The sequence below is a fragment of the Nocardioides conyzicola genome, assembly GCF_039543825.1.
In the GTDB taxonomy this organism is placed as follows: domain Bacteria; phylum Actinomycetota; class Actinomycetes; order Propionibacteriales; family Nocardioidaceae; genus Nocardioides; species Nocardioides conyzicola.
On sequence record NZ_BAABKM010000003.1, the window covers coordinates 281295 to 337670 of the forward strand.

Below are 56376 nucleotides of genomic sequence, written 5' to 3' on the forward strand. Positions count from 1 at the left end.
GTCGACCCCGACCAGCGCCCACGTCGACGAGCTGCGCACGTGGACCGCGGAGCACTTCCCCGGCGCTCGCGAGACCCACGCCTGGTCCGCCCAGGACTTCGTGCCGCACCACCAGCTCCCCTTCGCCGGTCCCCTGCTCCCCGGGTCCGACCACCTCCTGATGGCGGGCGGCTACGCCAAGTGGGGCATGACCAACGCCGTCGCGGCGTCGCTCGCACTCTCCTCACGCATCCTCGGAGGCCACACCGAGTGGGCCGACGCGTTCGCCACCTGGAGCCCGCACGAGCTCCGCGGCCTGCCCGCCAGCGCCAAGATGAACGCCGAGGTCGGCATCGAGCTCGCTCGCGGCTGGCTCCCCCCGCTGCGGCGTACCAGCCGGTCGAAGGTGTGCACGCACCTCGGCGGCGTCACGACCTGGAACGACGCCGAGAGCAGCTGGGACTGCCCGCTCCACGGCTCGCGCTTCGACGCCGACGGCTCCGTCCTCGACGGGCCTGCGGTGTGTGGTCTCCGGCATGCTGAAGGCTAGGGCCGTCGGTGGAAGCTGACCTCCCCGTTGGGGTGATGGGTCGTCTCGTACGTCGGGTCGTGGGCTCGGGCGTGGTGTCTGGGGCAGAGCAGGCCGCCGTTTGCGAGGTCCGTCGGGCCGTCGTCGGCCCAGCGGATCCAGTGGTGTCCGTGGCAGAGCCAGGGTGGCCAGTCGCACCCTTCGGCGACGCAGCCGCCGTCCCTGATGCCCAGGGCGGTCAGCTGGGCCTTGGTGAAGAAGCGTCTGGCTCGGCCGACGTCGAGGACCTCGGACTTGCCGTTGAGCACGACGGGGAGGATGCGGGCGGTGCAGGCCAGCCGGCGGACCTGGCTCGGGCTGATCTTCTCGCCGGTGTCGAGGACACCGGCCTTCTGCAGCTTGCCGGTCAGCACGTCGAGGTCGATGTGGATGACGATGGTGGCGTCGGTGCCGCCGACCTTCGGGAGGTCCTTGGCGCTGATGCGTTCGATGAGCTCGGCGAAGGCGCGGCCCATCCGCTCGGGTCCGGGGCGTCGTTCGATCCCGGGTCCGTGGGTGGCGGCCTGGTGCTTGGGCGCGGCGATCGCCAGGAGCATCTTCTTGAGCATCGCCGCCTGGACGGTCGGGAGGGTGAACCTGGCGTGGGTCTTGCCGTGACCGTCGTCGGTCATCGTCAGCCGCATCGCCTGTGCTGCCTTGGCCTCCTCCTTCTCGAGGAGGTCGGCCTCGTGCTGGTCCGCCAGCTCCGGCGCCACCACTTCCAACAGGCGGCGGCCGAGGATCCGCAGGGTCTTCGCGTCGTGCTCCTGCGCGGCATCGACCAGGTGGCGCTCGGCGCGGATCGTGAGGTCAGGGTCGAGATCCTCGGGTAGCTCCTTCACCGCTCGAACGATGACCTGCGCCTGCTCGGGTCGGAGGTCGCCGGCGGCGAGGGCGTCGCGGACCAGGTCGTGGGTGTCGAGGTCGTAGCCGAGGTGCACCACCCCCGCAGCGGCGGACCGGGTGAGCCGGGTCTGGTGCGCGAGCCAGGTGGCGGTGGAGGTGGCACCCTCGTCGGTGCCGACCTGGAGCTCGTCGGCGTGCCGCGCCACCCGCGCGCGGAGCTCGACGACCTGCGCCTCCAACTTCGTCAGCTCCACCAATGTGGACGCCGCGTCGGCAGACGTCATGGACCACACCGACGCGTCCACCACGGAGTCGGCAACACCGCGCATCCGCGCGGTCGCCGTGGCCACCTGGTGGTGGGGTGTGGTCATCGCTGTCATGGGACTAGCCAAGCACTGGACACCGACAGTCGGAGGCCCCAGAAGGCCTTATCCACAGGGTTCCAGGTCACGAAACGATCACGATCCCGGGCGAGGGAGGGCGGTCGGCTTTCCGGGGTTTCGAGACGGGCCTAGCGGCCCTCCTCAACCACCGGTCCTTGCGACCAGAGGGCCGGGAGGCAACGCCAACCCGAGCGCGCCGTACCCGCGTAACTGCCATAGCGGCGGCCGACCCCTGCGGACCCGCAGGCCACTGACAGCCGGTTGGTTTCGAGACGGGCCTGGCGGACCTCCTCAACCACCGGTGGGGACCACCGGAAAGCCGGGAGGCGACGCCGACCCGAGCGCGCCTTACCCGCGTAACTGCCTATCGGCGACCAACCCGGACGGACCCGCAGGCCACCGACAGTCGGAGGGTGGTTTCGAGCCAGGCCCGACGGCCCCCCTCAACCACCGGAGCCGGAGCCTTCCTCCACCGCCGCGATCCGCCGCAGCGACCTCGGCAGCACGACGAGCAACAGCAGGAGGACGATCGCCATCGCGCCGCCGGCGACGCACGCCCAGGCGCGGTCCACGACGACGTCGACGATGAAGGTGACCATCCCAGTCACGAGCAGCGCGATGGCCGCGAGGGCGCACGACGCCAACCGGTGGCCGGCGACGAGGATCCGGCTCTTGACGTGCTGGCCCGAGAGACGGCGGTGCACCGCGACCGGTGCGAGCACCAACGCCGTGGTGAGGGCGGCGAGGAGCACCAGGCCGAGGTAGAGCCCCTCCTGGAACCGGTCCAGGTCCGAGAAGCTGTCCTGGAAGGGCAGCGTCAGCAGGAACCCGGCGGTGAGCTGCGCGCCGGTCTGGACGACGCGCAGCTCCTGGAGCAGGTCGTCGAACTTCCGGTCGACGCGCTCCTCGTCGGTCTCGTCGCGGCCGTGGCGCATGCGACCTCCCGCTGGTGGCTCAGGGCTGGAAGACGACCTTAATGGTGCCGTCGGTCTTCTTCTGGAACTGCTCGTACGCCGCAGGTGCCTCGCTCAGCGACAGCCGGTGGGTGGCGAACTGCTCGACGCCCAACGGGTCCGAGTCGTCGGTGAGCAACGGCATGATGTCGTCGACCCACTTCTTGACGTTGGCCTGGCCCATCCGCACCTGCAGCTGCTTGTCGAACATCGTCAGCATCGGCATCGGGTCGGCCTGCCCGCCGTACACGCCGATGATCGACAACGTGCCGCCGCGGCGGACGGCGTCGATCGAGGCGTAGAGAGCGGCCAGCCGGTCGACGCCGAGCTTCTGCATCATCGGCTGGGCGAGCTTCTTGGGCAGGAACCCGACGAGCGTCTGCACGGCTGCCGCCGTGGGCGACCCGTGCGCCTCCATGCCGACCGCGTCGATGACCGAGTCGGCGCCCCGGCCGCCGGTGAGCTCGCGTACGGCGTCGCCGATGTCATCGACGGCGTTGAGGTCGATGACCTCGGCGCCGCGGCCGGCCACCCGGGCCAGGCGTTCGGGCACCAGGTCGACGCCGATCACCCGGTAGCCGAGGTGCATCCCGACGCGCGCCGCCATGTCACCGATGGGTCCGAGGCCCATCACCAGCAGCGTCCCGCCGTCGGGCACGGCGGCGTACTGCACCGCCTGCCAGGCGGTGGGCAGCACGTCGGACAGGAAGAGGAACCGGTCGTCGCTGGGACCCTTCGGCACCTTGATCGGCATGAAGTCGGCGTACGGCACGCGGAGGTACTCGGCCTGGCCACCGGGGATCTGGCCGTAGAGCTTGCTGTAGCCGAAGAAGCCCGCGCCCGTCCCGTACTCGTGGTTCTGCGTGGTCTCGCACTGGCTGTAGAGCTGCTGGTCGCACATCCAGCAGTGCCCGCACGACACGTTGAACGGGAGCACCACCCGGTCGCCGACCTTGAGGTCGCCGACGGTCGAGCCGACCTCCTCGACGATGCCCATCGGCTCGTGGCCGACGATGTCGCCCGGGGTCATGAACGGGGTGAGGGTCTCGTAGAGGTGGAGATCCGAGCCGCAGAGACCGGTCGACGTGATCTTGATGATCGCGTCCGTCGGCTCCTCGATCACCGGGTCCGGCACCTCCTCGACTCGGATGTCGCGACGTCCCTGCCAGGTCACTGCCTTCACTGCTGCCTCCACTGATTGAGTTGTCCAAGCGGTACCCAGGCCCGCCGACCCCATCCGCGATCAGGCGGCTTGGCTCGTCGCCAACTGCCGCAGACGCTCCAGCACCCGCGCCAGCAACCGCGAGACCTGCATCTGGGTCACCCCCAGCTCGGCGCCGATCTCGGCCTGGGTCAGCCCCTCGACGTACCGCAGGTAGAGGATCAGCCGGTCTCGCGGCTTGAGCTGTCGGGTCAGCCGTCCCAGCAGGACCCGAGCCTCGGCGGCCTCGTACGCCGCGGCGGAGTCCGGCGAGACCAGCCGATCCGACTCGACGTCCCCGCTCTCCAGCGGCTGGTCCAGGGACACGGGAGTGAAGCACCCCTGCGCCTGGAACGCAGACTCCACCACGCTCTGCTCGATGCCGAGCTCCGCGGCGAGCTCGGCCGGGGTGCGTTCGCGGCCGTCGTCGCGCCAGGCGGTCTGGTTGATCAGCTGCTGCGCCTCCTGCACGGCGCGCGTGGGCCGGACCATCCAGCCGTGGTCGCGGAAGTAGCGCTTGATCTCGCCCTGGATCGTCGGGACGGCGAACGTCAGGAAGTCGTCGGCCTGCGCGGGGTCGAAGCGGCGTGCTGCCCGCACCAGCGCGAGGCAGGCAACCTGGTCCAGGTCATCGGCGGCGACGCCGCGACCCCGGTAGCGACGGGCGATCGACGTGGCGACCGGGATGTTCTCGACGACCACCTCGTCGAGGAGACGCGCCCGCTCGACGGGATCGGCGCCCCGCGCCCGGGTCAGCAGCTCGTTCGTGTGGGAGCGACGCTCGTCCCGGGTCCGCTCGGGAGCGGCGGCCGCGGTGACCATGGCTGTCATGACCGTCTCGTCCCCGACGGTGCCGAAGGTAAAACCGGCGGCAGTTCGCCCGGAAGGGTGATTTTCCTAGGAGAGGTACGACGCCCAGTCGGCCTCGAGGAGGTCGGCCGGCGACGCCGCCACCAGGACGGCCCCCGCCTCCGTGAGCTCGGCCTCGCTGAACCCTCCGGTCAGCAGTCCGATGCACGACATCCCGGCCCGGCGGGCCGCCTCGACGTCGTACGGCGTGTCCCCGACGAAGACCGCCCGGTCGACCTCACCGAGGCGGTCGAGGGTGACGCCGACGAGGTCCGGCTCGGGCTTGGAGTCCTCGACGTCCTCCGACGTGGTCAGCACCTCGACCCGGTCGCCGATGTCGAGCAGCTCGACCGCCTCGCCGGCGAACTGCGGGTCCCCGGACGACGCCAGTGCGACCCGGTAGCCGTCGACGGCGAGCTTGCGGACCAGGTCCGCCGCACCGGACAGAGCCCGGACCTCGGCGCGGATCTCGAGGTACTCCTCGCGCCAGGCGTCACGCAGGTCGTCCCCGTGCTCCGCCTCGGTCTCCTCCCCCGCGAGCTCGGCCACGAGCTTGTCGCCGCCCATGCCGATGGTGCGGTGGATCCGCCACAGCGGCGGCGGGTCGCCGAGCCGGGCGAACGCCCGGTGCCAGGCGAGCGCGTGGTGGTAGGTCGAGTCGACCAGGGTCCCGTCGATGTCGAACAGCACGGCGTCCACGTCAGGCCGGTGCCGCGGCGCGCAGCTTGTCGAGCAGCGGCCCGGCCGCCTCGGCGAGGAAGCGGTCCTGGCCGTCGTCGCCGATCTGGACGACGGCGATGTCGGTGAACCCCGCCTCCCAGTAGGCGCTGACGGCCTCCACGACGGCATCCAGGTCGGGCCCGCACGGGATCGAGTCCGCGACGTCCTCGGGCCGGACGAACTGGGTCGCACCCGCGAAGCCCGCCGGCGTGGGCAGGTCGGCGTTGACCTGCCAGCCGCCACCGAACCAGCGGAACTGCTCGTGCGCCTTGGCCTTGGCGGTCTCCTCGTCCGGGTCCCAGCAGATCGGGATCTGCCCGATGGCGCGAGCGCCGTCCCCGATCCGGGGCGCACCGTCGACGGCGTTCCAGTCCGAGATCAGGGACTCCTTGGGCTCGACGCCGACGAGGTGGTCGGCGAGCGGGGCGAAGACCCCGATGGCCCGCTCCCCCGCGACCGCGATCGCCAGGTCGACGCCCTCGTCCGGGACGTCCCAGATCCGGGCCGAGTCGACCTGGAAGAACTCGCCCCGGTGGTCGACGAGGTCTCCGGTGTGCAACGCGCGGATGATCTCGACCGCCTCGGCCAGCATGTCCTGACGGTCCTGGATCGCCGGCCACCCCTCACCGACGACGTGCTCGTTGAGGTTCTCACCGCTGCCCAGACCGAGAGTGAACCGACCCTCGGCCAGGATCTGCAGGGTCGCGGCCTTCTGGGCCACGACCGCCGGGTGGTAGCGCAGCGTCGGGCACGTCACGTACGTCATCAGCCCGACCCGCGAGGTGGCCTGGGCGACCGCGCCGAGGACCGTCCAGGCGTACGGCGCGTGCCCCTGCTCGGTCAGCCACGGCGAGTAGTGGTCGCTCATCACCTCGAAGTCGAAGCCCGCGTGCTCCGCGGCCACGGCGTACCGGACGAGGTCGCGCGGTCCGCTCTGCTCGGTCATCAGGGTGTAGCCGAAGTTGGTCATGCCAGCGCAGTACCCGCCCGTCCGCCTCTCACTCCGATCACTCCGACGACTCGAGGAACTCCTTGCTCTTGGCGATGGCGAAGCCCCAGCCCTGCTCGAGGGTGGGCTTCGGCGGGATCGCGACCTCGTCGGCGTTGGTCACGACGTCGAGGAGCACCGGGCCGTCGTACGCCAGCGCCTCGAGCACGGCGCCCTCGACGGCGTGCGGGTCCTCGACCCGGATGGCCTTGAGGCCGATCGCCTCGGCGACGCGCGCGAGGTCGGGGTTGTCGAGCTTCGTGCCGTACGGCGAGAGCCCGACCTGCTCCATCTCGAGCTTCACCATGCCGAGGCTCCCGTTGTCGAAGACCACCAGCTTGACCGGCAGGTCGTGGGTGACGGCGGTGATCAGGTCGCCCAGGAGCATCGTCAGACCGCCGTCGCCGCAGAACGCCACCACCTGCTGGTCGCGGTCGAGCGCCTGGGCGCCGAGGGCCTGCGGCATGGCGTTGGCCATCGAGCCGAGGTTGAAGGAGCCGAGCAGGCGCCGGGTGCCGCGCAGGTGCACGAAGCGGGCCAACCACGTGGTCGCCATCCCGGTGTCGGTGGTGAAGATCGCGTCGTCGGCGGCGAACCGGTCGACCGCCGCGGCCAGCAGCTCCGGGCGGATGCGGCGCTCGGGGTTGTCGACCTTGCGGCGCAGCAGCCCGACGGGCTTGCGCTCGTAGTCGGGGTCGGCCAGGTGCGCCTGCCGCTCCCGCCACGCCTCGTAGCTCGAGCGGGCCTTGTCCAGCAGACCCGTGTCCGCCTTCGCCTCGAGCAGCGGCAGCAGCGCGGTCAGGGTGAGCCGCGCGTCCCCGACGACGGGGTGGTCGACCGGGTGCCGGCGGCCCATGTGAGCCCCGGCGGAGTCGACCTGCACGACGACCTTCCCGTCCGGGTAGAACTCCTTGTACGGGAAGTCGGTGCCGACCATCAGCAGCAGGTCGCACCCGTCGAACGCGACGGCGCTGGCGTGGTTGCCCAGCAGGCCCGACTGGCCGACCTCGTAGGGGTTGTCCCGCTCCAACCCCTCCTTGCCCTTGAGGGTCAGCACCATCGGCGCCGACAGCCGCTCGGCCACGGCCAGCACGTCGGCCCGGGCCTCGCGCGCACCGGCCCCGACCAGCATCGTCACGTTGCCGGCCGCGTTGATCGCCTCGGCGGCGCGCGCCACGGACGACGGATCCGGGGGTACGGCGGGCAGGTCGGTGACGAACCGCGGCACCGGGGTGTCCTTCGGCAGGTCCAGCCCGCCAACGTCACCCGGGAGGGTCAGCACCGCGACCCCGCGCTCCTGGAGCGCGGCGTTGCCGGCCCGCTCGATCAGCTGGGGCAGCTGGTCGGTGCTGGTGATGGTCGCCGTGAACACCGCCACGTCGGCGAAGAGCACGTCGTTGTCGACCTCCTGGAAGAAGTCGCTGCCGATCTCACCGCGCGGCACCTGGCCGCAGATCGCGAGCATGGGCACGCGCGACTTCTTCGCGTCGTACAGGCCGTTGAGGAGGTGGATGGAGCCAGGCCCGACCGTGCCCATGCAGACCCCGAGCCGGCCCGTGAGCTGCGCCTGGGCGCCGGCGGCGAAGGCACCGGCCTCCTCGTGCCGCACCGCCACCCACTCCACCCGGTCGTGGTGGTGGATCGCGTCGGTCACGGGGTTGAGCGCGTCGCCGACGACGCCCCACACCTGGGTGACACCGTGCTCGGCAAGCGCCTCGACCAGCAGCTCGGCAACGTTCGTCATGGGACTCCTCAAGGCTCGGGGATGATTCCGGTACCCACATCCGCCGCGTCGCACCGATCCGCCCGACTGCGCGTGTTCTCCTGTCGAGATGAGCTCCAAGAGCGTCCACGAGCGCTCGGACCGCCGGGCTGCCGCCGGCGAGAACAGGCTGCCGCCGGCCTGCGCCGTCGTCGTCGCCGTCGTCGTCTACGCCCTGCTGCCCAGCGCCGTGCTGATCACCAACCGGCTGATCGTCCCGGGCGTCGAGGTCCTCCTGCTGATCGCGCTCCTGGTCACCAACCCCAAGCGGATGACCCGGCAGACCCGGTGGTCCCGCTCGGCCTCGATCGCCCTGGCGATGCTGCTGATCCTGACCAACCTGGTCGCCCTCGGGCTGCTCGTCTCCCAGATCACGAACGGGGAGAGCGGGGGTGACCTCCTGGTCGCGGCGATGCAGATCTGGCTGACGAACGTCATCGGCTTCGGGCTGCTCTACTGGGAGCTGGACCGCGGCGGCCCCGTCGTACGCCGGGAAGCCGCGCGCCCGGACCTGCCCGACGCCGACTGGCGGTTCTCCCAGGACGAGAACGACGACGCCGTCATCGAGGTCAGCCGCGGCTCGAGCATGAAGTCCGGGTGGATCCCGATCTTCGTCGACTACCTCTACCTGTCGCTGACGAACTCGAGCGCGTTCAGCCCGACCGACACCATGCCCCTCACCAGCAGGGCCAAGATGCTGATGGGCGTCCAGGCGACGGCCGCCCTGCTCACCACCCTGGTGGTGGTGGCCTTCGCCGTGGGCTCCCTCCCCTAGAGTCCAGCCACATGAGCACCCATCCCGAGAGCACGCGCAGTCCTGCCCGGGCAGCCCTGACGGTCGGTGCGCTCGGCGTGGTGTTCGGCGACATCGGCACCAGCCCGATCTACACGATCCAGACGGTCTTCAATCCCGACGACCCGCACCCGGTCGACACTGTGACCGACCACGTCTACGGCGTCGTGTCCCTGATCTTCTGGTCGGTGACGATCATCGTCACGATCAAGTACGTGCTGCTGGTCCTGCGCGCGGACAACGACGGCGAGGGCGGGGTGCTCTCGCTGATCACCCTGATCCGGCGGCGCGCCTTCGGCGGCTCCGCGCGCACCAAGATGGCCCTGGCGGCGCTCGGGATCTTCGGCGCCTCCCTCTTCTTCGGCGACAGCATCATCACGCCCGCGATCTCCGTCCTCTCAGCCGTCGAGGGCATCAAGCTCGTCGAGCCGTCCTTCTCGCCGTACGTCGTGCCGATCACGGCGATCATCATCGTGCTGCTGTTCGCGGCACAGAGGTTCGGCACCGAGCGGGTGGGACGCCTCTTCGGACCGGTCATGATCCTGTGGTTCACGGCGATCGGCGCGTGCGGCATCGGCGGGATCGTCCGCGAGCCCCGGGTCCTGGAGGCGCTCCTCCCCACGCACGCCGTCGAGTTCCTGGTCGGCGACTTCACCACCGCGTTCTTCGCCCTGGCCGCCGTCGTGCTGGCCGTCACCGGCGCCGAGGCGTTGTACGCCGACCTCGGCCACTTCGGGCGCGGCCCCATCGCGCGGGCCTGGCTGCTGCTGGTCTTCCCCGCCTGCATCCTGAGCTACCTCGGCCAGGGCGCCCTGATCATCGACGACCCGAAGGGCGCGATCGCGAGCCCGTTCTTCCTGCTCGTGCCCGACCCGCTCCTGGTGCCGATGGTCGTGCTCGCCACCGTCGCGACCGTGATCGCGTCCCAGGCCGTGATCACCGGTGCGTTCTCCGTCGCCCGCCAGGCCGTGCAGCTGGGCTACCTGCCGCGGCTGCGGATCACCCACACCTCGGCCGAGCAGCAGGGGCAGATCTACGTGCCCTGGATCAACTGGGTGCTGATGTTCTCGGTGCTCATCCTGGTCCTGGCGTTCGAGAGCTCGGCCGCGCTCGCGTACGCCTACGGCATGACGGTCACCGGCACCATCACGATCACGACGATCCTCTTCTTCTACGTCGCCCGGCAGCGCTGGGGCACCCCGCTCTGGCTCGTCGTGCTCGGCGCCACCGCCTTCCTGAGCGTGGAGCTGCTCTTCCTCGCCGCCAACCTCACCAAGATCGCCCACGGCGCCTGGCTGCCCCTGCTGATCTCGATCGCGGTCTTCACCGTGCTCACCACCTGGCAGCGCGGCCGCGAGCTCGTCACCCGCCAGCGGGAGGACGACGAGGGATCACTGCGCGAGTTCGTCGAGCGGATCCACGACGCCGAGCCGCCGCTGCCCCGCTCGCCCGGCACCGCGGTCTTCCTCAACCGTGGCAAGAACACGACCCCGCTGGCGATGCGGGCCAACGTCGAGCACAACCGGATCCTGCACGAGCACGTGGTCATCCTCTCGATCGAGACGATGCCGGTGCCGTACGTCGACCACGACGAGCGGATCGAGATCGACGACCTGGGGTACGCCGACGACGGGGTCGTCCACGTCAACGCCCGCTACGGCTACATGGAGACGCCCGACGTCCCCGCTCTGCTCCTGCTGGCCAAGCAGTCCAGCCCCGAGCTGACCGCGGAGCCCGAGGACACGTCGTACTTCCTGTCGACGATCGAGCTCCGCGTGGGCGACGGGCCCGGCATGCCGCGGTGGCGCAAGCAGCTCTTCGTCTCGACGTCCACGATCACCGCCGACGCGGCCGACTACTTCAACCTGCCCCGCGACCGCACCGTGATCATGGGCTCGCAGATCATCGTCTGACTGCCAGCTGGGCCTCAGAGCCAGTCGCGGCGGCGGAAGGCGACGTACAACGCGACGCAGATCCCGACCATCAGCGCGAGCGCGAAGGCGTACCCGTGCTGCCAGCCGAGCTCGGGCATGTGCTGGAAGTTCATGCCGTAGACGGCCGCGATCAGGGTCGGCGCGAAGAAGATCGCCGCCCAGGCAGAGATCCGCTTCACCTCGTCGTTCTGGACGTTGCTGGCGAGCGCGAGGTTCTTCATCTCCTCGTTCTGCGCCTGGGCGACGAGGGTCGCGTTGACGGTCAGCAGCTCGCTGAGCAGCTGCCGGAAGCCGTCGACCTGCTCGATCACCTGGGTGACGTGGTCGGCGACGTCGCGCAGGTAGCGCTGGAGCTCCTCGTCGGTGCCGTACTTGGCGAAGCCGGCCGTCAGCGCGTGCAGCATCGCCACCAGCGGGCGGGTCGCGCGCTGGAACTCGATCACCTCGCGGGTCAGCTCGTAGATGCGGCGGGAGACCTTGGGGTCGCCGGTGAAGATCTCGGTCTCGATCTCGTCGATGTCGTTCTCGAGACCGGCGACGACCGGGGCGTAGCCGTCGACGACGCTGTCGAGGATCGCGTAGAGGATCGCCTCCGCGCCGAGCGCGAGCAGCTCGTGGTCGCCCTCGAGCCGGCGGCGGACGGCGCCGAGGTCGGGTGCCTCGCTGTGCCGGACCGTGACCACGAAGTTGCGGCCGACGAAGAGGTGCACCTCCCCGAACTCGACCTCCTCCTCCGAGTCGACGTAGCGCGCCGGCCGCAGCACGACGAAGAGCGTGTCGCCGTACCTCTCGAGCTTGGGTCGCTGGTGCGCGAGCACGGCGTCCTCGATGGCGAGGTCGTGCAGCCCGAACTCGGCCGCCAGCGACGTGAGCTCGCGCGCGTCCGGTCGGTAGAGGCCGATCCACGCGACCGCGTGCTCGTGGGCGGAGAGCTCGGCGTACGTCTCGGCCAGGGTCTTCGGCGCACCGACGCGTTCCCCCGCGACGTAGACCGCACTGTCGACGAGGCTGTGCGGCCCGGGCTCGCCCAGGCGGTCGCGGTTGCGCGCGTCGATGGGGTCGGTCGGCAGGACCAGGAGACCTGAGTCGAAGCGGCGACGGCGACGGGGCGTCATGCGCCCAGTATCAGCCTTGGAGGGCCGAACGTCCCGCAACCGAGGGACCGACGCACCTGGCGGTCGGCGCGAGCCGGTCGGAGGATGGTGGCATGAGCACGAGCAACGGCTTCACGTGGATCGACGGCACCCTGGTCGACCTCGCGCCCGACGAGTGCGAACGGCTCCTCGGCACCCACGCCGTCGGCCGGATCGCGTGGAACGGCCCGGCCGCACCGACCGTGCTGCCGGTCAACTTCATCGTCGCGGACTCGGAGATCTGGTTCCGGACCACCGCGCGGTCGTCGCTGTCGCGCGAGATCGACGACCTGCCCGTGACCTTCCAGGTCGACGAGGTCGACGAGTTCACCCGCTCCGGGTGGAGCGTGCAGGTCCACGGCACCGCGCACATCGTGTACGACGCCGCGCGGCTCCCCCGCACCTGGCCGGGCATCGAGACCTGGCCGGCGGGAGCACACGCGCTGCACGTGGTGATCGAGCAGCGCGAGATCACCGGCCGCCGGCTGCTCCCCAGCTGACCGCGCCAGCCGACCCAGCGTCCGGCGGTAGCCTCACGGCATGACCGACCACACCCTGCTCGACGAGCTGATCGCCCAGGAGCAGCGCCTGGTGTTCGACGCCTTCAACGAGGCCGTCGCCTGGGACGTCGGCGTCGCCCTGCGCGAGGCCGCGGCCGCCGCCCGGCTGCCGGTGGCGATCTCGGTGCGCCGCAACGGGCAGCGGCTCTTCCACGCCGCGCTCCCCGGCGCCTCGGCCGACAACGACGGGTGGCTGGACCGCAAGTGCGCGGTCGTGGACCGCTACGGCTGCTCGTCCCTGCGTGTCGGGGAGCAGTTCCGGGTCGCGGGCAAGTCCTTCGACACCGACTCCCGCCTGGACCCGACCCTCTATGCCGCGCACGGCGGGGCGTTCCCGGTGCTGCTGCGCGACACCGGCTGCATCGGCACGATCGCCGTCTCGGGCCTCCCCCAGCTCGACGACCACCGGCTGGTCGTCGAGGCGCTCGAGCAGCTCCTGCACGGCGGCGCCGCCTGACGTCAGGTCAGCCGGAGGGCGAGCCGCGGGCAGGCCGCGACGGCGCGGCGGGCATGCCGCTCGAGCGTCGGGGCGACGTCAGGGTCGGCGACGACCGGGTAGCCCCACTCGTCGAGCTCGACGCGCTCGGCGAGCAGTCGGGCGCACAGTCCGTGCCCGTCGCAACGGGTCCAGTCGACCTCGAGCCTCATGACGGCAGCTCCCCTCGCCACGGACGTCCGCACGTCCCGTGCCGTCGATGGGCCTCGACCTCGTCGGCGAGGGCGGTCAACGCCGTACGCACGAACATGGCGGAGCCGTCGGGGTGGGCGCAGGCTCCCCGTCCGGGGAGCTGCGCGACCCGTCGGGCGAGCTCGGCACCCGGATCGTCGCCCCGCAGCAGCGAGTGCACGTCGCGGGCGACGGTGGGGAGACCGAAGAAGCACGGGCCGCACTGACCGGCGGACTGGCCGGCCAGCCACGAGGCCACGGCGGCCACCTCACCGAGCGCGCAGGTGTCAGGAGACAACCTCGCGACGACGCCTGCGTTCAGCGGCAGTCCCGCAGCCCGGAGCGCCGGCCGATCCAGTCGGAGGTCGCGTATGTCGGTGACCCAGCTGCCGTGGTAGCCGCCCACGAGGACCGGGCGGGGACGCACGTCCTGGTCCGGCAGCAGCGCCGAGATCGGCAGCCCGGTCGGGACCTCGACGACACCCGGGTGCGGGACGTCGCCCACCAGCGTCAGCAGCGTCGTCCCGGGCTCGTCGGGCGAGCCGACCTCGGCGAACCGATCGGCGCCGAGCGAGGCGACCAGCGCGAGCTGGGCGAACGTCTCGACGTTGGACGCGAACGTCGGATCGCCGTCGACGCCGTGCACGTGCGGCAGCACCCGACGCCCGGGCGGGACCGCCGGCCCGCCGCTGAGCCCCCGGATCGCGGCCCGGACCTCGCCCGAGATGAACCCGCCGTCGGCGTGCAGGATCCGCACCCCTGCGGCGTCGCGCCGCTCCGCCTGGGCCGACCTGAGCGCAGCCGCGGACGCGGCGTCGTGGACGACGACCGTGACGTGGTGGGTGCCGAGGGCGCGGGCGACGAGCAGGGCGCCGTCGAGGACGAGGTGCGGGGCGAGGCGCATCAGCGTGCGGTCCTTCATGCTCGCCGGCTCGCTCTCGGACCCGTTGACCAGCACCTGGACCGCGGCGCCGGACGGCATCGCGCGCAGCTTGACGCCCACCGGGAACGCGGCGCCCCCACGACCGAGCAGCCGCACGCTGTCGGCGAGGCCCGCCAGCGTGGCCTGGTCGTGGAAGCGCTGCTCTCCGTGGTGCGCCCGGTGCCGGGCGACGCCGGCGGTCCGACCCGAGGTGACGCCGGCCAGGAGCCGGGCGGTCCCGTACGCCGTGGGAACGGGGCGGGTGTCGAGCACGGTCATCGGATGCCTCCGGAGGTGAGCTGGCGACGGGCGGTCGGCAGGGGTGCGACGTGGTGGTCGTCGGCGGCGGCGACCCGGATCCAGGAGGCGACCACGACCGAGAGGGCGCAGGCGCCGTACAACGGCCAGGTCCACCAGCTCGCGGTGTCGCTGCCGGCGAGCAGGCCGTGCGCCATCGACAGCACCCACACGGCGTACGCCGAGAGGTGGACGACGCGCCACGTCCGGGCCCCGCGTGCGGATGCCGCGATCCGTCCGCGGGCGGCGCCGGTCAGGGCGACCACAAGCAGCGCGTAGGCGGCGAGGGTGCCCAGGCCGAGCGCGAACCCGCGGTAGCCGGCGGTGAACGGCACGAGCACGCCGGTCACGCTGACGTCGACGTAGCTGTCGAGCACCAGCAGCACGACGTGGAGGGCCAGCATCGCCAGGGTGACGACGGCAGCCGACCGGTGGGCCAGCTGCCGCAGGATCCGTCGGTCGACGCTCTGCGGGTCGCGGGCACGGGCACCGGACGAGAGGGCACCGAGCGTCACCGAGGCGGTGGCCGCGAGCAGGGCAGCGAAGCCGGCGGCGCGGGCGAGGTACCAGAGCGTCATGCCGTCACCCGCTCGTCGGCCGGCCACGCACCGAGCAGCGTCGAGCGGCCGTCGGCGTCGACGAGCCGGGCGTCGACCCCGGCCTCGAGCAGTCGGGCCTCGGCCGAGTCGCCCCAGACGATCGCGGCGGTGCTCCACGTGTTGGCCTCGACGGCGGTCGGCGCCCAGACGGTCGCGGTCCGCACCGATCCACGAGCCGGACGGGAGGTGCGAGGGTCGATCACGTGGTGCTCGGGGCCACGGTCCGAGGTCCAGGCGCGGGCGAGGACCGACGAGGTCGCCAGGCCGCCGTGGGTGACCTCGACCCGGTACGCCGGGTCGCCCGCGACCTCGGCGACGTCGATGCGCCACGGCTGGGGCACCGGGCCGGCGACCGAGAGGTCGCCGCCGATCTCGACCAGCGCCGGGACGCCGAGGCGTGTGTGCACCCGGCGGGCCGCTTCGTCGGCGGTCCAGGCCTTGGCGGTCGCGCCGAGGTCGAGACGCAGGCCGACCGGGATCCCGACCAGCCGCAGGTCGCGGTGCACCGCGACCGCCGCCCAGCTGGCCGCCATGCCCGGCACCGCGACCCCGCGCCGGGGACGCGACCGCACGGCGTCGATGTCGTCGGTGTAGCCGGCGTCGAGCAGGTGCCCGCCGACGGTCGGGTCCACGGCGCCGTCCGTCCGCCGAGCGGCGTCGAGCGCCACCTCGACGAGCTGGACCGTCAGGGCGCTGACCGGGATGAGGGCTCCCGCTCGCGCGTTGACCCGGGTGAGGTCGGAGTCGTCGCGGAAGCGGCTGACCGCGATCGCGACGTCGTCCATCAGGTCCCGCACGATGCGCGCGGACGCCTCGAGGTCGGCGTCGGAGCCCGCGGCCAGGGTCACCCGCACCCGGCAGGACCAGTCCCGCCACGTGGTGGTCGGGCTCATGAGGAGCTGCTCCCACCCTGCGAGCTGCCCGAGGAGGTGCTCGAGCCGACTCCGCTGGAGCTGCTGGAGGAGCTGCCCGAGGAATTGTCCGAGGAGGTGCCGGAGGTCGAGCTCCCACTGGTGCTCGACGAACCGTCGGAGGTGGAGGTGGTCGGGTCCGACACCGTGGCCTGCTGGGCGGAGGCGGCGAGGGCTGCCGTGAGCACACCGGTGCCCGCGAGGGTGCCGATCACGATGGCGGCCGTCCGGCGACGGGCCCGGTGGAGGAGCGGTGGACGCGGGTTCTGGGTCATGGCACCAGCCTGCGTCCGGCCCCGTCAGGCGGACGGAAACGCCTGCTCAAATCGGGGTCAAATGATCCTGTCAGCCGCCCGTGGTCAGGGGCGGCCGAGCACCAGCCGGACGACGGACCAGCCGTCGGTCGTGGCGAGCTCGAGCGATCCGCCCGATGCCTCGGCGCAGGAGCGCGCGATGTCGAGCCCCAGGCCGGTCGACCCCCGGTCGCTGCGGCCCCTGCCGACCGCGCTCGGGGGAATGCCCGGGCCCCGGTCGCGGACGTCGAGGGAGACGGTGCCGTCGGCACCGACGGCGAGCACCACGGCGATCGCAGTGCCCTCGGCGGTGTGCGCGACGGCGTTCTCCAGGAGGGCGTCGAGGGCGGCGGCGAGGTCGGCCTCGGCGCAGCGCACCTCGACCGGACCAGCGGCGAGCGACAGCGTGACCCCACGGCCCTGGTCCTCCGCGAGCGGCGCCCAGAACTCGAACCGGTCCCGGGCGACCGCGCTCGCGTCGCAGTGCGGCGCGGCCCCCTCGCGCTGCGGTCGCCGGGCGGCGTGGATCACCGCGGTCAGCGTGCGCTCGAGCTGGGCGAGGTGCGCCTCGAGCTCCGCCTTGTCGTCGGTGTCCGGCAGCGACTCCACGTCGAGACGTACGGCGGTCAGCGGCGTCCGGAGCCGGTGCGACAGGTCGGCGACCGTCTCGCGCTCGGCGGCGAGCAGCTCGTCGATCCGGCCCGCGAGCCGGTTCAGCGCGGCACCGACACGGCGCACCTCCTCCGGACCCTCGTCCCGCACCCGGGCGGTGAGGTCGCCCTCGCCGAGGCGGTCCGCGGTCCTCGCCGCCGCCGTCAGGTGCCGCACCAGGCGGCGCGCCACCAGCTCACCGGCGCCCGCGGCGGCGAGGAGCAGCACGAGTCCCGCCCCGCCGAGCACCAGCGCCTTCTGCTCGACCTGGCGTCGCACCTCGGAGTCGGACGCGAAGACGGCGACCGTCACCGGCCCGGCGGTCGACGAGACCTGGATGACGACCAGCGACCCGCCGCCGACCGGGCGCGTCTGCGCCCGGGTGGTGGGGCGCAGGTCGCCGTACCTGTTGTCCGCGTCGTTGTCGTCGTCGCCATCGCCGGTGCCGCCGCGCCTCCCGTCGCCGTCCGGGTCGGACTCGTCGAGCCCGGGCACCGAGGGGCCGAGGCTGGTGCCGTCGGCCAGCACCACCTGGACCGGGTAGGAGTCGTCGCGGTCGTTGACGCGGTCGACGTAGTCGCCCAGCGCGTCGGCATCGACGTCACCCGTGCTGATGTAGTCGGCGACCCCCTGGGCAACGTCGGTCGCGCTGTCGCGTGCCTGCTCGGCCGCGGCCTGGTGGATCAGCAGCAGGAACGGGACGGCGAAGAGGACCAGGACCGTGGCGGCCACGCCCACCGTCAGCGCGAGGATCCGGGCGCGCAGGCTCATCGCGCCCCGGGGTCGACGAGCTTCACCCCGACGCCTCGCACGCTGTGCAGGTAGCGCGGTTCGGCGGCGGTCTCCCCCAGCTTGCGGCGGATCCACGACAGATGGACGTCGACCGTGCGGTCGGCGCCGCCCCAGGGCATCTGCCAGACCTCGGCGAGCAGCTGGCGCTTGCTCACGACCTCACCCGGCCGAGACGCGAGGGCGAGCAGCAGGTCGAACTCCTTGCGGTTGAGGGTGAGCTCCTGGCCGTCCACGCTCGCCGTACGCGAGACCGGGTCGACGACCAGCCCACCGACGACGACGCGCGGGTCGGCGGAGGCGGAGGGCGACGTACGCCGGAGCACGGCACGGATCCGGGCCATCGCCTGGCCCGCGGAGAACGGCTTGATCAGGTAGTCGTCCGCCCCGGCGTCGAGCAGCCGGACGATCTCGCGCTCGTCGTCGCGGGCCGTCGCGATCACGACGGGCACGTCGCTCGTGGTGCGGATCAGGGCCAGCACGTCGGCGCCGTCCAGGTCGGGCAGCCCGAGGTCGAGCATCACGGCCTCGGGTCGCTCGGTCTGCAGGGTCTTGATCGCCTCGACCGCGGAGGCCACGGCGATCACCGTCGCGCCGTGCTCGACGAGGCCGCGGCTCAGCGCCTTGCGGATCGCGTCGTCGTCCTCGACGACCAGGATCCGGACCATGAGCGCAGGGTAGTCCGTCACGAACCCACGTCGGACCAGGCCGCCTCGGCGCCGCTGTGCCCGATCCGGGCCACCTGCACGCCGGTCGCCACGGCGGTCACGATCGCGAGGATCCCCACGACCGTCGCCAGCCAGCCCGGGAACCGGTCAGCCCTCGTGGCGCGCCGCGTCAGCCACCAGAAGCCCGCAGCGAGGACGAACAGCGCGATGGTGAAGAACAGCAGCTGGTCGCCCAGCTCCGCGTGCCGCTCGATCAGCGCGTTGTGCGGCAGGTCGTGCTCGAGGTTCTCGCCGCTGGCGGTCGACAGCGGGGTCAGGACGAGCGCGACCAGGCTGACCGCAGCGGGGAGCGGGCCGGCCCACGCGCGGAAGCGCGGGACCAGCACGGCGCCGATCACCATCACGACCGCCAACGGCACGAACACGACGGTCGCGTGCACCAGGAGCGGGTGCACCGGTAGGCCGAAGACGTCGGAGGGCATGCACGGTCCTTTCGTACGGCGCACCCGGTGTGCGCCAGCTGTCCCAGGCTCGCGACACCCGGGTCAGCGGGACGCCAAGGCGACCTCAAATCCGGGTCAAACCCCGGGCTGGACCGGGAGCGTGACCGGCGAGGTCGGGCCGACCCCGGTGGTCGTCCGCACGGTGAAGGTCAGCTCCTCGGCGCTGTGCGGCACGGTCCTCGGCACGACCACGGAGCCGGTCGACTCCTCCTGCAGGTCGAACGGGACGGTCCCGAGGTCGGTGCCGCCCGCGGTCACGACGACGGAGCCGGCGCAGCCCCGGTCACCGGTGCCGCAGGTGACCTGGACGCTGGTCGTGCCGTCGGCGGCCGGCGCGGCCGTCGTGCTGGTGATGGCGAGCAGCGACGGGAAGACGATCCCGGTGGCGGTGTCGTCGCCCTGGGGGTCGAAGCAGCCGTCGAACTCGAAGACCGGGTTGGTGACCTCCCGTCCCTTGCTGTCCGTCATCGTCAGGAAGCCCGTGAGCTTGCTGGGTCCGCTGGCCGTGTAGCAGTCGTTGCTGTGCACGTTGAGCTCGAACTTGCCGTAGCCCTCCGGTGGCATCGGCACCTCGGGGTCGGTCCAGCTCATCAGGCATACCCAGTCCCCTCCGGGGCCGACGTCCTTGCCCACGGCCCCGGCCTTGTCACACATGGCCCGGGCGTCGAGGGAGGCCGGGGTGACCCCGGTCCGACCTTGGAGCTCGGCCTGCTTCGTGTAGAGGTTGGCGAAGGTGACGGGCAGCGACCGCTCGAGGCGGGCCCGGGTCACGGTGCTGCGGTCGCCGCCGTTGGCCGCGATGACGGCGGTGCCGAGTCCCAGCACGACCAGCAGGGCGACGACGGCGGTGAGGATGGTGCGACGCATGGCGGTCAGCCTCCAGTGATGTCACGACGACGGAGCAGGACGAAGGCGACGGCCAGCGAGAGGGCGCACCAGGCGCCGCTGGTCAGCAGACCGTCGAGGAGCGGGCCCGTGAAACGGGGCTGGGTGAGCAGGCCGTGCCAGGCCTCGAACGGCGTGCTGAGCAGGAAGGGCCGGATCGCCTCGACGCCGCCAAGAGCCCCGACGAGCTGCATGACCATGCCGATCACGACCGGAGCCGCGATGCCGACGGCGGGGTTGCGCGACCACACGGACAGCAGGATCGCCAGGCAGGTGAAGCCCAGCATCGGCGGCAGCATCGAGGCCCAGCTGGCGGCCACGAGCCGGAGCGCCTCGGCCGCCGGGATGGTCTGGCCCGACAGCCCGATCAGCGGCTGGTGACCGACGATCAGCAGGCTGGCGACGATGGTGGAGGTCGCGAGCACCAGCAGCACGACCGCCGCGAAGCCGGCAGCGGTCAGGGTCTTGGCCCAGAACAGCTGCCCGCGGCTGGTGGAGCGGGTGAGCACGGTCTTCCAGGTGCCGTGCTGGTCCTCGCTGGCGAAGATGTCCCCGGCCACGATCGCCGTCAGCAGCGGGAGCACCCACTGCGAGGCGAAACCCAGGACGAGGAAGGCGAGGGCGTACCCGTTCTCGGTGGCGAACCGACCGAGCAGGGTGTCCTTCGGCGGCCGGGACTGGCCCTGGATGACCACGACGACCACGATCGGCATGAGCACGGCGCCGACGAGGACGGCGCGGGCACGGTACTGGGCACGCAGCTTGCGCAGCTCCCACCGCAGCGGGGCGATCACACCGACGCTCATCGCGACTCCTCCTGGGGGCGGTCGGTGAGCATGAAGAACAACGCCTCCAGCGGCGTCTGGGTCGGGGTGAGCTCGAGCAGCTCGATGTCGGCCTGGATGATGGACGCGACGTAGCCCGACACCTGCCGCTGCGCACCGGTCACCACCAGCCCCGGGCCGGCCTCACCCCCGGAGTCGGCGACGACGGTCACCGCCGGGTGCCGTCGGGCGATGGCGATCGCTCGCTCGTCGTGGGAGGTCGAGAGGCGGTATCCGGGATCGGGCGCCATCCGCCGCAGCTCCGCGATCGTGCCGTGGAACGCGACCGTGCCGGTCCGCATGATCGTGACGTTGTCGCAGATCTCCTCGACCTCGTCCATGTGGTGCGAGCTGAGCAGCACGGTCAGCCCGCTGGCCGCGAGCCGCTTCACCAGCGCCCGCATGTCCCGGATGCCGCCGGGGTCCAGGCCGTTGGCGGGCTCGTCGAGGACCAGCAGCCGCGGCTCGCGCAGCAGGCTGGCCGCGACGCCCAGTCGTTGCCGCATGCCGTACGAGTAGCCACCGACCTTCTGGTCGGCGCGGTCGGTCATCTCCACGAGCTCGAGGACCTCCTCGAGCAGGCCGGGTCGGACGCCGCCGTCGAGGAGGACGAGTCCGTCGAGGTTCTGCCGGCCCGTGAGGTACGGGTAGAACTTCGGGCTCTCGATGAACCCGGCGACCCCGTCGAGGACGCCCACCCCGTCGCCCGCCCAGGTCCGGCCGAAGACCTCGATCGTGCCGGAGTCGGGCCGGATCAGCCCGAAGAGCATCCGGAGGAAGGTCGTCTTGCCGGCGCCGTTGGGCCCGAGCACGCCGTACACCTCCCCCGCCTTCACCCGGATCGAGATGTCGTCCACGGCCCGCACGGAGCCGAACGTCTTGGTGACGCCGACGGCGTCGACTGCCAGTGCATCGGTCATGCCGCGCACCGTAGGAGAGGCAACATGAAGGGACGATGAATCCACCGTCGGGGGTGCAGAGTGGGACCGTGCGGATCCTGGTGGCGGAGGACGATGTCCGGCTCGCCGACCTCCTCGAGCAGTCGCTGACCGAGGCCGGGTGGGACGTCGAGGTCGTCCACGACGGGACCGCCGCCTACGGCCGGGCGCTGCCCGACGGCCTCCCGTACGACGTCCTGCTCCTCGACTGGATGCTGCCCGGGACCGACGGGGTCACCGTCTGCCGGCGGCTGCGCAGCCTCGGCGTCACGACTCCCGTCCTGATGCTGACGGCCCGCGGGGACGTGCGCGACCGGATCGACGGGCTCGACGCCGGCGCCGACGACTACCTCGCCAAGCCGTTCGACCTCGACGAGCTGCTGGCCCGCCTGCGGGCGCTGCGCCGGCGCTCGGCGTACGGCGAGGACGCGGTCGTCGAGGTCGACGACCTGGTGGTCGACCCGATGTCCCGACGGGTCTCGCGCGCGGGCACCCCGATCGAGCTGTCCGCCCGGGAGTTCGACGTCCTGCACCTGCTGGTCGCCCGGGCCGGGCAGGTCGTGTCCCGCTACACGATCCTCGACGAGGTCTGGGACGGCGAGACCGACCTGCGCAGCAACGTGATCGACGTGCACCTGGCCTCGATCCGGTCCAAGATCGACCGCCCCTTCGGGACCAGCACCATCACGACGGTCCGTGGCGCCGGCTACCGGGTCGATCCCGCGTGAGCCGCCTGCCGCTGCGGGTCCGGCTGGTGGCCGGGTTCGTCCTCGCCATGCTCGTGCTGCTGATCGCGGCCGGCGCGTTCGTCTACTGGCGGGTCGAGTACGCCCTGGACCGCGGGCTCGACACCGAGCTCGACCAGGCGGCCGCGACCATCGCACCCCTGGTCGGTGCGTCCGGCCGGGTCGGCTCCCCCGAGGCAGCGGCCGCCACCGGGGCGGGGTGGCAGGTGCTGGACCGGACCGGGCGCGTCGTGGACTCCGGAGGCCCCGCGCCCGCCGGCCCGCTCGTCGACCCCGGCGACCTGGCCCGGGTGGGGTCCGGCACGCTGACCGAGGACATCGGCACGCTCCTGCCGGTCACCCCCGACCCCTACCGGGTGCAGGTGACGGCGGTCGAGCCGGGCTCGGCCTACCTGGTGGTGGCCGTGCGCCGCGGCCACCGGGACGAGGCGCTGCGCGAGCTGCTGCTGCAGCTGACGCTCGCCGGCCTCGGTGCGCTCGCGATCGCCGCCGTCGTCGGCGACGTGCTGGCCCGGGCGGCTCTCCGACCGGTCGAGCGCTACCGCCGCCGTGCGGCCGACATCGCCGGCGGCGCGGCCGGGCTGCGTCTCGACGTACCTCCGGGACGCGACGACGAGATCACCCGCCTCGGCCACACGCTCAACGACATGCTCGCCGCCCTCGAGCGGTCGCTCGAGCACGAGCGACGCTTCGTCGACGACGCCAGCCACGAGCTGCGGACACCGCTGACGCTGCTCAAGAGCAGGATCCAGCTCGCCCGTCGCCGTACCCGCACGATCGACGAGCACGAGCGCACGCTGGACGAGCTGGCCGTCGACGTGTCCCGGCTGGCCGACCTCGCCGAGCAGCTGCTGGAGCTCGGGTCGGTCACGTCGACGACGGGCACGACGACCGACGTCAACGTGGTGGTCGGCGCCGTCGTCGAGCGCCGCCGCCTGGCGCTCCCCGAGCGGGCCGACGACATCGAGGTGACGCTGGCGCCCGCCCGCGTCTCCGCCGCGCTCGACCCGATTGCCGTCGAGCGGGTCGTCGACAACCTCGTGCAGAACGCCCTTCTCCACGGTCGAGCGCCGGTCCGCGTCACCGTCGCCGTGGTCGACGACTGGGTCCGCCTCACCGTGCGCGACGACGGCGAGGGCATGACCCCGGACCTGCTCGAGACGGCGACCGCGCGGTTCACCCGCTCCCCGGGCGCGCGGTCGCGGCCCGGTGCCGGCCTGGGCCTGTCCCTGGTCGACCAGGTGGTCACCGAGGCCGGTGGCGAGCTGCGCCTGTGCTTCGCCGGCACCCACGCCAGCCACGGCACCACGGCACCGGTCCCGTGCGAGCACGGCGACGGCATGACCGTCAGCGTCCTCCTCCCGACGTCGCATCGCTGAGCGACGCGACCCGGCTCCCCCGGCGGGAAGTGCCGAGGGAGCCGTGTCGGTGCGGACGAGCGGCCGGGTCGAGCGGCCGCCGGCCGGGTCAGAGGATGTAGAGCATCTCCTGGTAGGTGGGTAGCGCCCACAGGTCGTCGGCCACCAGGCCCTCGAGGGTGTCGGCGGCGGTGCGCACCGCCGCCATCGCCGGGAGCACCGTGTCGCGGAGGTACGTCGCCGCGACGATCCCGTCGCTGTCGTGCTCGTGCGCGATCGCGGAGGCGAGCGTGACGAGCGCGGCCCGGAGGTCGGCGATCGGGCCGGAGACCTCGTCGAGGAGGGACAGGTCCGCCTCGACACCGGCCGCCTTGAGCGCCGCCACGTTCTGCGCGAGCTCGGTCTGGTAGCGGACCGCTGCCGGCAGGATCGTCGTCTGTCCCATCTCGAGGGTCAGGTTGGCCTCGACCGAGACGGTCAGGACGTACTGCTCGATGCCGACCTCGTAGCGGCTGTGCATCTCGCGCTCGTTGAAGACGTTGTACTTCGAGAACAGCTCGATCGCCTCGGGCGTGATCAGCTCGGGCAGCGCGTCGATCGTCGTGCGCAGGTTCTTGAGCCCGCGCTGCTCGGCCTCGATCGGCCACTCGTCGGAGTAGCCGTTGCCGTTGAAGATCACCTTGCCGTGGTCGGCGATGATCGTCGCCAGCAGCGCCTGCACCGCGTCGTTGAAGTCGGTGCCCTCGGCGACCGCCGTCTCGAGCTCGGTCGCGCAGTAGTCGAGCGCCTCCGCCATGATCGTGTTGAGCATGACCATCGGCCCGGCGACGGTCTGGAGGGAGCCCGGCGCGCGGAACTCGAACCGGTTGCCGGTGAACGCGAACGGCGAGGTGCGGTTGCGGTCGCCCGGGTCCTTGGTCAGGTCGGGCAGGGTGTCGACGCCGATGGCGAGGGTGCCGCGCTCCTTGGAGTGGGTCGCGCCGCCCTTGGCGATCTGGTCGAACACGTCGGCCAGCTGGTCGCCGAGGAAGATCGAGATGATCGCCGGCGGGGCCTCGTTGGCGCCGAGGCGGTGGTCGTTGCTGGCCGAGGCCACCGACGCGCGCAGCAGGCCGCTGTAGAGGTCGACGCCGCGGATGATGGCGCCGCAGAAGACGAGGAACTGCGCGTTGTCGTGCGGGCTGTCCCCCGGCACGAAGAGGCTGCCGAGCTCGCTGTTGCCCAGCGAGAAGTTCACGTGCTTGCCCGAGCCGTTGACGCCGGCGAACGGCTTCTCGTGGAAGAGGCACTCCATGCCGTGCTTCTTGGCGACGGACTTGAAGGTCGTCATCAGCAGCTGCTGGTGGTCGGAGCCCTGGTTGGCCCGCTCGAACATCGGCGCGACCTCGAACTGGCCGGGCGCGACCTCGTTGTGACGGGTCTTGGCCGGGATGCCGAGCTTGAAGAGCTCCCGCTCGGTGTCCATCATGAACGCCAGCACGCGCTCCGGGATGGCGCCGAAGTAGTGGTCGTCGAACTCCTGGCCCTTCGGCGGCTTGGCGCCGAAGAGGGTGCGGCCCGCGTTGATCAGGTCGGGGCGCGACAGGAAGAAGTGGCGGTCGATCAGGAAGTACTCCTGCTCGGGACCGAGGTACGACACGACGTGCTCGGAGTTGTCGTAGCCGAAGAGCTTGAGCACGCGCTCGGCGTGCACCGCCATCGCCTGCTGCGAGCGCAGGATCGGCGTCTTGTGGTCGAGCGCCTCGCCGGTCATCGAGATGAAGACCGTCGGGATGCACAGCGTGTTGCCGTTCGGGTTCTCCAGGACGTACGCCGGGCTCATCACGTCCCAGCCGGTGTAGCCACGGGCCTCGAACGTGTTGCGCAGGCCGCCGTTCGGGAAGCTGGACGCGTCCGGCTCGCCCTGGATCAGGGTCTTGCCCGAGAACGACGCGAACGCCGTGCCGTCGCCGACCGGGTCGAGGAAGCTGTCGTGCTTCTCGGCGGTCAGCCCGGTCAGCGGGTAGAAGACGTGCGCGTAGTGGGTCGCGCCCTTCTCGAGCGCCCAGTCCTTCATCGCCGAGGCGACGGCGTCGGCGACCAACGGGTCCAGCGGAGCGGACTTCTCGATGGTCGCGAGCACCGACTTGTACACCGACTTCGGCAGGCGCTTCTGCATGACGCTCACGCTGAAGACGTTCGAGCCGAAGATCTCGCCCGGCTCCTCGCCGGGGTCGAAGCTGATCGCCGGGGCGACGTACGCCTCGACGTCCGCGATGGCCTGCAGACGTACCTTGTTCCCACTCATTGGTCCTGGCTCCCTCACGCGCACGCCGCTCCCCACGGCCGGTGACCGCGAAGTTACGGGTGCCACGTGTCCGCGTTGTTTCGGCCCGGTGTCACGCACGCACGGACTTGCTGTGAGCTCCCGACACGTGTCCGTAACCCACGGGGTCGGGTGAGGCGCTACCGTCCTGTCGGCCGGGTTCCGACGGACCCCCGGCGAGACACGAGAAGGTCACTGTCCGATCACGGAACGATAACGGGCGCGTTCGTGGCATCATCCGTCCCCATGGAGGGAGTTCCGCAGCCGGTCCGCCGCGCCGTCGTGGTCGAGGACGACCGCGACATCCGCGAGCTGATCACCCACGCTCTCACCGATCTCGGGCTCGAGGTGACCGCGGTCGACACCGGTCCCGGCGGGGTCGCGGCGGTGCGAGCGGTCAACCCCGACCTGGTCACCCTCGACCTCGGCCTGCCCGGGATCGACGGCATCGAGGTCTGCCGTCAGATCCGCGAGACCACGGACGCCTACATCATCATGGTGACCGCGCGCTCCGACGAGATCGACCGCCTGCTGGGCCTCGAGACCGGCGCCGACGACTTCATGGCGAAGCCGTTCAGCCTCCGCGAGCTCCAGGCCCGCGTCAACGCGATGTTCCGTCGCCCGCGACCGAGCGTCCCGGCGGAGGGCGACGTCGCCGAGGTGCTGTCGTACGGCGAGCTCCGCGTCGACGTCTCCGCCCGCCGGGTCCACCGCGAGGGCGAGGAGCTGCTCCTCACCCGCACCGAGTTCGACCTGCTCACCGAGCTGATGCGGTCCCCCGCCAGGGTCGTCACCCGCGAGGAGCTGCTCAAGGCCGTGTGGGGCACGCCGTGGATCGGAGACACCCACGTCGTCGAGGTCCACGTCGGCAACCTGCGCCGCAAGCTCGGCGGCTCCCGCTACATCCGCACCGTGCGCGGCGTCGGCTACCGGATGGAAGAGCCCGTCCGCCAGCCGTAGGACGGCGGGACGACGCGGACTGGTCGCTGGTCGCGACGACCGGCACCTGCGACGGAGGTGCGGGGCACCGCCCGCTGCCTACGTTGCTGAGGTGATCCACCATCGAACCCTCGGGACCCTCGCCGCCACCCTGCTCGTCGTCGCCGTCGCGGCTCTCGCGTGCGGCACCTCGGAGCCGTCCGCTCGCGACCACGTCGGCGTGCCCCGGCTCCGGGCGGCTACCGACCAGGGCCCCGGCGGCGGCCCCTTCGACACCAGCCGACCGACGATCGGCAACCTCGACCCCGACCTCCTCGCCGCCCTGCAGGCCGCGGCGAAGGACGCGAGCGACGACGGGGTGGGCCTGCTCGTGACCAGCGGCTGGCGCAGCAAGGCCCACCAGCGGCGCCTCTTCACGGAGGCGGTGAGCAAGTACGGGAGCGAGGAGGAGGCGCGCCGCTACGTGTCCACTCCCGACACGTCCGCCCATGTCACCGGGGACGCCGTCGACATCGGCCCGACCGACGCCGACGACTGGCTGATCCAGCACGGGGACCGCTACGGGCTCTGCCAGGTCTTCGCCAACGAGATCTGGCACTTCGAGCTGGCCACCACGCCCGGTGGCGAGTGCCCCCAGATGTACGCCGACAGCAGCGAGCGCGGCTGAGGCGGCCGTCCTACTCCCAGAAGATCCGGTCGACCACGGCCCGGGCGAGCCGGGTGAAGCGCAGCTGGTCGTTGACCATCGCGTCGGACGACCCCGGCGGGTAACCGAGGATCGCGGCCACCGCCGCCCGCTCGCGGAAGTCGTGCGGCAGCTCGTCACCGGGCTTGCCGCGCACCAGCGTGACCGCGTTGCGGACCCGGCTGACCCGGCGCCAGCTCTGCTGCAGGACCGCGGCGTCGTCCTCGCCGATCAGGTCGGCGTCGCGGGCCGCGGCGAGGGCCTCGAGGGTGCGCGAGGTCCGCAGCCCCTCGACCGTGCCGGCGAAGCGCATCTGGAGGAGCTGGATGGTCCACTCGATGTCGGCGAGGCCACCGCGGCCGAGCTTGAGGTGGGTGTGCGGGTCGGCCCCGCGCGGCAGCCGCTCGGAGTCGACGCGGGCCTTGATCCGGCGTACCTCCATCACGTCGTCGCGCGAGATGCCCTCCGGCGGGTAGCGCAGCGGCGCGATCAGCTCCTCGAACCGCACCCTCAGGTCGAGGTCGCCGACCACCGCGTCGGCGCGGAGCAGCGCCTGCGCCTCCCACACCTTCGACCACTTCGCGTAGTAGGCGGCATAGGAGTCCAGGGACCGCACGAGCGCGCCCTGCTTGCCCTCGGGGCGCAGGTCGGCGTCGATCTCGAGCGCCGGGTCGGGTCCGGGGAGGGCCAGCAGGCGGCGCAGCTCGTTGGCGACGGCCTGGGCGTACGACGACGCGACCTGCGGGTCGGCGCCCGGGAGCGGGTCGTGCACGAACATCACGTCGGCGTCGCTGCCGTAGGACAGCTCGAACCCGCCGTACCGACCCATCGCCACGACCGCCATCCGGGTGGGTGCCTCGTCCAGGCCGCGCTGCGTGCGCGCGACCCGCCCGGCGACCGCGAGCGTGGCCTCGAGCGTCGCGTCGGTGAGACGGGACAGCCCGGCGCCGACGTCGGCGACGTCGGTCTGGCCGAGCAGGTCGCCAGCGGCGATCCGCAGCAGCTCCCGGCGCCGGATGCCCCGGATCGCCTTGGCGGCGACCTCGGGCTCGTCCTCGTGGCGGCCGGCCAGCGACAGCATCTCCTCGGTCAGCGCCTCGGCCCCCAGCGGGTGCAGGTCGCCGGCGAGCATCCGGACCCCCTGCGGCTCGCGCTCCAGCAGGTCCGTGGCGTAGCGCGAGGTGGCCAGGATCCGGGCCAGCCGCTCGGCGACCTGCCCCTCGTCGCGCAGGGTGGAGAGGTACCACGGCGTCGCGCCGAGCGACTCGCTGATCCGCCGGAAGCCGAAGAGGCCGGCGTCCGGGTCGGGAGCGTCGGCGAACCACGACAGCATCGCCGGCATCAGGGTGCGCTGGATCTGCGCGGTCCGGCTCAACCCGGACGTGAGCGCCTCGAGGTGGCGCAGCGCCGAGCGCGAGTCGGCGAACCCCAGCGCGTGCAGCCGCAGCTCCGCTGCCTCCGGCGACAGCCGCGCCTCGTCGCCCGGGATCCGCGCCACCGCCGCGAGCAGGGGGCGGTAGAAGAGCTTCTCGTGCAGCCGGCGTACCTCTCGCCGGTGGTGCTGCCAGGTCTTGTCGAGGATGCCGACCGGGTCCTTGAGGAAGTTCATGCTGCGGCCGAGCCGGCGCAGGGAGGCCTCGTCGTCGGGCACGACGTGGGTACGCCGCAGGCCGTGCAGCTGGATGCGGTGCTCCAGCGTGCGCAGGAAGGCGTAGGCGTCGTGCAGGGCCTCGCCGTCCTCGCGACCGACGTACCCGCCCTCGGCGAGCGCGGCCAGCGCGCTCAGCGTGGTGGACGACCGGATCGCCGGGTCGGCACGGCCGTGCACGAGCTGCAGGAGCTGGACGGCGAACTCGACGTCACGCAGCCCACCGGCGCCGAGCTTGAGCTGGCGCTGCGCCTCGCGCGCGGGGATGTGCTCGACCACCCGGCGGCGCATCGCCTGGGTGTCCTGCACGAAGCCGTCCCGCTCGGCCGCCGACCACACCATCGGCGCGACCATCTCGACGAACTCGCGTCCCAGGGCGAGGTCGCCCGCCACCGGCCGGGCCTTGAGCAGGGCCTGGAACTCCCAGGTGCTCGCCCAGCGCTCGTAGTAGCCGCGGTGGCTGGCGATCGTGCGCACCAGCGGCCCAGCCTTGCCCTCGGGGCGCAGGTTGGCGTCGACCGGCCAGATCGTGCCCTCGCCGGTGTGGTCGGAGCAGATCCGCATCAGGTTGCTGGCCAGCTGGGTGGCGGCGCGCATCGCGGCGTTCTCGTCGGCGCCGTCGACCGGGGCGTAGGCGTAGATGACGTCGACGTCGGAGACGTAGTTGAGCTCGTGGCCGCCGCACTTGCCCATCGCGATCACGGCGAGCCGGGCCAGGTCGGCGTCGGGACCCACCCGCTGGCGGGCGATCGCCATCGCCGCCTCGAGCGTGCCGGCGGCGAGGTCCGCGAGCTCGGCGGCGGCGTCGTCGACGCCGAGGTCGTGGGTCAGGTCACGGGCAGCGAGGCGGAGCAGCAGCCGGCGGTACTCGACCCGGAGCGCGTCGACCGCCTCCGCGTCGGGCTTGCCGGTCACCGCCGCCAGCAGCGACTCCCGCATCGCCCAGGCGGCGGGCCGGGTCGAGCCGAGGACGGGCTCGGTGAGCTCGCGCCAGTGCTCGGGATGCCGGACCAGGTGGTCGGCGAGCGCCTCGCTCGCCCCGAGCACGCACAGCACCCGCATCGCGGTGCCCTCGTCGTCGACGAGGGCCCGGACGAGCACGTCGGGGTCGTCGACCCGGTCGCGCAGCCGCAGCAGCCCGTCGAGCGCCGCGTCCGGGTCGGCGGTGCGGCCCAGCAGCGCCAGCAACGGATCCGCGGCGTCGCCGAGACGGCCGAGCGACGCGGCAGCTGCCTCCGCGTCCTGGAAGCCCAGGCGCAGCAGGTTGCCCTTGCTGGTCGCCGCCCGCGTCATCGCACCAGCGCCGCGAACCCGTGGGCCAGCGGCCGCCAGGCCTCGTCCAGCTCGGCCCGGGCGGCGTCGATCTCCCGCAGCAGCGCGTCGGTGTCGATGCCGCGGGTCTCGTGGCTGCCGCGGTCCTCCTCGGCCCAGGGCCGCAGCACCTCGGCGTCGACCTCGGGGTGCAGCTGCACGCCCCACATCGCCGGGGCGTAGCGCACCGCCTGCACCTCGCCGTACGCCGTCTCCGCGAGCAGCGTGGCGCCGTCCGGCAGGGCGGTGACGACGTCGTCGTTCCACTGCACTCCGCGCCGGGGTGTCGCGAGCGGCCCCATCAGGGCGTCGGCCGGCGCCGCCGCGGTCCAGCCCAGGTCGAGCAGTCCGACCTGCTGGCCGCGCGGGTTGCGCTCGACCCGGCCGCCGAGGGCCGACGCGATCAGCTGGTGGCCCAGGCAGATGCCGAGCGTCGGCAGGCCGCTCCCCCGCGCCTCCCGGACCAGCTCCTTGACCGGGCCGAGCCACGCGTGCGTGGCGTCGTCGTCGGCGCCCATCGGACCGCCGAGGACCAGCAGCCCGGCGTACGACGTGAGCGGCGGCAGGTCGGGACCTCTGTAGGGACGTCGTACGTCGAGCGCGCAGCCGGCCTCCGCCAGCCAGTCGCCGAAGGGCGCCGGCGGACACTCGGCGTCGTGCTCGACGACGAGCACCACCGGCGTGGTCACGAGGCGTCCCGCTCCGGCGCGACCGTGACGACGAGCAGCCCGATCCCGGTGACGGCGGTCAGCAGCCCGATCCAGATCGGGATGAGCGGCACCGACAGCACGATCGTCGCGACGCCGGTCACGATGGTGAGCGGCTTGGCCTTCTCGGTCCCCCCACGGACGGCCTGCAGGGCCAGGCCGCCGAGCACAGCGAGGACGACGGCGACGCCGATCACGATGATCCCGTAGCGGACGTAGTCGCCGAGGACGAGCGGCAGCCCCAGGACCACCAGCACGACCGTGAAGCCGAGGATCACGTAGAGCAGCCGGCGGATCCCCTTGGCACGCTCCGCGGACAGGATCTCCTCGCTCATCAGATCACCGGGAGCATGCGCTCCCGCTCGAAGGGCGAGACCTGGCCGCGGTAGTCGTCCCACTCGGCCCGCTTGTTGCGCAGGAAGAAGTCGAAGACCTGCTCACCGAGGGTGTCGGCGAGGAGCTCGGAGCTCTCGGCGATGTTGATCGCGTCGTAGAGGCTGCGCGGGAGCGGCTCGATGCCCAGGCTGCGGCGCTCGCGCTCGGAGAGCGACCACACGTCGTCCTCGGCCTCGCGCGGCAGCTCGTAGCCCTCCTCGATGCCCTTCATGCCGGCGGCCAGCACGACGGCGTACGCCAGGTAGGGGTTGCAGGCGGCGTCGAGCGAGCGCAGCTCGACGCGGGTCGACTGGCCCTTGAGCGGCTTGTACATCGGCACCCGGATCATCGCCGATCGGTTGTTGTGGCCCCAGCAGATGTACGACGGCGCCTCGGCTCCCCAGAGCATCCGCTTGTAGCTGTTGACCCACTGGTTGGTGACGACGCTGATCTCGTTGGCGTGCTTGAGGATGCCGGCGATGAACTGGCGGCCGGTCTTGGAGAGCTGGTACTCGGCGCCGGCCTCGAAGAACGCGTTGTTGTCGCCCTCGAAGAGCGAGACGTGGGTGTGCATGCCGGAGCCCGGGTGCTCGGTGTAGGGCTTGGGCATGAAGGACGCCCACAAGCCCTGGCTCAGCGCCACCTCCCGGATCACCGTGCGGAAGGTCATGATGTTGTCGGCCGTGGACAGCGCGTCGGCGTAGCGCAGGTCGATCTCCTGCTGGCCCGGGCCGCCCTCGTGGTGGCTGAACTCCACGGAGATGCCCATCTGCTCGAGCATCCCGATCGCCTCGCGCCGGAAGTCGGCGCCCATCGACTGTGCCGTGTGGTCGAAGAAGCCGCTGCGGTCGGCCGGGACCGGCGCGGACCCGTCCTCGGGGACGTCCTTGAACAGGTAGAACTCGATCTCGGGGTGCGTGTAGAACGTGAACCCCTTCTCGGCCGCCTTGCTCAGCGTGCGCTTGAGGACGAAGCGCGGGTCGGCGTACGACGGGGAGCCGTCGGGCATCACGATGTCGCAGAACATCCGGGCGGTCGACGGGCCCTCGCCGCTGCGCCACGGCAGGATCTGGAAGGTCGACGGGTCCGGCTTGGCGAGCATGTCGGACTCGTAGACGCGGGCGAAGCCCTCGATCGACGAGCCGTCGAAGCCGATGCCCTCCGCGAACGCCTGCTCCAGCTCGGCCGGAGCCACCGCGACCGACTTCAGGAAGCCGAGCACGTCGGTGAACCAGAGCCGGACGAACCGGACGTCACGCTCTTCGAGTGCCCTCAGTACGAAGTCTTCCTGCTTGCCCATGGCAGCACCCTATTGGCTGGTCGCGGGTGCTCCGGAAGTGCGTCGCCATGCGGCCAGTCCGATCGCGCCGAGCGCGAGCGGGCCGCCGATCGTGAAGACCCGCCAGACCACCAGACCGGCGACCGCGGCGGCCTCGACCTCGGCTCCCCCGGCCTGGACGATCGCCGCCAGGACGAGCGCGTCGACGATGCCGATCCCGGAGAACGGGAAGAGCGTGAAGGGGTAGGCGAAGAGGTACGCGATCGCGATGTCGACGATCGGCACCTCACCGGTGTCGAGGCCGACGAAGCGCAGCGACATCACGAGCATGGTCAGGTCGACGACCAGCATGGCGCTGAGCGCCAGGATCGACCGCGGGAACCCGCGGCGGAAGCGGGCCGCCACGTCGACGCGGAACTGCACGCAGGCGGCCGACCACGCCTCCGGGTCGATGCTCCTGCGGACCCGCGCCGCGACCCCGCCCGCCGTCGTACCGACCTTGCGCGCGAGCGCCTCGCTCCGGACGACGAGCATCAGGCCGACGAAGATCGTGACCGAGATCGCGACGCTGACCAGGTCGGCCCAGCGCAGCCCCACCTCGCCTCCGGTCACCGCCAGCAGGACGAAGCCGACCACCGGGGCGCCGAAGCGGACGATGTAGAACGTGAGCGTGTTCATCAGGGTGCCGGCGAGGCCCTTCGCGACCGGGACGCCCCACGATGAGAACATCGCCATCCGCAGCGCGATGTCGCTCGGCGGTGGCGCGATCGTGGACATCAGGATGGCGACCTGGTCGTTCTGCGTCGCGCGGTAGGCCGAGACGCCCGGGATGTAGAGCGACAGCGGGAGCGCGTTGAGCACCTGTCGGACGACCAGGACGGCGAGCAGCACCGGCGCGTGCCACCAGGCGAGGTGCGCCAGGGCGGCGCGCACCTCGCCCCAGTCGACCTGTCCGACGAGGCGGACGACGACGACGGTGACCACCAGGGCCACCGCGAGGAGGCCGAGGCGGACGAGCCAGGGCTTCAGAAGTCGACCGGCTCGCGGATGATCGGGCAGGTCATGCAGTGGCCGCCGCCGCGGCCGCGGCCGAGCTCGGCGCCCACGATCGTGATGACCTCGACGCCGGCCTTGCGGAGCAGCGTGTTGGTGAGCGTGTTGCGGTCGTAGGTGAAGACCACGCCCGGCTCGAGGGCCACCGCGTTGTTGCCGCTGTCCCACTGCTGCCGCTCGGACTGGTAGACGTCTCCGCCGGTGTCGATCACCTGGATCGACGGGAGGCCCAGCTCGCGCGCCACGACGTCGACGAACTTCGCCGAGCCCTCGTCGCGCACCTCGACGCCGGGCGCCGTGTCGGACGGCATCAGCGTGAACGTGTGCACCGCGTCCATGATCGTCGGGTAAAGCGTGACGATGTCGCGGTCCACGAACGTGAAGACCGTGTCCAGGTGCATCGCGGCGCGCAGCTTGGGCATGCCGGCCACGACCACCCGGGTCGCCGCACCCTGGTCGAAGAGCGCCTTGGCGACCTGGGTGATCGCCTGTCGCGACGTGCGCTCGCTCATGCCGACCAGCACGACGCCGTTGCCGACGGGCATCACGTCGCCGCCCTCGAAGGTGGCCTGGCCCCAGTCCTGGTCGGGGTCGCCCCACCACACGGTGGAGCCGACGTAGTCGGGGTGGAACTGGTAGATCCCCTTGTAGATGAGGGTCTCCTCCTTGCGTGCCGGCCAGTAGAGCGGGTTCATGGTGAGGCCGCCGTACAGCCAGCAGGTGGTGTCGCGCGTGTAGAGCGTGTTGGGCAGCGGCGGCATCAGGTACTCGCGGGCACCGGTCGACTCACGGGCCAGGCTGACGTAGTCGGAGCGGAAGTCGCCGGGCAGGTCGCTGGTGGCCAGGCCGCCGATGAGGAACTCGGAGAGGTCCTTCTCGGGGAGCGACTCGAGGTAGGCGCGGGTGTCGTCGACGAGGCCGAGCCCGACCTGGTTGGGCGTGATCTTGCGGTCCAGCAGCCAGTCGCGGGCACCGGGCACGGCGAGCGTCTGCGCGAGCACGTCGTGCAGCTCGACCACCTCCACGCCCCGCTGGGTGAGCTTGTTGACGAAGTCGGCGTGGTCGCGCTGGGCGTTCTCGACCCACATCACGTCGTCGAAGAGCAGCTCGTCGTTGTTGCTGGGCGTGAGCCGGCGGTGCGCCAGGCCGGGTGCGCAGACGAGCACCTTCCGGAGCCTGCCGACCTCGGAGTGGACGCCGTACGTCGAGGAGACGGGCTCGGTCATGGTGGGGTGCCTTCCTGTTCGAGGATCAGATGGTGATGCGGCCGGTCCACAGCCCGACGGCTCCGATGATGCCGCCGATGACGATGAGTGCGAACAACCCGATCTCCGCCGGCGAGAACAACCGGCGGCCGTGCTCGCTGCGGGCCTTCACGTAGAGCAGGGACGCCGGCGCGAGGATCACGGTCATCAGCAGCACGAACTTCATGCCGGCGGCGTCGAAGAGGAAGGCCGTGTACGCCGTGGCTGCGCCGGCCACGATCGTCTCCTTGCGGCGGGTGCCGGACGATACTCCTTCGTACGACTCCCCCGTGAGGCCGAGCTTCAGCGCGTACGCCGCTGCCAGGAGGTAGGGCAGCAGCGCCAGGCTGGTGGAGAGGTCGAGCATGAAGTTGAGCGCGTCGGTGACGAAGAGCGTCAGGGCCAGCAGGCCCTGCACGGCGAGCGAGGTGACGACGAGAGCGGTGATGGGCGAGCCGGCCTCGTTCTCCCGGCCGAGGAACTCGGGGAAGTCGTCCTGACGGGCCGGGATGTACATGACTTCGGCCGCCATCAGGGTCCAGGCGAGGTAGGCGCCGAGCACCGAGACGACCACTGCGACGCTCATGAAGATCTCGCCCCAGTGCCCGACCTGCGACTCGAAGACGCTGACCATCGAGGGCTGCCGGGCGTCGGCCAGCTCGGGCTGCGGGACGACGGCGTAGCTCGACAGGGTCACCAGGGCGAAGATCGAAAGGACGCTGAGGAACCCCATCACTGTCGCCTTGCCCACGTCCTCGCGCCTCTTGGCGTAGCGGGAGTAGACGCTGGCCCCCTCGATCCCGATGAAGACGAACGTGGTGATCAGCATCGTGTTGCGGACCTGCTCGTTGAGGTCGCCGAGGTCGCCGTACCCGGTCGCCGTCCAGTTGTCGGCGAAGACGCCGGCGTCGAAGTAGAAGAACATCACGACGATGAACACCAGGATCGGGATGATCTTGAAGACGGTCACGATCCGGTTGATGACCGCGGCGTCGCGCACGCCGCGGGCGATCAGGTAGTGGAAGAGCCACACGCCGACCGAGCCGACCGCGGCGGCGAGGACCGTGTCGCCGTCGCCGAAGCCGTCGAAGAAGGCGCCCAGGGTCGCGCCGATGAAGACCCAGTAGAAGGTGTTGCCGGCTATCGAGCTGGCCCAGAACCCGATCGCGGAGTTGAAGCCCGCGTAGTCGCCGAAGCCGGCCTTCGCGTAGATGAAGACGCCCGAGTCGAGCTCGGGCTTGCGGATCGCGAGGGTCTGGAAGACGAAGGCGAGCATCAGCATGCCGGTGCCCGCGACCGCCCAGGCGATGAGGGAGCCGAGGATGCCGGTCGCGACACCGAAGCGGGCTGGGAGGGAGAAGACGCCGGCGCCGACCATGCCGCCGACCACCATGGCGGTCAGCGTCGGGACGCTCATCTTCGCGACGGCACCCCCAGCGGGCGCCTGCTCGGTCTGCGTGGTCATGCCGTCTCCTCGATCTCGGTCGGGGTGGTCTTCTCGATCTTGAAGCCGGTGACGCCGTACAGGACGCTCAGGGCCGGGCTGGCGTAGCAGAAGACGGCGTACGGCAGGTAGAGCAGCGTCGAGACGCCGAGGGTCGCGCCCATGAAGGCGCCGCACGAGTTCCACGGCACCAACGGGGACGTCACCGTGCCGCTGTCGGCGGCGAGCCGCGACAGGTTGGTGGGCGCCAGCCCGCGACGGGCGAACTCGGCCCGGAAGATCCGGCTCGGCAGCACCAGCGCGATGTACTGGTCGCCCGCGACGACGTTGAGCCCGAAGCCGCACGCGAAGACCGTGACGTACAGGCGCCCCGTGGTCGTCGCGGCCGCGATCATCGGGTGCACCAGGCGGTTGATCAGGCCGAACTCCTCGAGCATCGCCCCGAAGGTCACGGCGCCGAGGATCAGCCAGATCGTCAGGAGCATGCTGTCCATGCCGCCGCGCGACAGCAGCCGGTCGACGTCCGGGATGCCCGAGCTGATCGAGAACCCGTTGGCCATCGCCGACCAGATCCCCTTGAGCGACTCGACGAGCACGTTGCCCGAGCCGTTGACGAAGTCGGCGTACACGTCGGGCTGGAGGAAGGCGCCGAGGACGCCGGCGAAGAGGGTGGCCGCGAGCAGCGCCAGGGAGGCCGGCACCTTGCGGATCGACATGAAGGCGAGCAGGACGACCGGCAGCAGGGCGAGCGGGGTGATGTTGAAGATCTGGTTGAGCTTGTCGAGGTCGGACGTGGTCTCGGCGTCGGTGACCGTGTCGGGTCCGGTGACGCCCAGGACGAGGAAGACGACGAAGGCGATGAGGAACGCCGGGATCGACGTCCAGACCTGTCTCTTGATGTGCTCGTAGACGTCGACCTTGACGATCTGGGCGGTCAGGATCGTGGTCTCGGAGAGCGGTGACGTCTTGTCACCCAGGTAGGCGCCCGAGATGACCGCGCCGGCCGTGATCGACGACGAGACGCCGATCAGCGAGGCGATGCCGACCAGCCCCACGCCGATGGTGGCAGCGGTGGTCCAGGAGCTGCCGATGCTCAGCGCCACGACGCCGCAGATCAGCGCGGTCGCGGCGTAGTACCAGCCCGGCGAGAGCACTTGGATGCCGTAGTAGACCAGGGTCGGGATGGTCCCGCTGAGGTTCCACACCCCGATCAGCGCGCCGACGGCGAAGAGGATGAAGATCGCGCTCGTCACCGACGCGATCGCGCCCTTCCCGGCCTCCTGGACGGACGTGAAGGGGTGCCCGTTCTTCATGGCGACCAGGGCCGCGACGGCGCAGCACATCAGCAGGGCGACCTGGATCGGGCCGTCGAGGGCATCCAGGCCGAACAGCGCCAGCGCACCGGCGATCAGGCAGGCCAGGGCGGCCAGCGGCAGCAGTGCGTCCGTCAGGGACGGTTCCTTGAGACCGACGGGTGCCTCGCTCTGCGACACGCTTCCTCCTGCGCCCGGCGGCCAGTGCCCCTCGAGCACGACGATGCTCGCGCAGGCTGCCGGGCGCCGCCTCACCCGGACCGGGCGAACCGGCGCGATCTGGCGACCCACCGCGTCCCGATATCGCCTAACAAGGCTCGATCACTAGACTTAACCCATGACGAGCACCTTCGCCGACGCGGCATCCCCGGAGACCAACCGCGAGCTCCGGGTCTCGATCGTCGGCGGCGGCGCGAGCGGGGTGCTCACCGCCGTCAACCTGCTCGCCGACCCCGATCCCCGGATCCGGGTCACCATCCACGAGTCCGGGCCGGTGCTCGGCGCCGGCATCGCCTACGGCACCACGGACCCGCGCCACCTGCTCAACGTCCGCGCCCGGCACATGAGCGCCTTCCCCGACACCCCGTCGGACCTCATCGACTGGTACCGGGCGACCGGGCGCACGATCGACCCGATCACCTTCCTGCCCCGACGGGAGTACGCCGAGTACCTCCGCGACCGCCTCAGCGACGTGGCCGACGACCGGCTGCAGGTCGCGAACGGCCGGGTCGACGACGTCGTACCGACCGGGTCCGGCTACCAGCTGCTGAGCGGCGACGCCGTACCCACCGAGGCGGACGCCGTCGTGCTTGCCTACGGCAACGCGGCTCCGGCCGCGCTCACCGTCGACGGCGACGAGCTGCCGGCCGAGCCGTGGCACGTCGACAACCCCTGGGACCTGTCCTGGACCGAGCAGCTGCCCCCCGACGCCGTCATCGTGCTGGTCGGCACCGGCCTCACGGCCATCGACACCGCGATCACCGTCCTCGAGGGCAGCCCCGACCGCCGTGTCGTGATGGTGAGCCGGCACGGCCTGCTCCCGGCCGCGCACGTCGAGCAGCAGTCGACCGCGTGGGTCAGCCCGGTCCCGCAGGGTCCGCTCACCGCCGACCAGCTCGCGACGTTCTTCGAGGAGCAGGTCGCTGCCGCGAAGCGGCAGGACGTCGACTGGCGGGCGGTCGTCGACGGCCTCCGGGCGCCGACGCAGTCGATCTGGCAGCGCCTCGACCTCGCCGAGCGGCGCCGCTTCCTCGCGCGCTACGCGCGCCAGTGGGAGATCCGCCGGCACCGGATGGCGCCCGACATCGCGGCGCGGATGGTGGAGTACCGCCGCGACGGCCGGCTCCAGATCGCCGCCGGCGGCATCACCTCCTTCTCGGAGCGCGACGGTGCCTGCCTGCTTCGCCTCGGCGACGACCCGCAGCAGGTGCGAGCGGACGCGGTCGTCAACTGCACCGGGCCCCAGACCGACATCACCCGCAGCGACAACCCCCTGCTGCAGAGCCTGCGCGAGCGCAGCCTCATCGCCCCCGACGCCCTGCGCCTCGGCCTGGACTGCCTCCCCGCCGGCCAGGTGCTCGACCCGGACGGCGAGGTCGTGCCCCGGATGTACGCCGTCGGCCCGCCCCGCAAGGGCACGCTCTACGAGTCGACCGCCATCCCGGAGATCCGCGCCCAGGCCGCCGCTGTCGCCCGGGCCCTCACCGCGCCCCAGCCGGTCCCCTCCGAAACCCCCTGAGGCGCCGGCTGTCAGTGGCTTGCCGGTCTGTTCGGGTTGGTCGCCGATAGGCAGTTACGCGGGTACGGCGGGCGGTGGGTTGCGGTCGGCGCCCGGTCCACAGGCCGTCGGCTCGGCTGTGGATGAAGCTCTACGATCGTGATCTCTTCGTTACCTGGATCCCTGTGGATAAGGCCTTCTGAGGGCCCTGACTGTCGGTGGCCAGTGCTTGGCTAGACCCATGACAGCGATGACCACACCCCACCACCAGGTGGCCTCGGCGACCGCGCGGATGCGCGCTGTTGCCGATGCCCTGGTGGACGCGTCGGTGTGGTCCATGAGCGCCGGCGAGGCAGCCTCGACGTTGGTGGAGCTGTCGCGGCTGGAGGCGCAGGTCGTGGAGCTCCGGGCGCGGGTCGCGCGGCACGCCGACGAGCTCCAGGTCGGCTCCGATGTGGGTGCCACGTCCACCGCGACCTGGCTCGCCCACCAGACCCGGCTCACCCGGTCGGCTGCCGCCGGGGTGGTGCACCTCGGCTACGACCTCGACACCCACGACGTGGTCCGCGACGCCCTCGCTGCTGGTGACCTGCGGGTCGAGCAAGCCCAGGTGATCCTCCGGGCGGTGAAGGAGCTTCCCGAGGATCTGGACCCTGACCTGGTGATCCGCGCGGAGCGTCACCTTGTGGATGCCGCTGCTGAGCATGACGCGAAGACGTTGCGGATCCTCGGCCGCCGGCTGTCGGAGGTGGTGGCCCCGGAGCTGGCGGACCAGCACGAGGCCGACCTCCTCGAGAAGGAGGAGGCCAAGGCCGCGCAGGCGATGCGGTTGACGATGACCGACGACGGTCACGGGAAGACCCACGGCCGGTTCACCATGCCGACGGTCCAGGCCGCGATGTTCAAGAAGATGCTCTTGGCGATCGCCGCACCCAAGCACCAAGCCGCCACCCACGGACCCGGGATCGAACGCCGCCCCGGACCCGAGCGCATGGGCCGTGCGTTCGCCGAGCTCATCGAACGCATCAGCGCGAAGGATCTCCCGAAGGTCGGCGGCACCGACGCCACCATCGTCATCCACATCGACCTTGACGTGTTGACCGGCAAGCTGCAGAAGGCCGGTGTCCTCGACACCGGCGAACGCATCAGCCCGAGCCAGGTCCGACGGCTCGCCTGCACCGCCCGGATCCTCCCCGTCGTCCTCAACGGCGACTCCGAAGTCCTCGACGTCGGCCGAGCCAAGCGCTTCTTCACCAAGGCCCAGCTCACCGCCCTCGGCATCAGAGACGGCGGCTGCGTCGCCGAAGGGTGCGACTGGCCACCCTGGATGTGCCACGGACATCACTGGATCCGCTGGGCAGACGACGGCCCGACGGATCTGGCCAACGGCGGACTCCTCTGCCCGAGACACCACGCAAGAGCCCACGACCCGACGTACGAGACAACCCATCAGCCGAACGGGACGGTCAGCTTCCACCGCAGGTGCTAAGCCACCGTGCCACTAGCTGCGTTTTGCCCACAGACGGGCCTGCGCCCTGTCAGCATTCCGACGTGGACCTGACGAAGATCGGCGCACCCTTCCGGGGCGGGGGAACTCCGCTCATTCGCACCGACTTCACCAGTGATCCCGCGTGGACGGTGGTCGTCGAGCAGGTCACCAAACCGGTCGACCTGGAAGACCCCGAAAACTCGGACCCAGTCGACGGTTACGTGCCCTACATCGTTGTCGTGGACGACGCGGCGTTCGCAGGCATGAGCGGCACCGCTCTGGCCGAAGCAATTGCTGCCGCAGATGCGGAGGGCGGCTATGTGGTCCTCGCCGACGCCCGGAGCATGGCCGAGGCTGCCGGCGGCGGCGAGCTCACCGTCAACTACGTGGACCTCTCTGTCCCCGATCCGGAAGACGCCGAGCTGTTCGGCGCATTCAGGGGCCGAGCCTTCCGCTGTACGGTCGCTGAGTTCGCCAGGGTCGAGGCGAACTTCTCGATCTCCAACCTGGACTTCGAGGATTTTGCCGACAGCGTCGATCCGGACGGCGTCTTCCGTGGATTCACCCGCTAGCGTCCATTCACGCATCTGCTCGGCTTCCGCGGCGGGGCGAACGCACTCATCTACCGCAATGAGCGCACGGATCTGCCGATGTGAGGGCGTTCGCGCCCTACCCTTCGTGCATGGCGCGAGTGCTGCTCACGGGAATGTCGGGCGCAGGCAAAAGCACCCTCCTCGCCGCCGTCGCACGACGCGGCTACACCACCGTCGACACTGACTACGACGGCTGGGTGTTGCCGGGCGCCTTGTGGGACGCGGACAGGATGAGCACGCTGCTGGCCGAACACGGCACCATCGCAGTCTGCGGGACAGCGGAGAATCAGGGACTCTTCTACGACAGGTTCGAGCACGTGGTCTACCTCCGCGTCCCGTTGGAGACGCTGCTCGACCGGGTGCGGGTCCGTACCAACAATCCGTACGGCAAGACCACCGAACAGCAGGCTGACATTGCCCGATATATCGCGGAGGTCGAACCTCTTATCCGCCGGACGGCAACACTCGAACTTGATGGTTTGCTGCCGATCTCAGTGCTCGCCGACCGCATAGAGAGTTGCTTGCACTCCTGACGGAAAGCGTCCTTACATGCCGCGATCCGCTCGCTTCTGCAGATCAGCGGGTGACGCCCTGTCCCTCTGGCGGCCATGACGACAACGAGCACCATCGCCTTCTACCCGCCTCCGCTGGGGCGACGCGTGCGATCCGCTCCTACCGCGATGAGTGCGGATCAGCCGGCTGTGAGGCATCCGCCCAGATGACCGCCCCGTGGCCTAGGACATCCTGAAGATGGGCCATCCGATCTCGGTGCGCCAGGCGGAAGGGTCGGGGTCGTCGGCAGGCCCGACGAGGTAGGTCTCCCGGACGGGGCCTGCTACCGCGAGCGCATTGGCGACGACCCACGACCCGAGCTCGCCATAGGTGATGTCGGCGTCGTCGTGGGGGCCGGTGTGGATCGCGACGGCCAGCTCCACGGCCGGCAGGGTCGTCGGCCGCACCCTGCCGCGACGCGGCGGGTCAGCTGCCGGTACGTGCAGCAGGACGTGGCCCCGTCCCTCCTCGAAGAGGGCGTTGTCGTAGACCCCTCCTGGGGGCCCGGTCCGGGCGTCGATCGCGGCGTCGAGCTCAGCCAAGGCTCCGGCAAACCACGCGGCCATGCCGTCGCTGTCGACGTCATCCTCGATCGCGGCCACCGTCGCCTCGGGCACCGCCCTGAGCTCCACACTGAGGGGTACCGCGTCGGGGTCGAGGAGTCGCCGCAGCGACGCGACCGCAGCCCGGGTCCGATCCAGTTCATCCTCCAAGCGCGCCAGGTGATCGGACACGAGCGCAGCACGGCTACCGGGGTCGGCCGACTCGATGATGCGTCGGACGTCCGCAAGGGGAACGTCGAGCTCCCGGAGGCGGTGGATCACCTGCGCGGTCGGGATCTGGTGTGCGTCGTAGGAGCGGTAGCCCGTGGCCCGGTCGACCGCAGCGGGAACGAGCAGCCCCGCTTCGTGGTAGCGACGCAGCGTCTTCACGCTCAGGTGCGTCAGGCGCGAGAACTCACCGATCGCCAGCATGGCGTCAGTGTGCACCCTCCCCCAGGGGGAGAGTCACGTGCTTGACCCTGCCGTGCGGAGATGCAGCACCTTGGGAGTCATGACGACGTCACCAGCCGGAACCGCGATGGTCCCGGCGTCAGCAACTACCGAGAGGAACAACATCATGGACGACAGGACCGCATTCGCTTGGGACGAGCTCCCCGAGATCATCGCGAACTACCTCCGTGCCCACGTCTCCCAGGACTTCGCGACAGCGATGACCTATCTGCCCGAGGACGTCACCGTCGTCGACAACGGCGAGGTCCTCGAGGGCCGCGACGAGACGTTCAAGGTCTTCGACAAGTCAGCGCACGACTACGAGGTGGAGACCACCCTGGGCTCGATCTCCCGGCCTGCGGACGGCGTCTGGGAGGTCGACACGCACCTCTCGGGAAGCTTCCCCGGTGGAGAGGTCGACCTCCGCATGATCTTCACCCTGGCCGGCGACGTGATCCAGAAGCTGGACATCACCGTCTGACGCCGTCGCATCCCCCACGACACCCACCGACATCGCAAGGAGAACGACATGTCCACGCCAGATCGCGACCGTCTCGACGGTCGGCGCGCGCTCGTCACAGGCGGGTCCAAGGGTTCAGGGAAGGCGGTGGTGGACCGGTTGCGCGAGCTGGGCGCCGACGTGTGGACCACCGCGCGCCGGATCCCAGTCGGCTACGAGCACCCGGACCGCTTCATCGAGGCAGACACCTCGACCGTGGACGGCGTGAAGACGGTCGCGACCACGATCTCCGAGCAAGGTCCGCTCGACATCCTGGTGCACGTGGTCGGCGGCTCGTCGACCCCACCCGGTGGGTTCGCAGCTGCGGGCGAGGAGCAGTGGATGGCCGAGCTGAACCTGAACCTCATGGGAGCGGTCCGGCTGGATCGAGCCCTGCTGCCGGCGATGGTGGAGACCGGATCGGGAGTGGTCATCCACTTCACCTCGATCCAGCGTCAGATGCCGCTGCACGACGCGACGCTGCCGTACGCCTCCGCGAAGGGGGCGCTGCGGACGTACAGCAAGGGCCTCGCGAACGAGCTCGCTCCGCATGGCGTCCGAGTGAACGCGGTCAGCCCCGGAGGCATCGAGACGGAGGCCTACGAAGGGTTCGTCGACCGACTCGCCGAGGGCAACGACCTGACACGCGACGAGGCGAGGCAGTCGATCTTCGACTCCCTCGGAGGGGTTCCCCTCGGACGGTTCGCGTCAACTGCGGAGATCGCGGACCTGGTCGGCTTCTTGGTCTCCGATCGAGCCTCGTCGATCGTGGGAGCCGAGTACGTCATCGACGGTGGAACCGTCCCGACCACCTGAAGGGTCGTGAGCGTCCGCGCCCGGTCGCCTCAGTGGACGGCGCGTACCCCGACGACGTCGTACCGACCCTCGACGCACCGGACGGTAGCGGTCACCTGCCCGCCCTCCCAGAGCGACTGCTTGACGTCCTCCGACGACAGCGCCGGGTCGGTCCCGGTGCCGGCCCGGAGCGTCACGGTCGCACCGACGTACCGCTCGGGTCCGTCGGTGACCCGCACCTCGAGCCGGTAGGGCAGCTCGATGTCCCCGTCGCGCTCCGCCTGGTGCGGACCGGTCACGCCCAGCCAGTCGGCGGTGACCTCGAAGGCCCCGGGGGTGGTGCAGCGCGGTGCGTGGAACCAGGACCGTACGACGTCGGGCAGGTCCTCGCCGTCGCGCACGTAGATCCCGTCGTGAGCAATGACCGCGACGTCCGCGTCGACGGCCGCGAGCTCTTGCACCTGCACCGGCTCGTCGCGGACGTCCTGGTCGTCCTGGCCGCCGCTGTCGTCGCAGCTGGGCCGGACCGCCGGCATCGTCCGGCCAGTCGTCTCGGGGGCCTGCCGGAGAGGTCCGGCGCCGTAGTAGGTGGCGCCGTCGTACTCGATCATCGCCGCGCACGACGCCTCTCCGCCGTCCTCGGTCGACGACGCACAACCAGACGCTCCGAGGGACGCGACGAGAGCGATCACGAGGAGGAGTCTCACGGGGGTGGGACGGGCGGTAGGCACCGTTGGTTCCACGGTCAGAAGCCGTTGAGCTCGTCGACCACGGCGAAGAGGTCTCCCCGGTCGTAGAAGTCGACGGCCACGTAGTTGGGCAGCATGCCGCGCGCGCGTTGGCACGCTCGGGCCCGGGTCAGCAGTACGTCGGCGGCGTTGACCCGCTCGGCGTTGGTGACCTCGGCGGTCTTGTCGGTGACCCAGTGGTTGAGCAGGAAGAGCGACGCGTCGGGCGTGCCGCGATTGGGCGCGCAGCTGGCGGCGGTCGTCAGCAGGGCCGGGCGCCGGAAGAGGAACGGCGTGTCCTGGGCCTCCTCGAAGCCGGCCATCAGCCAGGGGTACGCCGTGCCGCCGTCGTGGTTCTCCATGAGCACGACCAGGCGCTTGCCCGACGCGATCATCTGGCCGAGGGTCGGCCAGTCGTCGCCGACAGGCGTGTAGACGTACGGCAGCAGCCCCGCCTCCTCGATCAGCGCGGCCGTGTCCGCGGGGCTGACCTCGTCCTGCACGAAGAACGTGACGACCTCGTCGGGGTGCGCCCCCAGCCAAGCGTGGACGTCACGCAGGCTCTGCAGCCAGTGCGTCGAGCCGAGCTCGCACAGGGCGTGGCACAGGTAGGGCTCGACGGGTCCCTGCGGGGTCAGCCCGGCGGCATCGCGCACCCGCTGGGCGCTCCTCACGGCCGCCGGCCCGAGGTCGACCTCGGCCTCCGCCAGCGACGCGGCGCGCTGTGCGTCCGTGCCGGCGATGACGCCGGGGCGGTCCGTGGCCTGGCCGTACCAGCTGTCGATCAGCAGCACCCGGATCCCGTGGTCGAGCTGCGCGACGATCCCGTCGGGCTGCTCGGGGAAGAACCAGCCCGGCTCGCTCGCGGCGGCCATCGAGTTGTGCGTGGCGGGGTAGGCGACCTCGTCGTACCGGCGGGTGCACAGCTCGACGTGTCCGTTGCAGCCCTCCCGCGGGGCGACCGACGTGGCGGCCGCGAGCTCGTGGTCGCCGGGCCACGCGGCCAGCGACACCGCGGCGACCAGGGCGACCGCGATCGCGAGGACACCGGTACGGCGTCGCGGGCTGCGGCCGATCGCGACCGTGAGCGAGACGACGGCGACCGCGACCAGCCCGACGCCGAGCAGGGCGAGCACGACGGTCGCCACCCGGGACGGCTGCAGCACGAGGGCGACCCCGACCGCGCCCAGCACGGCCGCGCGGGCCGCCAGGCGACGCGGCGACCGGTCGAGGTCGACAAGCCCCCGGACGTCGCGGAGCCGGGGCCAGTCGGTGACGCCGGCGGCGACCGCGAGGAGCGCGCCCAGGGCGACCGCGATCCCGGCAGCGGCCCAGAGCGGACCGTCGAGCTCACGCCAGACGGCGTGCCGGACCGCACCGCGCACGGTGTCGTGGCTGAGCCGGTCGGCCCAGAACCCGACGACGACCAGCAGGCCCGAGAGCACCAGCCCGGCGGTGGCGACACCGACCCCGACCCGCCGTACGGCCTCCCGGACGCGAGCGCTCCGAGGTCCCGACGTCAGGGCACCGGCGGCGCCGAGCAGGAGGGCGCCGAGGAGGGGGCACAGCCACGCGAGGAGCTCGACCCAGTGCACCGCACCGACGGCCGAGCCCTCCTGGCCGCCGACCTGCGACAGCCGTACGTCGAGGTCCGGCGGGACCGACGCCTGCGGCGCGGCGAAGGCGAGCGCACCGACGACGACCGCACCCACATCGGCGAGCCTCAGCACCACGGCGCCGTCGTCGCCGAGCACCAGCGCGTCGTACAGCGGCGCGACGCCCGCCCGGACGACCGGCCCGAGCGCCGGGCTCGCCACCACGCTCGCGGCGGTCGACTCGATCAGTGGTCGTACGGCGACCAGGTCCGGCTGGTCCTCGATCAGCCGGTCGGTCAGCAGCGCGCCCACCTGCCGCGCCACGTCCGGGTCAGACCGTACGGCGTCCACGTGCGACGCGAACCGGTCCGCGTCGAGCACCTCGCGGTTGGCCACGCCGGCGACCAGGCCGACCAGGACCAGCAGCATCCCCACGCCCGCCAGGGCGCCTCGTGCCGGCCGCATGTGCTCAGGCCGTCGGGATCGACTCGATCTGGGCGAGCCAGGCGGCGGGGGTGGCATCCGACGGCATCCGCCAGTCACCCCGCGGCGACATAGTGCCGCCGGCGCTGACCTTCGGGCCGTTGGGCAGGGCCGACCGCTTGAACTGGTTGCCGAAGAAGCGCGTCGTGAAGACCTCCAGCCAGTGCCGGATCTGCGCGAGGTCGTACGCCGTACGCCGCTCCTCGGGGAAGTGCGGCGGCCAGTCCCCGGCAGAGGCGTCGCGCCAGGCGTGCCAGGCGAGGAAGGCGATCTTGCTGGGGCGGTGACCGCGACGGAGCACGTGGTAGAGCGTGAAGTCCTGCAGCGCATAGGGCCCGACGGTGTCCTCGGTCGCCTGCGGCTTGCGGCCGGCCTCGGTCGGCACGAGCTCGGGGGTGATCTCCAGCTCGACGATCTCGTCGAGCAGGTCGGCGGTCTCCTGGTCGAACTGGCCGCTCTCCCCCACCCAGCGGATGAGGTGCTGGATCAACGTCTTCGGCACGCCGGCGTTGACGTTGTAGTGCGACATCTGGTCGCCCACGCCGTACGTGCACCATCCGAGCGCCAGCTCGGAGAGGTCGCCGGTGCCGACGACGATGCCGCGGCGGTGGTTGGCGAGCCGGAAGAGGTAGTCGTAGCGCAGCCCGGCCTGGACGTTCTCGAACGTCACGTCGTAGACCGGCTCGCCGTCGGCGAACGGGTGGTCGATGTCGACGAGCATCTGCCGTGCCGCCGCGGTGATGTCGAGCTCCTCGAAGGTGACGCCGAGGGACTTGGCGAGCCGGGTGGCGTACGACTTCGTGGTGTCGGTGGTCGCGAAGCCCGGCATCGTGAAGGCGTGGATGTCGCTGCGCGGGCGGCCGAGCCGGTCCATCGCCTTGGCCGCGACGATCAGCGCGTGCGTGGAGTCGAGGCCGCCACTGACCCCGATCACGGCCTTGGGCTCGCCGATCGCCTCGAGGCGCCGCGCCAGCCCGAAGACCTGGATGTTGTAGGCCTCGTAGCAGTCCAGCGCCAGACGGGCCACGTCGTCGGGCACGAACGGGAACCGGTCGACCTTGCGGCGCAGCCCGATGTCGCCACTCGGCGGGGCCAGCTCGAAGGAGACGGTGCGGAAGCCGTCGGTGCGGGCGGCGTGCGTACGCCGGTTGTCGTCGTGCGTGCCCTGCCGGAGGCGCTCCTGGCGGAGCCGGTCGAGGTCGATGTCGGCGACCGTACGGCGCGGCCCGTCCGGGAAGCGCTCGCCCTCGGCGAGCAGGTCGCCCGACTCGTAGACCATGGTCTGGCCGTCCCACGACAGGTCGGTGGAGGACTCGCCCTGGCCGGCCGCGGCGTACAGGTAGGCCGCGTTGCAGCGGGCGCTGGCGCTGCTGACCAGCAGCCGGCGGTCCTCGGCGCGGGCGACCGTGATCGGGCTGCCGGAGAGGTTGGCGAGCACCGTGGCACCGGCCAGTGCGGCCTCGGCGCTCGGTGGGATCGGGACCCACATGTCCTCGCAGACCTCGACGTGCAGCCGCAGGCCCGGCACGTCGGCGGCGGAGAAGATCAGGTCGGTGCCGAACGGGACCTCGGCGCCCGCGACCTCGATCGAGACGCCGCGGTACTCGTCGCCCGGTGCGAAGTGGCGGCGCTCGTAGAACTCGCGGTAGTTGGGCAGGTACGCCTTGGGCGCCACGCCGAGGATGCGCCCGCGGTGGATGACCAGGGCGCAGTTGAGCACCCGGTTGCCGCGCACCACGGGAGCACCCACGAGCAGCAGCGGCAGCAGGTCGGCCGACGCCTCCACGACGTACCGGATCGCCTCCTCGACCGCCTCGAGCAGGGTGTCCTGGAGCAGCAGGTCGTCGATGCTGTAGCCCGAGAGGCAGAGCTCGGGGAAGACCGCCACCCCGACGCCGTCCTCGTGGCACAGCCGGGCCTGCTCCACCACGGCGCGCGCGTTGGTCGCGGGGTCGGCGATCGCGACCGGGAGGGTGCACGCCGCGACCCGGGCGAACCCGTGGGCGTAGGCGGAGTAGAAGTCCACGTCGCGAGTCTAGGGCTGGGGCTTCGATGAGTCCTGCCGGTGACCCGGGTCGGAAGGGTATGCCCGAGATCAGCACCTGCCTGTGGTTCGACGACGACCTGATGGAGGCCGTGGAGTTCTACACCAAGGTCTTCCCCAACTCCCAGGTCCACGGGGTGTCCCACTACGGCGGCCGCGTGCTCGCGGCGGAGTGGACCCTCGACGGCCGGTCCTTCCGCGGGATCAACGGGGGGCCGGACCACGCCGGCTTCACCGAGACGATCTCGCTGAGCGTCAGCTGTGCCGACCAGTCCGAGGTCGACTACTACTGGGACACCCTGGTCGCCGGCGGCCGGCCCAGCAGCTGTGCGTGGCTCCAGGACAAGTTCGGGCTGTCCTGGCAGATCGTGCCGGTGCGGCTCTACGAGCTGCTGTCCGACCCGGACCCGGCCCGGGCCCAGGCCGCGACCGACGCGATGCTGCAGATGCAGAAGATCGTCGTCGCCGACCTCGAGGCCGCCGCCGACGCGGCCCACCCGGCTCCTGGGTGACGAGCGACACAGGACGCATCGCGACCGTCCGGGGCTAGCCTGAGGAACGGTCCGTGGACTCCATCAGGGAGCCGCGAGATGACGCTTCAGGAGTAGTCATGAGCGAGGAGACGGCGCCGTACGGCACCGGTCCGGCGAAGGCGACCGCGATCAAGCGGATCCGCACCCACCACCTGCGCGAGATGAAGGAGCGCGGTGAGAAGTTCTCGATGCTCACCGCCTACGAGCAGTACGCCGCGCAGACGTTCGACGAGGCCGGCATCGAGGTGCTGTTGGTCGGCGACAGCGCGTCCAACAACGTCTTCGCCAACGAGACCTCGCTGCCCGTCACGGTCGACGAGCTGATCCCGCTGGTGCGCGCGGTGACCCGCTCGGCACACCGGGCCCTGGTGGTCGCGGACCTCCCGTTCGGCTCCTACCAGGCCTCGCCCGAGCAGGCCTACCTGACCGCGGTGCGGTTCATGAAGGAGGCCAACGCGCACGCCGTGAAGCTCGAGGGCGGCGCGGAGATGGCGCCCCAGGTCCGCAAGCTCACCGAGGGCGGCATCCCCGTGATGGCGCACATCGGCTTCACCCCGCAGTCCGAGCACAACCTCGGCGGCTACCGGGTCCAGGGCCGTGGCGACGCCGCCTCCCACGTGATCGCCCAGGCCAAGGCGATGGAGCAGGCCGGCGCGTTCGCGGTCGTCATGGAGATGGTCCCCGGCGACGTCGCCGCCGAGGTCACCGCCGCGATCGGCATCCCCACCATCGGCATCGGCGCCGGCGTCGGCTGCGACGGCCAGGTCCTGGTGTGGCAGGACGCCTTCGGCCTGCGCACGGGACGGATGGCCAAGTTCGTCAAGCAGTACGCCGACCTCCACGGCGTACTGCTCAAGGCGGCGCAGGACTACGCCGCCGACGTCAAGGCCGGCACCTTCCCGGCCGAGGAGCACACCTTCTAGCAGTGGACAGGGTCATGACATCTGTCATGCCGACGTCGTGATGGGCGTGTGAGGTCCCGGGAGACGGACCGGGTCACGCTGGGTCCATGACCACCTCCACCATCACCCGGGTCGCGGCCGTCCGCCTCGACGGCGTGACGAAGTCCTTCGCCAGCGGGGGGCAGAGCGTAGAAGCCGTCCGCGGGATCGACCTCGAGCTGCAGCAGGGCGAGATCGTCGCGTTCCTCGGCCCCAACGGCGCCGGCAAGACCACCACGATCGACATGATCCTCGGCCTCTCGCAGCCGACCACCGGCACCGCCACGGTCCTCGGCATCGAGCCCCGCCAGGCGATCGCCCGCGGGCTCGTCTCGGCCGTGATGCAGACCGGCGGCCTCCTCAAGGACCTCACCGTCCGCGAGACGGTGCAGTACACCGCCAGCCTCTTCGCCGACACGCGGCCGGTGGCCGAGGTGCTCGAGAACGCCGGCATCACGGCGATCGCCGACCGCAAGGTCGCGAAGTGCTCCGGCGGCGAGCAGCAGCGGCTCCGCTTCGCGATGGCCCTGCTCTCCGACCCCGCCCTCCTGCTGCTCGACGAGCCCACGACCGGCATGGACGTCGAGGGTCGCCGGGCGTTCTGGTCCGCGATCCGCGCGGACGCGGAGTCCGGCCGCACCGTCCTCTTCGCGACGCACTACCTCGAGGAGGCGGACCAGTACGCCGACCGGATCATCCTGATCAGCCACGGGCGGATCGTCGCCGACGGCACCGGTCCGCAGATCAAGGCGCTGACCTCCGGCCGCACCGTCCGGGCCACCCTGCCCGACGCCGACACCGAGGCCCTCGCGGCGCTCGACGGCGTCACCGGCGTCGAGGTCCGCGGCGACGCCGTGCTCGTGCACACCAAGGACAGCGACTCGACCGCGCGCTTCCTGTTGACCCGGACCCCCGCCCGCGACCTCGAGATCACCTCGCACGGCCTCGAGGACGCGTTCATCAGCCTGACAGGAGACACCCGATGAGCACCGTCACCACCCCCGTCGACCCGACCGCGCGCCGGGTCCCGCCCCTCGGCGGCTTCAGCCTCACCGTGCTCGGCATCGAGCTGCGGCGGATGCTGCGCAACCGCCGTACGGTCATCTTCACGCTGATCTTCCCGGCCGCCCTGTTCTTCGCGGTCACCGGGAGCGACAAGACCTGGGACGAGCCGGTCGGGAGCGGCAACGAGGCGGCGTACATCCTGATCTCGATGGCCCTGTACGGCGCCGCGCTGACCGCGGCCGCCGGCGGTTCGATGGTCGCGATGGAGCGCGCGCTCGGCTGGTCGCGCCAGCTGCGGCTCACCCCGCTCAACCCGGTCGTCTACATCCTGATGAAGGCGGTCGTCGCCCTCGTCATGGGCGCGCTCGCCATCGCCGTGGTCAACCTCTGCGGCGTGATCCAGGGCCGGGCCGAGATGCCGACCGACGTCTGGATCGCCTCCGCCGTCGTCACGCTCTTCTGCACCTTCACCTTCGCCGCGCTGGGCGTCTTCACCGGCTTCGTCGTCCCGGGTGAGAACGCCATGCAGATCCTCGGTCCCGGCCTGGCCGTGCTGTCCTTCCTCGGCGGCGTCTTCTGGCCGCTCACCGAGGGCAGCACCCTGTGGCACATCGCCACCTTCACCCCCATGTACGGCGTCGCCGAGGTCGCCCGGTCCCCGCTGACCCACGACCTGCCCTGGTACGCCGTGGTCAACGCGGTCGCCTGGCTGGCGATCTTCGTGGCCGGCGCCGCGTGGCGGATGAGCAAGGACACGGCTCGGGTGTGACTAGCCTGATCGTCGTGAGCCAGGAGGAGTGCGAGACGCCGCCGGGCGGGTCGGTGCGGATGGCGCGTCTCGCGCCGCTCCTCTCCGGCATCTGGCTCTTCTTCCTGCTCGAGCCGCTCGGTGAGGGCTGGCGCACCCGCGACCAGCTGAGCGGCATCCTGGGCATCCTCGTCACGGTCCTCTTCGCCGTGGCCTACATGGCGCTCTGGATGCGCAACCGGGCCGACCGGCAGAAGCTGATCGCCCACCCGGCGGGACGTCCCGCCGTGCTGTACGTCGGCTTGCTGGTCGCCCTCGGCACGCTGATGACGGTCCTGCTCGGCGGCTACGGCCTCGCCAGCACGCCGTACATCGGCGTGGCCTGCGTGATGGTCTTCCCGTTCCGCGTGGCGGCACCGGTGGTGCTCGCACTGGTGGGCATCGACATCGCGCTCTTCGCGGCCAACGACTGGGGCAGTTCCACCGGCCTCGTCTTCGGGGTCCTCGCGGCCTCCATCGCCGTCCTCGGGCTGCGGATGGTCATGGAGCGCAACGTCGAGCTGCTCAGCGCCCAGCAGGAGAACGCCAGCCTCGCCGTCGAGAACGAGCGCTCCCGCTTCGCCCGCGACCTCCACGACATCCTCGGCCACTCGCTCACGGTCATCACCGTGAAGGCAGAGCTCGCCCAGCGGATGCTCGACGTCGACCCCGAGCGCACCCGCGCCGAGCTGGCCGACCTCGAGCGGCTCAGCCGGGACGCGCTGGCCGACGTACGCCGCGCGGTGGAGGGCTACCGCGAGCTGACCCTGCCCGGCGAGCTGGCGCGGGCGCGCGGCGCGCTCGCCGCGGCCGAGATCGAGGCGCAGCTGCCCAACTCCGCCGACGAGGTGCCGAGCGACCTGCGCGAGCTCTTCGCGTGGACCGTCCGCGAGGGCGTCACCAACGTCATCCGGCACTCGGGGGCGCGGACCTGCGAGGTCCGGCTGACCCCGACCAGCGCGGAGGTGCGTGACGACGGCGCCGGCTGCGACCAGCCGCCCGGCTTCGGCTCGGGACTGGCGGGCCTGCGCGAGCGGGCCGCGACCGTCGGCGCCACCGTCGTCGTCCGGCACCTCTCCCCCGGGTTCTCGCTGCAGGTGGTGCGGTCGTGACCATCCGGCTGCTGCTCGCCGACGACCAGGCCCTGGTGCGCGGCGCCCTGTCGGCCCTGCTCGGTCTCGAGCCCGACCTCGAGGTGGTCGCGGAGGTGGGCAGCGGCGACGCCGTGCTCGCCGCCGTCCTCGCGCACCACCCGGACGTCGCGCTGCTCGACGTCGAGATGCCGGGCCTCGACGGGATCGCCGCGACCGCGGAGGTACGCCGCGAGGCACCCGACACCCGCGTCCTGATCGTGACCACGTTCGGTCGCCCCGGCTACCTGCGCCGCGCCCTCCAGGCGGGCGCCTCGGGGTTCGTCGTCAAGGACACGCCCGCCCCGCAGCTCGCCGACGCCGTACGCCGGGTGCACGCCGGCCTGCGGGTGGTCGACCCGGGCCTCGCGACCGACAGCCTGCTCGCCGGCGAGTCCCCGCTGACCAGCCGCGAGACCGACGTCCTCCAGGCGGCCCGCGACGGGTCCTCTGTCGCCGGGATCGCCGCCAAGCTCTTCCTCTCCGAGGGCACCGTCCGCAACCACCTCTCCTCCGCCATCGGCAAGACCGGCGCCACCAACCGCGCCGAGGCGGTGCTGACCGCCGAGGGCAACGGCTGGTTGTGATCTGCGGTCCCCGGGAGGATCGCTGACCACAACCTCTCCACAGACGCCGTCACAACCGAGCTGTCCACAGGGCTCATCGCGCCGCCCTCGCCGATCGACGGTCGCGGCGAGGCTCCGGTCATGCCCCGACAGGTCCCGTACGACGACGCTCGGCTCGACACCGCGCGCCGGCTCGCCGCCGCCCAGGGCGGGGTGCTGTCCCGGCCCCAGCTGTACGGCCTCGGCATCACGCGGTGGGAGATCCGCGGCCAGGTCCGCGCTCACCGGTGGCGGCTGATCGGCGACCAGTCCGTCCAGCTGAGCAACGGCGACCTGAGCCCGACCGGCGAGCAGTGGGCGGCCGACGCGGCGGTGGTCCGAGGACGAGATCTTCCGCACCGGGCTCCCCCGGACTCGACCCGCTACCGCCGCGATCCGTGCAGCGCTCTGGGCGCGCAGCGACCGGGAGGCGACATACGTCCTACTGCTCGCCGTGCAGCAGCGGCTGACCACGGCGGCCGCCTGAGCGCCGAGGACGTCATGCGGATGGAGCATCCGCTTGCTCCGTCCGTATGACGTCCCGGCCCGCCGACCCCGCAGGACAGCAGCCTGGGTTGCGATCTCACGTTCGATGGGTACGGTCCCAGGCATGCGCTCCCTCCTTCTCGGATCCCTCACCGCCCTCGGGCTCGCCGCCACGCTCACCGCCGCACCGGCGCCGGCACAGCGGCCCGCAGACCGCCACGTGGACAGGGCGGCGTACCCCGCCCTCAAGGTCACCAAGCTCGTGACGGGTCTCGACCACCCGTGGGACGTCCGATCCCTGGGTGGCGGTCGCCTCATCTTCACCCAGCGCGAGCGCGCGACGCTCACGGTGTGGGAGAAGGGCAGGAAGCACGGCGTGAAGTTCCCCAGCAGCTCGGTCTGGGTCAGCGGCGAGACCGGGCTGATGGGCCTGGAGGTCGACCCCGCCTTCACCAAGAACCACCGCATCTACACCTGCCAGGGCGGTACGACGAGCGGCGGCGGCCACGACGTGCGCGTCATCGCGTGGCGCCTCAACGCTGCCACCACCAAGGCCACGAAGATCAAGCAGCTGATCGGCGGCTTCCCCACCAGCTCCGGCCGGCACGGCGGCTGCCGCCTGCTGATCGACAAGGCGGGCTCTCTGCTCGTCGGCACCGGTGACGCCGCGATCGGCACCAACCCCGAGAACAAGAAGTCCCTGGGTGGCAAGACGCTGCGCCTCAACCGGATGACCGGCAAGCCGTGGCCCAAGAACCCGTTCGTGCACGCGTCCAATCGCAGCAAGCGCTACATCCAGACCTTCGGCCACCGCAACGTCCAGGGCCTCAGCCAACGCGCCGACGGCACGCTGTGGTCGATCGAGCAGGGCACCGGCCGCGACGACGAGGTCAACCGGCTCCACAACGGCGGTGACTACGGCTACAACCCGGTCCCCGGCTACAACGAGTCCGTCCCGATGACCGACCAGTCCCTCCCGGGCAAGCAGATCAACGCCGTGTGGAGCTCGGGCGACCCGACGATCGCGACCTCCGGTGGCGGCTTCATCTACGGCAGCAAGCTCGGTGCGTACGACGGCACGCTGGCCGTCGCCGCGCTCAAGGCCGAGCGCGTGGTCTTCCTGACCCTGTCGAAGACCGGCAAGCTCAAGCACGTCGTCGTACCCGCCACGCTGCGCCAGTACGGCCGGATCCGCACCGTCGTCGACGGCCCCGGCTCGACGTTCTACGTCACCACCGACAACGGCGACGGCAACGACGTGATCCTGCGGGTGCGGCCCCAGGGCTGACATCCGTCCCACGCCGCACTCTCCGCAACTTCGAGACTCGGCGGCCCTCCTGCTCCTATCCTCCGAGCAGCGTCGGGGCGCACGGCCCCGA

General features: G+C 71.5%; 55 protein-coding genes (1 of these 55 cut by a window edge). 23 read left to right on the top strand and 32 right to left on the bottom strand.

The window, feature by feature from the left end:
* A protein-coding gene (locus ABEA34_RS19185; RefSeq protein ID WP_345523123.1) for an FAD-dependent oxidoreductase crosses the window boundary here: on the top strand, positions 1–529 show its 3' portion. The gene continues 884 nt to the left of window position 1, outside the view; the window shows 529 of its 1413 coding nt (coding positions 885–1413); its start codon lies beyond the left edge, outside the window; its stop codon occupies positions 527–529.
* Here the strand turns inward: ABEA34_RS19185 and ABEA34_RS19190 are convergent.
* The 7 genes from ABEA34_RS19190 to ABEA34_RS19220 form a co-directional block, all read right to left on the bottom strand.
* Positions 526–1773, bottom strand: a complete 1248-nt coding sequence (locus ABEA34_RS19190; protein ID WP_345523125.1) for an HNH endonuclease signature motif containing protein — start codon at positions 1771–1773, stop codon at positions 526–528. The two genes, ABEA34_RS19185 and ABEA34_RS19190, sit on opposite strands and share 4 nt — an antisense overlap.
* A 446-nt stretch (positions 1774–2219) precedes the next feature.
* Positions 2220–2711, bottom strand: a complete 492-nt coding sequence (locus tag ABEA34_RS19195; RefSeq protein ID WP_345523127.1) for a DUF6328 family protein — start codon at positions 2709–2711, stop codon at positions 2220–2222.
* 19 nt (positions 2712–2730) lie between these two features.
* A complete protein-coding gene (locus ABEA34_RS19200; protein ID WP_345523128.1) occupies positions 2731–3912 on the bottom strand; it encodes a zinc-dependent alcohol dehydrogenase in 1182 nt (393 codons plus the stop codon).
* 60 nt (positions 3913–3972) lie between these two features.
* Complete coding sequence (locus ABEA34_RS19205; RefSeq protein ID WP_345523130.1) at positions 3973–4761, bottom strand: sigma-70 family RNA polymerase sigma factor; 789 nt, start codon at positions 4759–4761, stop codon at positions 3973–3975.
* Between the two features lie 66 nt (positions 4762–4827).
* A complete protein-coding gene (locus ABEA34_RS19210) occupies positions 4828–5478 on the bottom strand; it encodes an HAD family hydrolase (protein ID WP_345523132.1) in 651 nt (216 codons plus the stop codon).
* 1 nt (position 5479) lies between these two features.
* The gene (locus ABEA34_RS19215; protein ID WP_345523133.1) at positions 5480–6469 is read right to left on the bottom strand and encodes an LLM class F420-dependent oxidoreductase; all 990 of its coding nucleotides are present in this window, start codon (positions 6467–6469) and stop codon (positions 5480–5482) included.
* A gap of 37 nt (positions 6470–6506) precedes the next feature.
* Positions 6507–8231: a thiamine pyrophosphate-dependent enzyme gene (locus ABEA34_RS19220; RefSeq protein WP_345523134.1), complete on the bottom strand. Its 1725-nt coding sequence runs from the start codon at positions 8229–8231 to the stop codon at positions 6507–6509.
* 88 nt (positions 8232–8319) lie between these two features.
* Here ABEA34_RS19220 and ABEA34_RS19225 point away from each other — a divergent pair, with 88 nt between their 5' ends.
* On the top strand, positions 8320–9024 hold the full coding sequence (locus ABEA34_RS19225; RefSeq protein WP_345523135.1) for a hypothetical protein: 705 nt from the start codon (positions 8320–8322) through the stop codon (positions 9022–9024).
* A gap of 11 nt (positions 9025–9035) precedes the next feature.
* Positions 9036–10955 (top strand): potassium transporter Kup, encoded by a 1920-nt coding sequence (locus ABEA34_RS19230; protein WP_345523136.1) that lies wholly within the window; start codon positions 9036–9038, stop codon positions 10953–10955.
* A gap of 14 nt (positions 10956–10969) precedes the next feature.
* Here the strand turns inward: ABEA34_RS19230 and corA are convergent, their stop codons facing one another.
* On the bottom strand, positions 10970–12091 hold the full coding sequence (corA, locus tag ABEA34_RS19235; protein WP_345523137.1) for a magnesium/cobalt transporter CorA: 1122 nt from the start codon (positions 12089–12091) through the stop codon (positions 10970–10972).
* A gap of 92 nt (positions 12092–12183) precedes the next feature.
* Here corA and ABEA34_RS19240 point away from each other — a divergent pair, with 92 nt between their 5' ends.
* On the top strand, positions 12184–12609 hold the full coding sequence (locus tag ABEA34_RS19240) for a pyridoxamine 5'-phosphate oxidase family protein (protein WP_345523138.1): 426 nt from the start codon (positions 12184–12186) through the stop codon (positions 12607–12609).
* Between the two features lie 40 nt (positions 12610–12649).
* Entirely contained in the window at positions 12650–13126 is a 477-nt protein-coding gene (locus ABEA34_RS19245) for a heme-degrading domain-containing protein (protein ID WP_345523139.1), read from the top strand.
* 2 nt (positions 13127–13128) lie between these two features.
* Here the strand turns inward: ABEA34_RS19245 and ABEA34_RS19250 are convergent, their stop codons facing one another.
* From ABEA34_RS19250 to ABEA34_RS19300, 11 genes are all read right to left on the bottom strand, one after another.
* The gene (locus ABEA34_RS19250; RefSeq protein ID WP_345523140.1) at positions 13129–13317 is read right to left on the bottom strand and encodes a ferredoxin; all 189 of its coding nucleotides are present in this window, start codon (positions 13315–13317) and stop codon (positions 13129–13131) included.
* The gene (locus tag ABEA34_RS19255) at positions 13314–14537 is read right to left on the bottom strand and encodes an NADH-ubiquinone oxidoreductase-F iron-sulfur binding region domain-containing protein (RefSeq protein ID WP_345523141.1); all 1224 of its coding nucleotides are present in this window, start codon (positions 14535–14537) and stop codon (positions 13314–13316) included. The genes ABEA34_RS19250 and ABEA34_RS19255 overlap by 4 nt, the downstream gene beginning before the upstream one ends.
* Positions 14534–15133: a hypothetical protein gene (locus tag ABEA34_RS19260; RefSeq protein WP_345523142.1), complete on the bottom strand. Its 600-nt coding sequence runs from the start codon at positions 15131–15133 to the stop codon at positions 14534–14536. The genes ABEA34_RS19255 and ABEA34_RS19260 overlap by 4 nt, the downstream gene beginning before the upstream one ends.
* Positions 15130–16047 (bottom strand): FAD:protein FMN transferase, encoded by a 918-nt coding sequence (locus ABEA34_RS19265; RefSeq protein WP_345523143.1) that lies wholly within the window; start codon positions 16045–16047, stop codon positions 15130–15132. Before ABEA34_RS19265 ends, ABEA34_RS19260 begins: the two co-directional genes overlap by 4 nt.
* Positions 16044–16340, bottom strand: a complete 297-nt coding sequence (locus tag ABEA34_RS19270; RefSeq protein WP_345523144.1) for a hypothetical protein — start codon at positions 16338–16340, stop codon at positions 16044–16046. Before ABEA34_RS19270 ends, ABEA34_RS19265 begins: the two co-directional genes overlap by 4 nt.
* 84 nt (positions 16341–16424) lie before the next feature.
* Positions 16425–17780 (bottom strand): sensor histidine kinase, encoded by a 1356-nt coding sequence (locus tag ABEA34_RS19275; RefSeq protein WP_345523145.1) that lies wholly within the window; start codon positions 17778–17780, stop codon positions 16425–16427.
* Positions 17777–18466, bottom strand: coding sequence for a response regulator transcription factor (locus ABEA34_RS19280; protein WP_345523146.1), 690 nt, complete (start codon positions 18464–18466; stop codon positions 17777–17779). Before ABEA34_RS19280 ends, ABEA34_RS19275 begins: the two co-directional genes overlap by 4 nt.
* A 17-nt stretch (positions 18467–18483) precedes the next feature.
* A complete protein-coding gene (locus ABEA34_RS19285) occupies positions 18484–18948 on the bottom strand; it encodes a DUF2231 domain-containing protein (protein ID WP_345523147.1) in 465 nt (154 codons plus the stop codon).
* A 96-nt stretch (positions 18949–19044) separates the two neighbouring features.
* Entirely contained in the window at positions 19045–19836 is a 792-nt protein-coding gene (locus ABEA34_RS19290; RefSeq protein WP_345523148.1) for a hypothetical protein, read from the bottom strand.
* 5 nt (positions 19837–19841) lie between these two features.
* A complete protein-coding gene (locus ABEA34_RS19295) occupies positions 19842–20660 on the bottom strand; it encodes an ABC transporter permease (protein ID WP_345523149.1) in 819 nt (272 codons plus the stop codon).
* Entirely contained in the window at positions 20657–21598 is a 942-nt protein-coding gene (locus ABEA34_RS19300) for an ABC transporter ATP-binding protein (protein ID WP_345523150.1), read from the bottom strand. Before ABEA34_RS19300 ends, ABEA34_RS19295 begins: the two co-directional genes overlap by 4 nt.
* A gap of 68 nt (positions 21599–21666) precedes the next feature.
* On the opposite strand from ABEA34_RS19300, the gene ABEA34_RS19305 reads away from it, so the two are divergent.
* Positions 21667–22344 carry a response regulator transcription factor gene (locus ABEA34_RS19305; RefSeq protein WP_345523151.1) on the top strand — a complete coding sequence of 226 codons (678 nt, stop codon included), beginning with the start codon at positions 21667–21669 and terminating at the stop codon, positions 22342–22344.
* Positions 22341–23741, top strand: a complete 1401-nt coding sequence (locus ABEA34_RS19310; protein WP_345523152.1) for a sensor histidine kinase — start codon at positions 22341–22343, stop codon at positions 23739–23741. Before ABEA34_RS19305 ends, ABEA34_RS19310 begins: the two co-directional genes overlap by 4 nt.
* An 88-nt stretch (positions 23742–23829) precedes the next feature.
* Here ABEA34_RS19310 and ABEA34_RS19315 read toward each other — a convergent pair whose 3' ends face one another.
* Entirely contained in the window at positions 23830–26007 is a 2178-nt protein-coding gene (locus tag ABEA34_RS19315) for a glutamine synthetase III family protein (RefSeq protein WP_345523153.1), read from the bottom strand.
* 264 nt (positions 26008–26271) lie between these two features.
* Between ABEA34_RS19315 and ABEA34_RS19320 the strand changes: the two genes are divergently transcribed.
* Complete coding sequence (locus tag ABEA34_RS19320) at positions 26272–26985, top strand: response regulator (protein ID WP_345523154.1); 714 nt, start codon at positions 26272–26274, stop codon at positions 26983–26985.
* A 91-nt stretch (positions 26986–27076) separates the two neighbouring features.
* Entirely contained in the window at positions 27077–27631 is a 555-nt protein-coding gene (locus ABEA34_RS19325) for a M15 family metallopeptidase (RefSeq protein WP_345523155.1), read from the top strand.
* 10 nt (positions 27632–27641) lie between these two features.
* Here the strand turns inward: ABEA34_RS19325 and ABEA34_RS19330 are convergent, their stop codons facing one another.
* The 8 genes from ABEA34_RS19330 to nhaC are packed head-to-tail and all read right to left on the bottom strand — an operon-like array spanning position 27642 to position 38203.
* A complete protein-coding gene (locus tag ABEA34_RS19330) occupies positions 27642–30590 on the bottom strand; it encodes a bifunctional [glutamine synthetase] adenylyltransferase/[glutamine synthetase]-adenylyl-L-tyrosine phosphorylase (protein WP_345523156.1) in 2949 nt (982 codons plus the stop codon).
* Positions 30587–31297, bottom strand: coding sequence for a type 1 glutamine amidotransferase (locus tag ABEA34_RS19335; RefSeq protein ID WP_345523157.1), 711 nt, complete (start codon positions 31295–31297; stop codon positions 30587–30589). Before ABEA34_RS19335 ends, ABEA34_RS19330 begins: the two co-directional genes overlap by 4 nt.
* Positions 31294–31650 carry a hypothetical protein gene (locus tag ABEA34_RS19340; protein WP_345523158.1) on the bottom strand — a complete coding sequence of 119 codons (357 nt, stop codon included), beginning with the start codon at positions 31648–31650 and terminating at the stop codon, positions 31294–31296. Before ABEA34_RS19340 ends, ABEA34_RS19335 begins: the two co-directional genes overlap by 4 nt.
* Entirely contained in the window at positions 31650–32990 is a 1341-nt protein-coding gene (gene glnA / locus ABEA34_RS19345; protein WP_345523159.1) for a type I glutamate--ammonia ligase, read from the bottom strand. The genes ABEA34_RS19340 and glnA overlap by 1 nt, the downstream gene beginning before the upstream one ends.
* A 9-nt stretch (positions 32991–32999) precedes the next feature.
* Positions 33000–33962 (bottom strand): lysylphosphatidylglycerol synthase domain-containing protein, encoded by a 963-nt coding sequence (locus ABEA34_RS19350; RefSeq protein WP_345523160.1) that lies wholly within the window; start codon positions 33960–33962, stop codon positions 33000–33002.
* A gap of 32 nt (positions 33963–33994) precedes the next feature.
* Positions 33995–35248 (bottom strand): arginine deiminase, encoded by a 1254-nt coding sequence (locus ABEA34_RS19355; RefSeq protein WP_345523161.1) that lies wholly within the window; start codon positions 35246–35248, stop codon positions 33995–33997.
* Positions 35249–35273: 25 nt separating this feature from the next.
* The gene (locus ABEA34_RS19360) at positions 35274–36731 is read right to left on the bottom strand and encodes a basic amino acid/polyamine antiporter (RefSeq protein ID WP_345523162.1); all 1458 of its coding nucleotides are present in this window, start codon (positions 36729–36731) and stop codon (positions 35274–35276) included.
* Complete coding sequence (gene nhaC, locus ABEA34_RS19365) at positions 36728–38203, bottom strand: Na+/H+ antiporter NhaC (RefSeq protein WP_345523163.1); 1476 nt, start codon at positions 38201–38203, stop codon at positions 36728–36730. The genes ABEA34_RS19360 and nhaC overlap by 4 nt, the downstream gene beginning before the upstream one ends.
* Before the next feature lie 157 nt (positions 38204–38360).
* Here nhaC and ABEA34_RS19370 point away from each other — a divergent pair, with 157 nt between their 5' ends.
* The 4 genes from ABEA34_RS19370 to ABEA34_RS19385 all read left to right on the top strand — a co-directional run bounded on the left by ABEA34_RS19370 (position 38361) and on the right by ABEA34_RS19385 (position 42355).
* A complete protein-coding gene (locus ABEA34_RS19370; protein ID WP_345523165.1) occupies positions 38361–39761 on the top strand; it encodes an FAD/NAD(P)-binding protein in 1401 nt (466 codons plus the stop codon).
* 220 nt (positions 39762–39981) lie between these two features.
* On the top strand, positions 39982–41229 hold the full coding sequence (locus tag ABEA34_RS19375) for an HNH endonuclease signature motif containing protein (protein ID WP_345523166.1): 1248 nt from the start codon (positions 39982–39984) through the stop codon (positions 41227–41229).
* 62 nt (positions 41230–41291) lie between these two features.
* Complete coding sequence (locus tag ABEA34_RS19380; protein WP_345523167.1) at positions 41292–41801, top strand: DUF6924 domain-containing protein; 510 nt, start codon at positions 41292–41294, stop codon at positions 41799–41801.
* A 110-nt stretch (positions 41802–41911) separates the two neighbouring features.
* Positions 41912–42355 (top strand): AAA family ATPase, encoded by a 444-nt coding sequence (locus tag ABEA34_RS19385; RefSeq protein ID WP_345523168.1) that lies wholly within the window; start codon positions 41912–41914, stop codon positions 42353–42355.
* 201 nt (positions 42356–42556) lie between these two features.
* On the opposite strand, the gene ABEA34_RS19390 is transcribed toward ABEA34_RS19385, so the two are convergent.
* Entirely contained in the window at positions 42557–43348 is a 792-nt protein-coding gene (locus tag ABEA34_RS19390; protein ID WP_345523169.1) for a MerR family transcriptional regulator, read from the bottom strand.
* A gap of 145 nt (positions 43349–43493) precedes the next feature.
* Here ABEA34_RS19390 and ABEA34_RS19395 point away from each other — a divergent pair, with 145 nt between their 5' ends.
* The gene (locus ABEA34_RS19395) at positions 43494–43847 is read left to right on the top strand and encodes a hypothetical protein (RefSeq protein WP_345523170.1); all 354 of its coding nucleotides are present in this window, start codon (positions 43494–43496) and stop codon (positions 43845–43847) included.
* Between the two features lie 48 nt (positions 43848–43895).
* Positions 43896–44681: an SDR family oxidoreductase gene (locus ABEA34_RS19400; RefSeq protein ID WP_345523171.1), complete on the top strand. Its 786-nt coding sequence runs from the start codon at positions 43896–43898 to the stop codon at positions 44679–44681.
* Positions 44682–44710: 29 nt separating this feature from the next.
* Here the strand turns inward: ABEA34_RS19400 and ABEA34_RS19405 are convergent, their stop codons facing one another.
* The 3 genes from ABEA34_RS19405 to ABEA34_RS19415 are packed head-to-tail and all read right to left on the bottom strand — an operon-like array spanning position 44711 to position 49492.
* Positions 44711–45352: a DUF6281 family protein gene (locus tag ABEA34_RS19405; RefSeq protein WP_345523172.1), complete on the bottom strand. Its 642-nt coding sequence runs from the start codon at positions 45350–45352 to the stop codon at positions 44711–44713.
* A 53-nt stretch (positions 45353–45405) separates the two neighbouring features.
* Positions 45406–47448 (bottom strand): phosphoinositide-specific phospholipase C-related protein, encoded by a 2043-nt coding sequence (locus tag ABEA34_RS19410; RefSeq protein WP_345523173.1) that lies wholly within the window; start codon positions 47446–47448, stop codon positions 45406–45408.
* Between the two features lie 4 nt (positions 47449–47452).
* Positions 47453–49492 (bottom strand): NAD(+) synthase, encoded by a 2040-nt coding sequence (locus ABEA34_RS19415; RefSeq protein ID WP_345523174.1) that lies wholly within the window; start codon positions 49490–49492, stop codon positions 47453–47455.
* 59 nt (positions 49493–49551) lie between these two features.
* On the opposite strand from ABEA34_RS19415, the gene ABEA34_RS19420 reads away from it, so the two are divergent.
* The 8 genes from ABEA34_RS19420 (at position 49552) to ABEA34_RS19455 (ending at position 56285) form a co-directional block, all read left to right on the top strand.
* Positions 49552–50022: a VOC family protein gene (locus ABEA34_RS19420; protein WP_345523175.1), complete on the top strand. Its 471-nt coding sequence runs from the start codon at positions 49552–49554 to the stop codon at positions 50020–50022.
* 98 nt (positions 50023–50120) lie between these two features.
* On the top strand, positions 50121–50966 hold the full coding sequence (panB, locus tag ABEA34_RS19425) for a 3-methyl-2-oxobutanoate hydroxymethyltransferase (protein ID WP_345523176.1): 846 nt from the start codon (positions 50121–50123) through the stop codon (positions 50964–50966).
* Between the two features lie 86 nt (positions 50967–51052).
* The gene (locus ABEA34_RS19430) at positions 51053–51970 is read left to right on the top strand and encodes an ABC transporter ATP-binding protein (protein ID WP_345523177.1); all 918 of its coding nucleotides are present in this window, start codon (positions 51053–51055) and stop codon (positions 51968–51970) included.
* Entirely contained in the window at positions 51967–52758 is a 792-nt protein-coding gene (locus tag ABEA34_RS19435; protein ID WP_345523178.1) for an ABC transporter permease, read from the top strand. The genes ABEA34_RS19430 and ABEA34_RS19435 overlap by 4 nt, the downstream gene beginning before the upstream one ends.
* A 14-nt stretch (positions 52759–52772) precedes the next feature.
* Positions 52773–53888, top strand: a complete 1116-nt coding sequence (locus ABEA34_RS19440; protein ID WP_345523180.1) for a sensor histidine kinase — start codon at positions 52773–52775, stop codon at positions 53886–53888.
* A complete protein-coding gene (locus ABEA34_RS19445; protein ID WP_345523181.1) occupies positions 53885–54493 on the top strand; it encodes a response regulator in 609 nt (202 codons plus the stop codon). The genes ABEA34_RS19440 and ABEA34_RS19445 overlap by 4 nt, the downstream gene beginning before the upstream one ends.
* A 120-nt stretch (positions 54494–54613) precedes the next feature.
* Positions 54614–55048, top strand: a complete 435-nt coding sequence (locus ABEA34_RS19450) for a hypothetical protein (protein WP_345523182.1) — start codon at positions 54614–54616, stop codon at positions 55046–55048.
* 73 nt (positions 55049–55121) lie between these two features.
* Positions 55122–56285, top strand: a complete 1164-nt coding sequence (locus ABEA34_RS19455) for a PQQ-dependent sugar dehydrogenase (RefSeq protein ID WP_345523183.1) — start codon at positions 55122–55124, stop codon at positions 56283–56285.
* Positions 56286–56376: the final 91 nt, after the last annotated feature.

Bases quoted from the DNA above. Each gene is read 5' to 3' on its own strand.
- ABEA34_RS19190 (WP_345523125.1), bottom strand. From the start codon at position 1,773: ATGACAGCGATGACCACACCCCACCACCAGGTGGCCACGGCGACCGCG.
- ABEA34_RS19195 (WP_345523127.1), bottom strand. From the start codon at position 2,711: ATGCGCCACGGCCGCGACGAGACCGACGAGGAGCGCGTCGACCGGAAG.
- ABEA34_RS19205 (WP_345523130.1), bottom strand. From the start codon at position 4,761: ATGACAGCCATGGTCACCGCGGCCGCCGCTCCCGAGCGGACCCGGGAC.
- ABEA34_RS19215 (WP_345523133.1), bottom strand. From the start codon at position 6,469: ATGACCAACTTCGGCTACACCCTGATGACCGAGCAGAGCGGACCGCGC.
- ABEA34_RS19220 (WP_345523134.1), bottom strand. From the start codon at position 8,231: ATGACGAACGTTGCCGAGCTGCTGGTCGAGGCGCTTGCCGAGCACGGT.
- ABEA34_RS19225 (WP_345523135.1), top strand. From the start codon at position 8,320: ATGAGCTCCAAGAGCGTCCACGAGCGCTCGGACCGCCGGGCTGCCGCC.
- ABEA34_RS19230 (WP_345523136.1), top strand. From the start codon at position 9,036: ATGAGCACCCATCCCGAGAGCACGCGCAGTCCTGCCCGGGCAGCCCTG.
- corA (WP_345523137.1), bottom strand. From the start codon at position 12,091: ATGACGCCCCGTCGCCGTCGCCGCTTCGACTCAGGTCTCCTGGTCCTG.
- ABEA34_RS19240 (WP_345523138.1), top strand. From the start codon at position 12,184: ATGAGCACGAGCAACGGCTTCACGTGGATCGACGGCACCCTGGTCGAC.
- ABEA34_RS19245 (WP_345523139.1), top strand. From the start codon at position 12,650: ATGACCGACCACACCCTGCTCGACGAGCTGATCGCCCAGGAGCAGCGC.
- ABEA34_RS19250 (WP_345523140.1), bottom strand. From the start codon at position 13,317: ATGAGGCTCGAGGTCGACTGGACCCGTTGCGACGGGCACGGACTGTGC.
- ABEA34_RS19255 (WP_345523141.1), bottom strand. From the start codon at position 14,537: ATGACCGTGCTCGACACCCGCCCCGTTCCCACGGCGTACGGGACCGCC.
- ABEA34_RS19260 (WP_345523142.1), bottom strand. From the start codon at position 15,133: ATGACGCTCTGGTACCTCGCCCGCGCCGCCGGCTTCGCTGCCCTGCTC.
- ABEA34_RS19265 (WP_345523143.1), bottom strand. From the start codon at position 16,047: ATGAGCCCGACCACCACGTGGCGGGACTGGTCCTGCCGGGTGCGGGTG.
- ABEA34_RS19270 (WP_345523144.1), bottom strand. From the start codon at position 16,340: ATGACCCAGAACCCGCGTCCACCGCTCCTCCACCGGGCCCGTCGCCGG.
- ABEA34_RS19275 (WP_345523145.1), bottom strand. From the start codon at position 17,780: ATGAGCCTGCGCGCCCGGATCCTCGCGCTGACGGTGGGCGTGGCCGCC.
- ABEA34_RS19280 (WP_345523146.1), bottom strand. From the start codon at position 18,466: ATGGTCCGGATCCTGGTCGTCGAGGACGACGACGCGATCCGCAAGGCG.
- ABEA34_RS19285 (WP_345523147.1), bottom strand. From the start codon at position 18,948: ATGCCCTCCGACGTCTTCGGCCTACCGGTGCACCCGCTCCTGGTGCAC.
- ABEA34_RS19290 (WP_345523148.1), bottom strand. From the start codon at position 19,836: ATGCGTCGCACCATCCTCACCGCCGTCGTCGCCCTGCTGGTCGTGCTG.
- ABEA34_RS19295 (WP_345523149.1), bottom strand. From the start codon at position 20,660: ATGAGCGTCGGTGTGATCGCCCCGCTGCGGTGGGAGCTGCGCAAGCTG.
- ABEA34_RS19300 (WP_345523150.1), bottom strand. From the start codon at position 21,598: ATGACCGATGCACTGGCAGTCGACGCCGTCGGCGTCACCAAGACGTTC.
- ABEA34_RS19315 (WP_345523153.1), bottom strand. From the start codon at position 26,007: ATGAGTGGGAACAAGGTACGTCTGCAGGCCATCGCGGACGTCGAGGCG.
- ABEA34_RS19320 (WP_345523154.1), top strand. From the start codon at position 26,272: ATGGAGGGAGTTCCGCAGCCGGTCCGCCGCGCCGTCGTGGTCGAGGAC.
- ABEA34_RS19330 (WP_345523156.1), bottom strand. From the start codon at position 30,590: ATGACGCGGGCGGCGACCAGCAAGGGCAACCTGCTGCGCCTGGGCTTC.
- ABEA34_RS19340 (WP_345523158.1), bottom strand. From the start codon at position 31,650: ATGAGCGAGGAGATCCTGTCCGCGGAGCGTGCCAAGGGGATCCGCCGG.
- glnA (WP_345523159.1), bottom strand. From the start codon at position 32,990: ATGGGCAAGCAGGAAGACTTCGTACTGAGGGCACTCGAAGAGCGTGAC.
- ABEA34_RS19355 (WP_345523161.1), bottom strand. From the start codon at position 35,248: ATGACCGAGCCCGTCTCCTCGACGTACGGCGTCCACTCCGAGGTCGGC.
- ABEA34_RS19360 (WP_345523162.1), bottom strand. From the start codon at position 36,731: ATGACCACGCAGACCGAGCAGGCGCCCGCTGGGGGTGCCGTCGCGAAG.
- ABEA34_RS19370 (WP_345523165.1), top strand. From the start codon at position 38,361: ATGACGAGCACCTTCGCCGACGCGGCATCCCCGGAGACCAACCGCGAG.
- ABEA34_RS19375 (WP_345523166.1), top strand. From the start codon at position 39,982: ATGACAGCGATGACCACACCCCACCACCAGGTGGCCTCGGCGACCGCG.
- ABEA34_RS19385 (WP_345523168.1), top strand. From the start codon at position 41,912: ATGGCGCGAGTGCTGCTCACGGGAATGTCGGGCGCAGGCAAAAGCACC.
- ABEA34_RS19390 (WP_345523169.1), bottom strand. From the start codon at position 43,348: ATGCTGGCGATCGGTGAGTTCTCGCGCCTGACGCACCTGAGCGTGAAG.
- ABEA34_RS19395 (WP_345523170.1), top strand. From the start codon at position 43,494: ATGGACGACAGGACCGCATTCGCTTGGGACGAGCTCCCCGAGATCATC.
- ABEA34_RS19400 (WP_345523171.1), top strand. From the start codon at position 43,896: ATGTCCACGCCAGATCGCGACCGTCTCGACGGTCGGCGCGCGCTCGTC.
- ABEA34_RS19410 (WP_345523173.1), bottom strand. From the start codon at position 47,448: ATGCGGCCGGCACGAGGCGCCCTGGCGGGCGTGGGGATGCTGCTGGTC.
- ABEA34_RS19420 (WP_345523175.1), top strand. From the start codon at position 49,552: ATGCCCGAGATCAGCACCTGCCTGTGGTTCGACGACGACCTGATGGAG.
- panB (WP_345523176.1), top strand. From the start codon at position 50,121: ATGAGCGAGGAGACGGCGCCGTACGGCACCGGTCCGGCGAAGGCGACC.
- ABEA34_RS19430 (WP_345523177.1), top strand. From the start codon at position 51,053: ATGACCACCTCCACCATCACCCGGGTCGCGGCCGTCCGCCTCGACGGC.
- ABEA34_RS19435 (WP_345523178.1), top strand. From the start codon at position 51,967: ATGAGCACCGTCACCACCCCCGTCGACCCGACCGCGCGCCGGGTCCCG.
- ABEA34_RS19450 (WP_345523182.1), top strand. From the start codon at position 54,614: ATGCCCCGACAGGTCCCGTACGACGACGCTCGGCTCGACACCGCGCGC.
- ABEA34_RS19455 (WP_345523183.1), top strand. From the start codon at position 55,122: ATGCGCTCCCTCCTTCTCGGATCCCTCACCGCCCTCGGGCTCGCCGCC.